General features: G+C 69.9%; 44 protein-coding genes, 1 tRNA gene and 2 pseudogenes (1 of these 47 cut by a window edge). 14 read left to right on the forward strand and 33 right to left on the reverse strand.

All coding sequences use genetic code 11. The features are described 5' to 3' along the window. Nucleotides 1–102 precede the first annotated feature (102 nt). The 8 genes and pseudogenes from ARC20_RS06815 to pilG form a co-directional block, all read right to left on the reverse strand. Nucleotides 103–570: a chemotaxis protein CheW gene (locus ARC20_RS06815; RefSeq protein WP_057646028.1), complete on the reverse strand. Its 468-nt coding sequence runs from the start codon at nucleotides 568–570 to the stop codon at nucleotides 103–105. Between the two features lie 34 nt (nucleotides 571–604). Then, a pseudogene (locus ARC20_RS18880) lies at nucleotides 605–1,324 on the reverse strand (chemotaxis protein CheB); the annotation flags it as partial. Nucleotides 1,325–1,429: 105 nt separating this feature from the next. Continuing rightward, nucleotides 1,430–1,912 (reverse strand): annotated as a pseudogene (locus ARC20_RS18885) (chemotaxis protein CheB); the annotation flags it as partial. A 4-nt stretch (nucleotides 1,913–1,916) separates the two neighbouring features. Further along, on the reverse strand, nucleotides 1,917–8,165 hold the full coding sequence (locus ARC20_RS06825) for an Hpt domain-containing protein (RefSeq protein ID WP_057646029.1): 6,249 nt from the start codon (nucleotides 8,163–8,165) through the stop codon (nucleotides 1,917–1,919). 120 nt (nucleotides 8,166–8,285) lie between these two features. Next, nucleotides 8,286–10,322: a methyl-accepting chemotaxis protein gene (locus ARC20_RS06830; RefSeq protein ID WP_057646030.1), complete on the reverse strand. Its 2,037-nt coding sequence runs from the start codon at nucleotides 10,320–10,322 to the stop codon at nucleotides 8,286–8,288. Between the two features lie 35 nt (nucleotides 10,323–10,357). Then, on the reverse strand, nucleotides 10,358–10,888 hold the full coding sequence (locus ARC20_RS06835; protein ID WP_057646031.1) for a chemotaxis protein CheW: 531 nt from the start codon (nucleotides 10,886–10,888) through the stop codon (nucleotides 10,358–10,360). Continuing rightward, a complete protein-coding gene (locus ARC20_RS06840) occupies nucleotides 10,888–11,250 on the reverse strand; it encodes a response regulator (RefSeq protein ID WP_057646032.1) in 363 nt (120 codons plus the stop codon). Before ARC20_RS06840 ends, ARC20_RS06835 begins: the two co-directional genes overlap by 1 nt. Before the next feature lie 16 nt (nucleotides 11,251–11,266). Beyond that, complete coding sequence (gene pilG / locus ARC20_RS06845) at nucleotides 11,267–11,668, reverse strand: twitching motility response regulator PilG (protein WP_057646033.1); 402 nt, start codon at nucleotides 11,666–11,668, stop codon at nucleotides 11,267–11,269. Between the two features lie 289 nt (nucleotides 11,669–11,957). Between pilG and gshB the strand changes: the two genes are divergently transcribed. After that, a complete protein-coding gene (gshB, locus tag ARC20_RS06850) occupies nucleotides 11,958–12,908 on the forward strand; it encodes a glutathione synthase (RefSeq protein WP_057646034.1) in 951 nt (316 codons plus the stop codon). Beyond that, nucleotides 12,905–13,795, forward strand: coding sequence for an energy transducer TonB (locus ARC20_RS06855; protein WP_057646035.1), 891 nt, complete (start codon nucleotides 12,905–12,907; stop codon nucleotides 13,793–13,795). The genes gshB and ARC20_RS06855 overlap by 4 nt, the downstream gene beginning before the upstream one ends. A gap of 15 nt (nucleotides 13,796–13,810) precedes the next feature. Here the strand turns inward: ARC20_RS06855 and ARC20_RS06860 are convergent, their stop codons facing one another. From ARC20_RS06860 to mrcB, 5 genes are all read right to left on the reverse strand, one after another. Next, nucleotides 13,811–14,932 carry a polysaccharide deacetylase family protein gene (locus ARC20_RS06860; protein WP_057646036.1) on the reverse strand — a complete coding sequence of 374 codons (1,122 nt, stop codon included), beginning with the start codon at nucleotides 14,930–14,932 and terminating at the stop codon, nucleotides 13,811–13,813. Between the two features lie 30 nt (nucleotides 14,933–14,962). After that, nucleotides 14,963–15,664 (reverse strand): tRNA (adenosine(37)-N6)-threonylcarbamoyltransferase complex dimerization subunit type 1 TsaB, encoded by a 702-nt coding sequence (tsaB, locus tag ARC20_RS06865; RefSeq protein ID WP_057646037.1) that lies wholly within the window; start codon nucleotides 15,662–15,664, stop codon nucleotides 14,963–14,965. Nucleotides 15,665–15,695: 31 nt separating this feature from the next. After that, nucleotides 15,696–17,708, reverse strand: a complete 2,013-nt coding sequence (gene yoaA / locus ARC20_RS06870) for a DNA repair helicase YoaA (RefSeq protein ID WP_057646038.1) — start codon at nucleotides 17,706–17,708, stop codon at nucleotides 15,696–15,698. 91 nt (nucleotides 17,709–17,799) lie between these two features. Beyond that, complete coding sequence (locus ARC20_RS06875; RefSeq protein ID WP_057646084.1) at nucleotides 17,800–18,324, reverse strand: tetratricopeptide repeat protein; 525 nt, start codon at nucleotides 18,322–18,324, stop codon at nucleotides 17,800–17,802. A gap of 10 nt (nucleotides 18,325–18,334) precedes the next feature. Further along, nucleotides 18,335–20,779 carry a penicillin-binding protein 1B gene (gene mrcB, locus ARC20_RS06880; RefSeq protein ID WP_057646039.1) on the reverse strand — a complete coding sequence of 815 codons (2,445 nt, stop codon included), beginning with the start codon at nucleotides 20,777–20,779 and terminating at the stop codon, nucleotides 18,335–18,337. A gap of 187 nt (nucleotides 20,780–20,966) precedes the next feature. Here mrcB and ARC20_RS06885 point away from each other — a divergent pair, with 187 nt between their 5' ends. Further along, nucleotides 20,967–23,063 carry a glycosyltransferase gene (locus tag ARC20_RS06885; RefSeq protein WP_057646040.1) on the forward strand — a complete coding sequence of 699 codons (2,097 nt, stop codon included), beginning with the start codon at nucleotides 20,967–20,969 and terminating at the stop codon, nucleotides 23,061–23,063. 5 nt (nucleotides 23,064–23,068) lie between these two features. On the opposite strand, the gene ARC20_RS06890 is transcribed toward ARC20_RS06885, so the two are convergent. Next, nucleotides 23,069–24,616, reverse strand: a complete 1,548-nt coding sequence (locus ARC20_RS06890) for a hypothetical protein (protein WP_425478498.1) — start codon at nucleotides 24,614–24,616, stop codon at nucleotides 23,069–23,071. A gap of 67 nt (nucleotides 24,617–24,683) precedes the next feature. Continuing rightward, nucleotides 24,684–26,834, reverse strand: coding sequence for a RelA/SpoT family protein (locus ARC20_RS06895; RefSeq protein ID WP_057646041.1), 2,151 nt, complete (start codon nucleotides 26,832–26,834; stop codon nucleotides 24,684–24,686). A gap of 62 nt (nucleotides 26,835–26,896) precedes the next feature. Between ARC20_RS06895 and ARC20_RS06900 the strand changes: the two genes are divergently transcribed. Together ARC20_RS06900 and ARC20_RS06905 are read left to right on the forward strand one after the other, a co-directional pair. After that, nucleotides 26,897–27,448: a hypothetical protein gene (locus ARC20_RS06900; RefSeq protein WP_057646042.1), complete on the forward strand. Its 552-nt coding sequence runs from the start codon at nucleotides 26,897–26,899 to the stop codon at nucleotides 27,446–27,448. 4 nt (nucleotides 27,449–27,452) lie between these two features. Continuing rightward, nucleotides 27,453–29,234 (forward strand): chloride channel protein, encoded by a 1,782-nt coding sequence (locus tag ARC20_RS06905; protein WP_057646043.1) that lies wholly within the window; start codon nucleotides 27,453–27,455, stop codon nucleotides 29,232–29,234. A gap of 3 nt (nucleotides 29,235–29,237) precedes the next feature. Here the strand turns inward: ARC20_RS06905 and hrpA are convergent, their stop codons facing one another. Beyond that, nucleotides 29,238–33,350, reverse strand: coding sequence for an ATP-dependent RNA helicase HrpA (gene hrpA / locus ARC20_RS06910; RefSeq protein WP_057646044.1), 4,113 nt, complete (start codon nucleotides 33,348–33,350; stop codon nucleotides 29,238–29,240). Nucleotides 33,351–33,438: 88 nt separating this feature from the next. Between hrpA and ARC20_RS06915 the strand changes: the two genes are divergently transcribed. Further along, nucleotides 33,439–33,984, forward strand: coding sequence for a Dps family protein (locus ARC20_RS06915; RefSeq protein WP_057646086.1), 546 nt, complete (start codon nucleotides 33,439–33,441; stop codon nucleotides 33,982–33,984). 61 nt (nucleotides 33,985–34,045) lie between these two features. On the opposite strand, the gene ARC20_RS06920 is transcribed toward ARC20_RS06915, so the two are convergent. Then, entirely contained in the window at nucleotides 34,046–34,894 is an 849-nt protein-coding gene (locus tag ARC20_RS06920; RefSeq protein ID WP_057646045.1) for a class I SAM-dependent methyltransferase, read from the reverse strand. 84 nt (nucleotides 34,895–34,978) lie between these two features. Here ARC20_RS06920 and recQ point away from each other — a divergent pair, with 84 nt between their 5' ends. Continuing rightward, nucleotides 34,979–36,781, forward strand: coding sequence for a DNA helicase RecQ (gene recQ, locus ARC20_RS06925; protein ID WP_057646046.1), 1,803 nt, complete (start codon nucleotides 34,979–34,981; stop codon nucleotides 36,779–36,781). Nucleotides 36,782–36,903: 122 nt separating this feature from the next. Then, nucleotides 36,904–37,386 carry a hypothetical protein gene (locus ARC20_RS06930; protein WP_057646047.1) on the forward strand — a complete coding sequence of 161 codons (483 nt, stop codon included), beginning with the start codon at nucleotides 36,904–36,906 and terminating at the stop codon, nucleotides 37,384–37,386. A gap of 44 nt (nucleotides 37,387–37,430) precedes the next feature. On the opposite strand, the gene ARC20_RS06935 is transcribed toward ARC20_RS06930, so the two are convergent. The 4 genes from ARC20_RS06935 to ARC20_RS06950 all read right to left on the reverse strand — a co-directional run bounded on the left by ARC20_RS06935 (nucleotide 37,431) and on the right by ARC20_RS06950 (nucleotide 41,319). Further along, nucleotides 37,431–37,793 carry a response regulator gene (locus ARC20_RS06935; protein ID WP_057646048.1) on the reverse strand — a complete coding sequence of 121 codons (363 nt, stop codon included), beginning with the start codon at nucleotides 37,791–37,793 and terminating at the stop codon, nucleotides 37,431–37,433. After that, nucleotides 37,790–38,809: a sensor histidine kinase gene (locus tag ARC20_RS06940; RefSeq protein WP_057646049.1), complete on the reverse strand. Its 1,020-nt coding sequence runs from the start codon at nucleotides 38,807–38,809 to the stop codon at nucleotides 37,790–37,792. Before ARC20_RS06940 ends, ARC20_RS06935 begins: the two co-directional genes overlap by 4 nt. Nucleotides 38,810–38,936: 127 nt before the next feature. Next, complete coding sequence (locus ARC20_RS06945; RefSeq protein ID WP_057646050.1) at nucleotides 38,937–39,335, reverse strand: DUF1801 domain-containing protein; 399 nt, start codon at nucleotides 39,333–39,335, stop codon at nucleotides 38,937–38,939. Between the two features lie 160 nt (nucleotides 39,336–39,495). Continuing rightward, nucleotides 39,496–41,319 (reverse strand): D-(-)-3-hydroxybutyrate oligomer hydrolase, encoded by a 1,824-nt coding sequence (locus ARC20_RS06950; RefSeq protein ID WP_237642524.1) that lies wholly within the window; start codon nucleotides 41,317–41,319, stop codon nucleotides 39,496–39,498. Between the two features lie 106 nt (nucleotides 41,320–41,425). Between ARC20_RS06950 and ARC20_RS06955 the strand changes: the two genes are divergently transcribed. Then, complete coding sequence (locus tag ARC20_RS06955) at nucleotides 41,426–42,226, forward strand: 3-hydroxybutyrate dehydrogenase (RefSeq protein ID WP_057646051.1); 801 nt, start codon at nucleotides 41,426–41,428, stop codon at nucleotides 42,224–42,226. Between the two features lie 16 nt (nucleotides 42,227–42,242). Continuing rightward, a complete protein-coding gene (locus ARC20_RS06960) occupies nucleotides 42,243–42,908 on the forward strand; it encodes a response regulator transcription factor (RefSeq protein ID WP_057646052.1) in 666 nt (221 codons plus the stop codon). A 3-nt stretch (nucleotides 42,909–42,911) separates the two neighbouring features. Here the strand turns inward: ARC20_RS06960 and ARC20_RS06965 are convergent, their stop codons facing one another. Continuing rightward, nucleotides 42,912–46,262, reverse strand: coding sequence for a hybrid sensor histidine kinase/response regulator (locus ARC20_RS06965; RefSeq protein ID WP_057646053.1), 3,351 nt, complete (start codon nucleotides 46,260–46,262; stop codon nucleotides 42,912–42,914). A 136-nt stretch (nucleotides 46,263–46,398) separates the two neighbouring features. Then, a complete protein-coding gene (locus ARC20_RS06970; RefSeq protein ID WP_057646054.1) occupies nucleotides 46,399–48,633 on the reverse strand; it encodes a TonB-dependent receptor in 2,235 nt (744 codons plus the stop codon). 172 nt (nucleotides 48,634–48,805) lie between these two features. Here ARC20_RS06970 and ARC20_RS06975 point away from each other — a divergent pair, with 172 nt between their 5' ends. The 3 genes from ARC20_RS06975 (at nucleotide 48,806) to ARC20_RS06985 (ending at nucleotide 51,207) form a co-directional block, all read left to right on the forward strand. Further along, on the forward strand, nucleotides 48,806–50,209 hold the full coding sequence (locus ARC20_RS06975) for a GntP family permease (RefSeq protein ID WP_057646055.1): 1,404 nt from the start codon (nucleotides 48,806–48,808) through the stop codon (nucleotides 50,207–50,209). A 42-nt stretch (nucleotides 50,210–50,251) separates the two neighbouring features. Then, complete coding sequence (locus ARC20_RS06980) at nucleotides 50,252–50,719, forward strand: energy transducer TonB (protein ID WP_081418076.1); 468 nt, start codon at nucleotides 50,252–50,254, stop codon at nucleotides 50,717–50,719. 167 nt (nucleotides 50,720–50,886) lie between these two features. Beyond that, the gene (locus ARC20_RS06985) at nucleotides 50,887–51,207 is read left to right on the forward strand and encodes a hypothetical protein (RefSeq protein WP_057646057.1); all 321 of its coding nucleotides are present in this window, start codon (nucleotides 50,887–50,889) and stop codon (nucleotides 51,205–51,207) included. A gap of 96 nt (nucleotides 51,208–51,303) precedes the next feature. Here the strand turns inward: ARC20_RS06985 and ARC20_RS06990 are convergent, their stop codons facing one another. From ARC20_RS06990 to ARC20_RS07020, 7 genes are all read right to left on the reverse strand, one after another. Then, entirely contained in the window at nucleotides 51,304–51,741 is a 438-nt protein-coding gene (locus ARC20_RS06990; RefSeq protein WP_057646058.1) for a hypothetical protein, read from the reverse strand. 61 nt (nucleotides 51,742–51,802) lie between these two features. Next, complete coding sequence (locus ARC20_RS06995; protein ID WP_146165845.1) at nucleotides 51,803–52,375, reverse strand: hypothetical protein; 573 nt, start codon at nucleotides 52,373–52,375, stop codon at nucleotides 51,803–51,805. 52 nt (nucleotides 52,376–52,427) lie between these two features. After that, a complete protein-coding gene (locus ARC20_RS07000; protein ID WP_057646060.1) occupies nucleotides 52,428–52,733 on the reverse strand; it encodes a hypothetical protein in 306 nt (101 codons plus the stop codon). A 46-nt stretch (nucleotides 52,734–52,779) separates the two neighbouring features. Continuing rightward, nucleotides 52,780–53,328, reverse strand: coding sequence for a hypothetical protein (locus ARC20_RS07005; protein ID WP_057646061.1), 549 nt, complete (start codon nucleotides 53,326–53,328; stop codon nucleotides 52,780–52,782). 71 nt (nucleotides 53,329–53,399) lie between these two features. Continuing rightward, nucleotides 53,400–53,765 (reverse strand): hypothetical protein, encoded by a 366-nt coding sequence (locus tag ARC20_RS07010; RefSeq protein ID WP_146165846.1) that lies wholly within the window; start codon nucleotides 53,763–53,765, stop codon nucleotides 53,400–53,402. A gap of 21 nt (nucleotides 53,766–53,786) precedes the next feature. Next, on the reverse strand, nucleotides 53,787–54,197 hold the full coding sequence (locus ARC20_RS07015) for a hypothetical protein (RefSeq protein ID WP_146165847.1): 411 nt from the start codon (nucleotides 54,195–54,197) through the stop codon (nucleotides 53,787–53,789). Nucleotides 54,198–54,586: 389 nt separating this feature from the next. Beyond that, nucleotides 54,587–54,835: a hypothetical protein gene (locus tag ARC20_RS07020; RefSeq protein ID WP_057646064.1), complete on the reverse strand. Its 249-nt coding sequence runs from the start codon at nucleotides 54,833–54,835 to the stop codon at nucleotides 54,587–54,589. A 327-nt stretch (nucleotides 54,836–55,162) separates the two neighbouring features. Here ARC20_RS07020 and ARC20_RS07025 point away from each other — a divergent pair, with 327 nt between their 5' ends. Continuing rightward, a complete protein-coding gene (locus ARC20_RS07025) occupies nucleotides 55,163–55,936 on the forward strand; it encodes a hypothetical protein (protein ID WP_057646065.1) in 774 nt (257 codons plus the stop codon). Between the two features lie 21 nt (nucleotides 55,937–55,957). Here the strand turns inward: ARC20_RS07025 and ARC20_RS07030 are convergent. The 3 genes from ARC20_RS07030 to queE form a co-directional block, all read right to left on the reverse strand. Next, a tRNA-Lys gene (locus ARC20_RS07030) sits at nucleotides 55,958–56,033 on the reverse strand. A 69-nt stretch (nucleotides 56,034–56,102) separates the two neighbouring features. After that, nucleotides 56,103–56,771: a 7-cyano-7-deazaguanine synthase QueC gene (gene queC, locus ARC20_RS07035; protein WP_057646066.1), complete on the reverse strand. Its 669-nt coding sequence runs from the start codon at nucleotides 56,769–56,771 to the stop codon at nucleotides 56,103–56,105. Nucleotides 56,772–56,831: 60 nt separating this feature from the next. Next, on the reverse strand, nucleotides 56,832–57,184 hold the 3' portion of the coding sequence (gene queE / locus ARC20_RS07040) for a 7-carboxy-7-deazaguanine synthase QueE (RefSeq protein ID WP_057646067.1). 328 nt of this gene lie beyond the right edge of the window; 353 of the gene's 681 nt are visible here — the last part of the coding sequence; its start codon lies beyond the right edge, outside the window — the gene reads right to left on this strand; it ends in the stop codon at nucleotides 56,832–56,834.

The following is a 57,184-nucleotide window of genomic DNA, read 5'->3' on the forward strand; positions in this document are numbered from 1 at the left end:
CGGCGTGTCCCGGAAAGGGCCTGCCCCCGGGCGCCGCGCGACGAACCCTGCGAGCCGCGCATCAGCGATGCGACACCCCACCCGCAAGGCCGACCCGGCCAATCAGGCCGCCATGTTCTCCAACACCATCGACTCGATGGCATCCAGATCCGGCAGCAGCGCACTCTGCTCGCCGAGCAGCACGCGCATATGCACACCCTGCGGCAACGCTTCCTCGGACGCGTCGGCCAGCAGGCCATCGCGCGGCACCGAGATCAGCTGCGGGAACGAAGCGGTCAGCAGCGCGAAATACGGCAGCGTCGCGTGTCCGCCCAGCGCCTTGAGCACCACGATCTTGTTGTTCACCGCCGCCGGCTCCTCGCCCAGCCCGCTCAGGCGCGCGAACGACAGCAGCGGCACCTTCCAGCCGTGCCAGGCGATCTGCCCGACCAGCCAGCGCGGCGCATCGCCCAGCGGCTCCACCGGCACGCGCGACATCACCTCGGCCACCGTCGCGTTCGGCAGCAGCACGCGCTCCTCGCCCGCCTGGATCAGGACGCCGCGGATTTCGTCGTTACTGGCGTAGCTCATCGAAAACTCCTGAAGATCGGTTCGCCGCCGGGCCTCAGCCCGGCCAACGCTCGGCCAGCGACTGCGCCAGCTGCACCGGATCGCCCGACGGACGACCCTGCTGCACCAGCCGCGCCGCCGCCGCCGGGTCGTAGCACCCTTCGGCCGACTGCCCGGCTACCCATGCTCCCTGCTCGGCCAGCGCCAGCACGTCCGGCACCAGGGCCTCGCTCGCGCCGCTCAGCAGCAGCACCGCGCTGTCATCGGCCGGCAGCGCCGGCACCAGCACCGCCGCGCTCTCGCCTTCGGCAAAGGACAGCGTGCCCTCGCCGGCCGCCAGGCCCACGCCATCGGGCAGGATGTAAGCCTTGCCGGCCGCCAGCGCCAGGCCGGCCTCGGCCAGCTCCACCGGCAGCGGCGACACCCGGCCCATCTGCCGCACCAGGTTGCCGTACTGGCCCCCGTCCAGCGGCATGCGGATCAGCACCGCACGCGGGAATTCGGCCGGCAGCGCACCGAGCAGGCGACGGATCGCATCCGGCCCGCCGATACCCGCCATCACCAGCACCGCGCCCTTCGGCTTGGCCGCGGCAGCGGATTCCAGGTCGACCAGCGACAGGCCGCCATCGGGCAGATGGTCGTACTGCACCTCGGTGCGCACGCGCTCCACGATGGCCACGTCCTCGACCAGGCCCCAGGTGCTCGAATCACCCAGCGCCGTATTGCCTTGCGGCGCGGCGGGCGCCGCGGGCGGCGCGCTGTCCACCGGCGCGCGCGGCGCATCGGCGAACGGATTGTCGATCGGCTCGAGCATCGGCTGCGCGCGCTCGACCACCGGCATCACGAATGCTTCTTCCGGCGCCAGTTCCAGCGTCGATGCGGCGAACAACGCATCGCCCGGCACCTCGTCCAGCGCCTGCGCGGCGGCCTGCAGGTGCGGGGCCACCGGCTGCGCGGAATGCAGCTCGGCCGGGGTGATCGGCAGGCCCGGTTCCGGCGTCCAGCTCGGTTCCTGCTCGGCGCCCGGCGGCAGCACGTCGTCGTGGCCGTGCAGCTTGGCCGACAGGTGCCGCGCCCAGCGCTGCGCATCCCAGCCTTCGCGGCGCGCGGCCAGCTCGGCCTCGTCGAAGATCACCGTCATGCCGGGCTGGTTGAGCACCGACTCCAGCGCTTCGAGTGCATCCTCGATCGCCGGCTCCAGCGCCACCAGCACCGCCGCGGGCTCCGCGTCGGCCAGGGTGCGCGCGTCGATGGCGCCCGGCTCGTCTTCCAGCACCACGCGCGCGCCGATCAGCGACAGCGCCTCGCGCATCCTTTCGCGCGCCGGGCCGCTGCGGCCCAGCAACGCCACCGGGGTTCCCAGTTCGTTACTCGCGGACACGGGCGATACCCAGCAGGTCGTACACGTTTCGCATCAGATCCAACTCTTGGTAAGGCTTGCCGAGATAGCGCTGCACGCCGATCTCGAAGGCACGCTGGCGATGCTTGTCGCCGGAGCGCGAAGTAATCATCACGATCGGCACGTCCTTGAAGCGCGCGTCGGCACGCATCGCGGTGGCCAGCTCGTAACCGTCCATGCGCGGCATTTCGATGTCGAGCAACATCAGGTCGGGCACGCGCTCTTCCAGCTGTTCCAGCGCTTCGACGCCGTCGCGGGCCACGGCCACTTCGAAGTTGTGGCGTTCCAGCACGCGGCCGGTGACCTTGCGCATGGTCAGCGAGTCGTCGACCACCATCACCAGCGGCACGCGGCGCTGCGATTCGGCCACCGGCTCTGCCGCCGGGCGTGCCGGCTGCGCGAGGTGGCGACGCACCAGCGGGGCGACGTCGAGGATGACGACCACGCGGCCATCGCCGGTGATCGTCGCGCCGTAGATACCCGGCACCGAGGCGATCTGCAGGCCGACCGGCTTGACCACGATTTCGCGGTTGCCGAGCACCTGGTCGATCGCCACGGCCGCGCGCAGGTCGCCGGCACGCACCAGCAGCAGCGGGATCTGCGCCGCGCCATCGGCATTGGCTGCGGCCTGGCCGACCAGCGAGCCGAGGTCGTGGAGCGCGTACTCCTCGCCACCGTAGTGGTAACCGCCCACGCCGGCGCCGTAACGCTCGCGGCCGATGCGGCCGATACCGCTGACCGAGGCGACCGGCACGGCGAACGTGGTTTCGCCGATGCGCACGAACACGGCCTGGGTGACGGCCAGGGTCTGCGGCAGGCGCAGGGTGAAGGTGGTGCCCTGGCCGCGGATGGAGTGGATGTCCACCGAGCCGCCGAGCTGGCGTACTTCGTTGCGCACCACGTCCATGCCCACGCCACGGCCGGCCAGCTGGCTGACCGATTCGGAGGTGCTGAAGCCGGCGGCGAAGATCAGCTGGTCCAGCTCGCTTTCGCTGAGCACCGCGCCCGGCTCGATGAGGCCGCGCTGTTCGCCGCGGCGACGGATCGCCTCGCGATCCAGGCCGGCGCCGTCGTCGGACACTTCCAGCACGATTTCCGAACCTTCGCGGCGCAGCTTGATCGCGATGGTGCCTTCTTCGGCCTTGCCCGCCTCGCGGCGTGCCTTCGGCTTCTCCAGGCCATGGGCCACGGAGTTGCGCAGCATGTGCTCCAGCGGGGCGACCATGCGATCAAGGACGTTGCGGTCCAGTTCGCCGTGGGTGCCTTCCAGCACCAGGTGCACCTGCTTGCCGGTATCGCTGGCGGCCTGGCGCACGACGCGGCGCAGGCGCGGCACGAGGCCGTCGAACGGCACCATGCGCGCGCGCATCAGGCCGTCCTGCAGTTCGGAGCTGACGCGCGACTGCTGTTGCAGCAGCGAGTCGTACTGGCGCGAGAGATCGTCCAGCACGCCCTGCAGGCCGCCCAGGTCGGCCGCCGATTCGTTCAGCGCGCGGCTGAGCTGCTGCAGCGTGGAGAAGCGGTCCAGTTCCAGCGGATCGAACGTGGTGTCGCCCTGGTCCTGCTCGCGCTGGTAGCGCGCGACGATCTGCGCTTCGGTTTCCAGGTCCAGGCGGCGCAGCTGGTCACGCAGACGCGCGTTGGTGCGGTCCAGCTCGGCCATGGCGCCGCGGAAGGCACCCAGCTGCTGTTCCAGGCGCGAACGGTAGATCGCCACTTCGCCGGCGTGGTTGACCAGGCTGTCGAGCAGGTCGGCGCGCACGCGCACCTGTTCCTGCGGGGCGCGAGCCGGGCCGAGTTCCTCGTCCACCACGCCTTCGACCGGCACCGGCGCCGACAGCGGCGCCTGCACCACCGGCTCGACGGCCGCGCTGATCATGCGCGCCACGTCGGCGTCGGCGGCCGGCACTTCGGTGCGGCCCTGGGCACGCGCGTCGAACGCGTTGATCAGGTCGGTCGGCATCAGCACCGCGCGGTGCTGGCCGGTACGGGTCAGCAGCTGGTGCAGGCGGTCGAAGCCGCGCTCGAGCAGGCGCACGTCGTCGCGGCCGATCTCGGTGCGGTGGGCCGCCACCACTTCCAGCAGCGACTCGATGCCGTGGCCCAGGTCGCCGATGGCGTTGATGCCGGCCATGCGCGCGCCACCCTTGAGGGTATGCAGGTCGCGCTGCAGGCCCGCGACCAGCTCGCGGTCTTCCGGGGTCTCGCGCAGGCCGGCGATGAGACCGTCGCAATGGTCGAGCAGGTCCTTGCCTTCCTCGACGAAGATGTCGACCAGTTCCTGGTCCAGTTCGCTGAAGTCCAGCGGACCGGCATCGACTTCGACGGCGGCGGCCTCGGCGGTCGTTTCGACCGGCGCGACCTCGGCCACGGGGGCCTCTACCACCGGCACTTCGACCGGCGCTTCGGCCACCGGCGCCTCGACGGTCTCCTCGACCACCGGCACCTCGGCGACGACTTCCTCGACCACGATGTCTTCGACGACCGGCGCGGCCTCGACGAACACCGGCGCTTCGATTTCCGGTTCGGCGACCGGCGCGGCCTCGATGACGTCCGCCGCGTCGAACGCGGGGGTCTGCTCGGACGGCGGCACCACTTCGGCGACGGCGGCGATGACCTGCTCGATCGCCCAGGCCGGCGCGGCCGGCTCGGCGGTGACCTCGACGACGGATTCCACTTCCGCCGGCGTGAACGCCGGGGCTTCGGGTTCCCGCGTGGAGAGCGAGATTTCCTCGACTTCCCAGCCCGATTCAACCGGCGCATCGACGCGCGGCGTCGGCGTACCGGCCGGCGACAGCGCCTCGAACGCGGCGAGCGCTTCGGCCAGGCCGTCGTTGTTCGGTTCCTCGCTGGCCTCGGCGACCGGCGCGGCCTCGATCTCCACCCCTTCCGGCTCGGCCGGCAGCGGCATCTCGATTTCCTCGACCGCCAGGTCGGCGTACGGATCGGCCGGGCGCTCGCCCAGGCCGGCGACCTGCGGATCGAGGTAGGCGCCCAGGTCCTGCGGACCGGTGAGCTCTTCCTCGGCCAGCGGCGCGAGCGCTTCCGGCTCGTCGCCGCCCAGCATGTGCTGCGGCGGCCACTGCGCTTCGGGCAGCGCGTCGACCAGCGCACGCAGGCGCGCGGCCACGTCGGCGAAGGACGGGATGCGCGGCGATTCGGCCTGCAGCGCGGCCACGGTGGTGGCGATGGCGGCGGCGGTATCGGCGATGCCGTCCACGCCCTCCACGCCCGGCGTACGGCCGGCGGCCAGCGAACGCTTGACGAAGCTTTCCGCCGGCGTGGTGACCGCGGTGATCTCCGGCACGTCGGTCATCGCGAACGCACCGCTCATCGTGTGCACCGCGCGCAGCAGCGGCTCGGTGACCGGCTGCGGCACCGGGCGCGACTGCGCCAGCCATGCGTGCACGGTTTCCAGGTGCGTGGCGACCTCGGCTTCGAGGATCTCGCGCAGCACGCTGTCCACCGAGGCGGGCGTGCCTTCGGCGACGAACGCGGCGACCGGCGCGGCTTCGGCCACCACCGGCGCGGCGACCGGCGCCACGGCGGCGGGGGTCGGCACGTACCACGCGTCTTCGCCGGCGCCGATGCGATCGGCCACGGCCTGCATCGCCATCAGGTCGGCTTCGATGCGGCCCGCGCCGCGCAGGGCGGCATTGAGCTGCGGCAGCACCTGGTAGGCCTGGTCGACCATCGCGACCACGGCCGGGCTGGCCGGACGCGTGCCATCGAGCACGCGGTTGAGCATGCCCTCGATCTTCCAGCTGAACTCGCCCAGGGTGCGCGCGCCGACGAGGCGACCGCTGCCCTTGAGGGTATGGAACACGCGACGGATCGGGCGCAGGTTCTCCACGCTGTCCGGCGCGGCGCGCCAGACCGGCAGCAGCTGGCCGAGGTTGACCAGTTCCTCGTCGAACTCTTCGAGGAACACGTCGCGGATGTCGCTGTCGATCTCGTTGCCGTCGTCCTCGAAGCCGCCTTCCAGCGGTGCGGGAGCGGCTTGCGCGGCGACCGGTGCCGGCGCTTCGACCGGCGCGGCCGGCGGCGGCGCGGTGGTGAAACCGGCGGCGGCGGCATCGAGCTCGGCGATGAACGCGGCATGCGCGTCATCCAGCTCGATCTTGTTGATCGTGCCTTCCTGCACCTGCGGCGCGGCGGCCTCGGCGGTGGCGGGCGTGGCTTCTTCTTCCAGGAACGCGGGCAGCGTCGCCTCGAAGGATTCGACGAACGGGCTGTCGGCATCCAGCGACGGGTCGTTCGGATCGAACGCCTGCGGCGCTTCCGGCGCGGCGGCGGCCGGCTCCGGCTCGATGGCCGGCAACGGCGGCAGCGGCGGCAGTTCGGCGACGACCGGCGGCTCGATGGAGACGGCCACTTCGGCGAACGTCGCCACCGGCGACGCCACGGCCTCGCCTTCCAGCTGGCTGGCATCGAAGCTGTAGGTGACCTGCGCGGCGTCGGCGTCGATGTCCTGCTCGGCCGAGACCGGGTCGAACGAACCGGCCTGCAGGTCGGCATTCCAGTCCAGGCCGCCCGGGGCCTGGCCGCCATCGGCGGACAGGTCGATCGGCGCGATCTGCGCATTTTCCAGCGAAGCGTCGAAGTCCTGCTCGGCGGCGACCGGGTCGAACGACACCGAGGCCACTTCGACCGACGGCGCTTCCACCGGCGGTGCTTCGTGCTGCACCGTCCACTCGAAGCCACCGGAGGTGACGTGCAGGCCCTGCGGCAGCGGGCTGATCTCGGCGACCGTCACTTCGTGGCGCGCCTGCGCCCCTTCGGCGACCGGCGCCAGCTCGACGGCTTCCACCTCGAGCGCCTCGATCTCGATGATCTCCGGCTCGACGACTTCCGGCGCGGCGAACGCGGCCACCGGGGCCGGCGCCGCGGCTTCGACCGTTTCGAGCACCGGCGCGACGAAGGCCGGCGCGGGCGTGGGCGGCAGCTCCGCCGCTTCTTCGGACGGCAGCGGCCAGTAACGCAGGGTTTCCAGGCTGCTGCGGGTGATGTCGAGGATTTCCTCGCGGCCCGGGCGACGTTCGCGCAGGGCTTCGAGGTAGTACTCCAGGCTGGCCATCGCGTCGGCCAGGGTGTCCAGCTGGCGGCCGCTGGGCACGCGCTGCTTGGCGATCAGCTCGCGCTCGATGTAGCGGCGCACGCCTTCCAGGTAATCGGCCGGCTCGGGCAGGTCGAGGATGCGCAGCGCGCCGCCCACTTCGCCGAGCAGCTGCGGCACGTCGGCCAGGCGGCCGTGGTCCCAGTTGGTCTCGATGAAGGCGACGAAATGTTCGCGGGCCGCGCCGAAGTTGGCGATGGCCTCGTGCGCCAGCACTTCCAGGGTGCGGCGCACCTCCGAAGCATTGGCATTGGCGTTGACGTCGTCGTCGTTGCTGGCATCAGCGCCGAGGCGGGCGACCTGGTCGTCCAGCGAGGCGTCGACGTAGAGCAGTGCGCCGGCGATATCGAGCAGCAGGCCTTCATCGACCTGCTGCTGGCCATCGACGATGCGGCGCAGCGCATCGCGCTGCTGCACCACGACGTTGCGCGCCACGCCCAGGCCCATCATGCCGAGCGTATCGGCAACGCTGCCCAGGTCGTTCACCTGGGCCTGCAGCTCGGCGACGTCGCCGCCGGTGCGCAGGTGCAGGTCGAGCGCGTCCTTCACGCGCAGCAGTTCTTCCTTCACCGCGTTGCCGACGGTGTCGAGCAGTTCGCGGTTGCGGCCGCTCAGGCTGCCGCGCGCGTGGTCCAGTTCGGCCTCGGTGGCGTTGCCGGCCTGCGGGTCGAAGGCGAACAGCACGCTTTCGTTGAGCACCGCCTCGCCGCGCATGGCGCGGATTTCATTGAGCAGCGGCAGCAGCACGATCGGGATGTCGCGGTGGCCGTTCTGCAGGCGCTCGAGGTAATCGGGCAGCAGCACGGTACCGCGCATCAGCATCGCGCAGGCTTCGTTGGTGTCGGCGACCTTGCTGTCCTGCACGGCCTTGGCCAGCAGCTCCAGCTCCTCGGCCACCATCGCCGGGGCGTACAGCTCGACCATGCGCAAGGTGCCCTGCACCTGGTGCAGGTAGCCCGCGCAGAAGCGCATGCGGCTGGTATCGGCCGGCTCTTCGACGAAGAACTCGATTTCGTGGCGGGCCTGGCGCAGCGTCTCGTCGAGTTCGGGCTTCACCCAACCCAGCGCCGCGTGGCTCATCGCATCGCGCAGTGCACTCATCGCAGCCCCCCCGAGCTTTCCGCCACGGCCACGCGCAAGAGCGCCTGCGGCGCGGCCTGTTCCTGCATTGGCGTATTGCTACGCGTCATTCTCGTAATTCCTTTCCGTTCCGCCCGTCGCTTACGCCGGCAGCTTGAAGTCGGCGACCGAACGACGCAGGTCGGCGGCGAGCTGCGCCAGGTGACCGATCGACTCGGCCGTCTGCCCCGCACCCTGCGAGGTCTGGCCGGTGATCTTGCGGATGACGTCCATCGTCTGGGTGATATCCGTCGCCGCCGCGGACTGCTGGTGGGCGGCGATGGAGATGTTTTTGATCAGGTTGTTCAGTGCGTTGGACACGCGCTCGATTTCGGTCAGCGCGGTACCGGCGTCTTCGGCCAGGCGCGCGCCGGACACCACTTCGGAGGTGGTCTGCTCCATCGAGCTGACCGCCTCGTTGGTATCGGCCTGAATGGTCTGCACCAGGCTTTCGATGCGTCGGGTCGCACCCGAGGTACGTTCCGCGAGGCGCTGCACTTCGTCGGCCACGACCGCGAAGCCGCGACCGGCCTCGCCCGCCGAGGCCGCCTGCACCGCCGCGTTGAGCGCGAGGATGTTGGTCTGCTCGGAAATGTCGTTGATCAGTTCCACGATCGAGCCGATCTCCTGCGAGGATTCGCCCAGGCGCTTGATGCGCTTGGAGGTTTCCTGGATCTGGTCGCGGATCTGGTCCATGCCCTGGATGGTTTCGCGCACCACGCCGGCACCCTCGGCCGCGATGACCACCGAGCGCTGCGCCACTTCCGCCGATTCGGTGGAGTTGCGCGACACCTGCTCGATGCTCGCCGCGATTTCGTTGATGCGCTCGGAGGCGGTGGTGATCTGGCTGGCCTGGTGGCCGGCCGCTTCGGCCAGCTGCATGGCGGTGGCCTGGGTTTCCTGCGAGGACACCGCGACCTTGGCCGAGGTGTCGTTGATCGTGGTCACCAGGTGGCGCAGTTCGTCCACGGCGTAGTTGATGGCGTCGGCGATGGCGCCGGTCATGTCCTCGGTCACCGAGGCCTTCACCGTCAGGTCGCCCTCGCCGAGCGAGGAGATTTCGTCCAGCAGCCGCATGATCGCCTGCTGGTTGCGCGAGTTGAATTCCACCTGGGTCTGCAGGCGCAGTTCCTGTTCGCGCGAACGGGCGCGCACCATCGACCAGACCAGGCCGATGATGGAGATCACCAGCAGCGCGCCGGACAGCACGCCCAGCCACAGGTTCGGGAACAGGCGGGTGTCGCGCACCGAGCCGAAGGCGGAGAACGCGTCGAACAGCTTCTTGCTGTCGTCGAGCATCTTGGCCGAACCGCCGGTGATGGCGGCGGCCGAGGACTGCGCGGCGAACAGGTTGCGCGAGCTGGCCAGGATGGCGTCGACGTCCTTCTTCATCGTCGCCCACAGGTTCTGCGACTGCTCCAGGGCGACCAGCGCCGCCGGGTTCTTCACCGCGGCGATGCCCAGTTCCTCGTTGCCGTTGCGCAGGCCTTCCAGCATCTGGCTGAACACCACCGAGTCGCGCGCCAGCGCGTCACCGGAGGCGGCCGCACCGGCACCGCCGGCGCGCATTTCCGTCACGCGGCGCGCCATGGTGCCGGCGACCACGACCTGCTGCAGGGTGTTGTAGATCTGCGACGCCGGGGCGCCGCTGACGGTCATCGCGCGCACCACTTCGTTCAACTGCGCCTGCAGCTGCGGCACCGCGCCGGTGAAGCGGTCGGCGTTGCCGGCCAGGGCCAGGACCGCCGGCTCGGAGGCGATCACCTGTTCGGCGCTCTTGCCCAGCGGGGTCCAGGTGGACTTGAGCTGGCGGATCGGGCCGGACACGCCGGTTTCCTGGCCGTAGCGGCCCTCCAGCTCGGAGACCGTCTTGTCGATCTGGGTCTTGGTGTCCTTGAACGCGGCGAACGCCTTGGCGTCACCGGACACCGCTTCGCGGCCCTGGTTGGCCAGCTGCTGCGAGAGCACCTGCAGGTCGGCCGCGCCGGTGGAGGCACCGGCCAGGCGGCTGCCCTGCCAGGTCGACACGGCGAAGTTGGCGGAGAACACGATCAGCGACAAGGCCAGCAGGAAAAGCCAGAAGCTCGTGCTGACTCCACCAATCTTCTTGTTCTGGGGCGCGTCCGGGGCGGTACTCATTTTCGACCTCGATGCTCGATGCGTGGCGGCCCGGCTTACGCCGCGGCCTGCCGGAATTCAGGGGTGCGCGACAGCAGCGACAGGGAGAACACACCCCAGTCCTGGTCTTCTGCGCGGAAGGCGCGATCGACGAAATGGCCATAGCGGCCCTGGGCGATCTCGCCCGGAACCGTGGCCTGGGCCAGCTCGAAACTGCGCTGGCCAAACAGCTCGTCGATGGTCAGGGCGACGTCGCCACCGGCCTGGCGCATGATCAGCACGCGCTGGCCTTCGTGCAGCACGGTGCGCCGGCCTTCCATGAACTGCTTCAGGTCGACCACCGGGAACAGGTTGCCGCGCAGGTTGCCCACGCCCAGCAGCCACGGCTCGGCACCGGGCACCGGGGTGACCGGCGGCATCGGCACGATTTCCACCACTTCGCGGAAGTCCGACACCAGCCGGCGCTGGCCGACGCGGTAGCCGACGCCACGCCACACGTCGGTGGCGAACTGGCGCTCGGGCAGCTGCACCGCATGGGCCAGGCTGCGGCGTTCGTAGACTTCGAGGATGTCGAACGGCGAGCGCATCAGCCCACCAGCTCGGCAATGCGCGCGATGAGGTCTTCCTCGCGCGGCGGCTTGACGATGTAGTCGGCCGCGCCCTGGCGCAGGCCCCACGCCTTGTCGGTTTCCATGCCCTTGGTGCTCACGATCAGCACCGGGATGTGCTTGGTCGCCTCGTCGCGCGACATCGCGCGCGTGGCCTGGAAGCCGCTCATGCCGGGCAGCACCACGTCCATCAGCACCAGGTCGGGCAACTGGCCTTTTGCCAGCGTGAGCCCTTCCTCGGCGTTGTCCGTGGCGACGACCTGGTGGCCGGCCTTCTCAAGCCACTGGCTGAAGACCGCCCGGTCAGTCGGCGAATCTTCGATCAGCAGGATTTTTGCCATTTGCCCTTCCCCCTGGTCAGGCGTTGACGTATGTGCGGATGGCGCTCAGTAGTTCTTCACGGGTGAAAGGCTTGGTCAGGTATTGCTCCGAGCCCACGATGCGGCCGCGCGCCTTGTCGAACAGGCCGTCCTTGGAGGACAGCATGATCACCGGCGTGGACTTGAACAGCTGGTTGCCCTTGATCAGCGCGCAGGTCTGGTAGCCATCCAGGCGCGGCATCATGATGTCCACGAAGATGATCTGCGGCTGCTGGTCTGCGATCTTGGCCAAGGCCTCGAAGCCGTCGGTCGCGGTGACGACCTCGCAGCCCTCGCGCTTGAGCAAGGTCTCGGCGGTGCGGCGGATGGTCTTCGAATCGTCGATGACCATGACCCTCAGACCTGCGAGCTCCCCGCCCGCAGCAATGTTTTCAGTCATTCCAATGTCCCCGGGACGCGCGGTGCCTGTTCCAGTCCGGCACCGCTGCGAAACGTCATGTATATCCCAGTACCCGCGGATACTGTCAAGCGCGGCGATTGCGCGCCAGCAACGCCGCCCGCCCGGTAGCCGGGGCCGGTGGAACTGTGTCGCAGTTTTGCGCAGATTTTCCCCATGGCGCGCCACCCCCTGGCGATCCGGTCCGTTCCGCGGCGGACGTCCCCGCGACGTCCCCTCGAACCGTTAACATCGGCTGCCAGCTCCCATGCTTTACCCCCAGGTTCGCGTCATGCCGCTAGATGTCATCGTGGTGATGGATCCCATCGCCCAGATCAAGATCGCCAAGGACACCACGTTCGCCATGCTGCTGGAGGCCCAGCGCCGCGGCCACCGGCTGCACTACGTGCGCCCGGGCGGGCTGTTCCTGCGCGACGGCGTGGCCACCGCCACCGTGGCGCCGCTGGGCGTGCGCGACGACAAGCCCGGCTGGTTCACCCTCGGCGAGTTCGCCCCGCTGGCATTCGGCCCCGGGCAAGTCGTGCTGATGCGCAAGGACCCGCCGGTGGATGCTGAATACATCTACGACACCCAGGTGCTCGGGATCGCGCAGCTGGCCGGCGCGCAGATCGTCAACGACCCGCAGGGCCTGCGCGACTACAACGAGAAGCTGGCCGCGCAGTTGTTCCCGCAATGTTGCCCACCGACCCTGGTGAGCCGCGACGCCGCGCAGCTGAAGGCCTTCGCCGCCGAGCACGGGCAAGTGGTGCTCAAGCCGCTGGACGGCATGGGCGGGCGCTCGATCTTCCGCAGCGGCCAGGGCGACCCGAACCTCAACGTGATCCTGGAAACGCTGACCGACGGCGGCCGCCACCTGGCCATGGCGCAGCGCTTCATCCCCGACATCAGCGCCGGCGACAAGCGCATCCTGCTGATCGACGGCGTGCCGGTGGACTACTGCCTGGCGCGCATCCCGCAGGGCGACGAATTCCGCGGCAACCTGGCCGCCGGCGGCCGCGGCGAAGGCCGCCCGCTGAGCGAACGCGACCGCTGGATCGCAGCCCAGGTCGGCCCGGAAATGAAGCGGCGCGGCATGCGCTTCGTCGGCCTGGACGTGATCGGCGACTACCTCACCGAGGTCAACGTCACCAGCCCGACCTGCGCGCGCGAGCTCGACGCGCAGTACGGCCTGAACATCTGCGGCCTGCTGTTCGACGCGATCGAGGCTGGCCAGGCCGCATGAGCGCCACGACCCACGCCGGCCGCGCGCCCGACCCGCGCGCGGTGGAAAACCAGCGCCTGAGCGCCACCCTGGTGCTGTCGCTGATCGTCTATGGCCTGCTGATCCTCGGCGTGGGTTTCGCGGTCAGCGACCAGGCGCCGCTGGTGCCGACGCTGGACGTGATCTTCAGCCAGACCAGCACCCCGCTGACGCCCAAGCAGGCCGACTTCCTTGCCCAGGCCAACCAGCAGGGCGGCGGCGACCACGACAAGGCCGCGCGCCCGCGCGACAGCCAGCCCGGCGTGGTGCCGCAGCCGCGCACCGGCCTGGCGCCGGTGCCGGTGCAGGCCCAGCAGGCGGCCGCCACGCCGCCGCCGGAAGCGCGCGTGGTGGCCAGCCGCCGCGGCGAAGAACCGATGCCGGCGCAGCAGCCCAACCCGGAAGTGCAGCGCCCGCAGAGCGCGAGGGAGGCGCTGCGCGAGCAGCGCGATGCGGAAATGGCACGGCTCGCCGCCGAGGTGCACCTGCGCTCGGAGCAGTACGCCAAGCGCCCGAACCGCAAGTTCGTCTCGGCCAGCACGCGCGAGTACGCCTACGCCAACTACCTGCGTGCGTGGGTGGACCGCGCCGAGCGCGTGGGCAACCTCAACTACCCGGACGAAGCGCGCCAGCGCCGCCTGAGCGGCCGCGTGGTGATCACCGTGGGCGTGCGTCGCGACGGCTCGGTGGAGAGCTCGCGCATCCTCATTTCCAGCGGCGTGCCGGTGCTCGACAACGCCGCGCTGCGCGTGGTGCAGCTGGCCCAGCCCTTCCCCGCCCTGCCCAAGACCGACGACGGCGTGGACATCCTGCAGGTCACCCGCACCTGGCTGTTCCTGCAGAACGGCGAACTGCGCGACGACCGCTGAGCCGCCGCGCCCACCTCAGGGCGCGATATCCACCGCACCGTGGTGCTGGCGCACCACCGACCACGGCAGCACGCTCCAGTCCGGATCGTCGCAGGCGCGCGCGGCGCGGTAGAAGCTGGCGCCCAGGTACAGGCCCTTGTCGGTGGCATGCCAGCTGGGGAACGACCAGATCTGTTCGTCGGCGTAGTCGCACTCGTCTTCGCCTCCGGAGGTCTTCATCTGCTCCGGGTACAGGCGTTCGAACTGCGCCACCAGCCATGGCGCCCAAACCTGCGAGCGGTAATCGAGCCATGCGCTGTCGTGTTCGTCGGACGGCGCCGGCTTGCCGGTGGAGATCACGTCTTCCAGGCGCAGTGCGCGGCCGGTGCGCGGGTCGAGGTTGATCGGGCTGTCGCCGAAATCCGGATGCGCGCCGCCGCAGTAGTAGCTGGTGAAGACGCTGGCGCTGAGGATCTTCGGGTCGAGGCGGTGCACGGTGACGGTCTGGTCGTACTCGCCTTCGCCGCCGCCGGAGAGGCATTCGTAGTAGGCCTGCACCTCGGACCACAGGCGTGCGTGCAACACGCGGTTGACCCGGTCGCGCGTGTCGGCCGGGTAACCGTCCACCACCTCGAACAGGCGGATGCCGCTGTTCGGTTCGCGGCGCCACTGCAGGCGGTAGGCGCCGCGCTGCTCGCTGCCGTCGTCCACCAGCTTCAGGCCGGACAGGCGCAGGTAATCGTAGGTTTCGCCCTTGCGCAGGGCTTCCAGCGCGGGGTCGGCCTCCACCGGCAGGCGCGCGGCGGCGACCGGCTTGAGTGCGATGGGCAGCGACTTGCCCTTGGCATCGCGCCACTGGCCGGCATAGCCGCCATCGCTGGCGCGGCGCAGCTCCCAGTGCGGACGCTCGGCCTCCTCGGTGCGCCAGTCCGCGCGCTCGCCCAGCACCTGCGCACCGTCGGCGGCGGGCTGTGCTTCCAGCGGGATATCGAGGCGATGGCGACGATAGAAGTAGCGGCCTTCCAGGCCGTCGGCCGATGCGTCCAGCTCGGCGACGATGGCCGACTTGCCGAGCGTGCCCTCGTACACCGTGCCGGCGCTGGCAGTTGGGCTGAACGTGAGCGCGGCCAACAGGGTGATGCGTGCGAATCCTTCCATGGGTTCCTGCGGTCCTTGCGTGGGGAGGGGCTAGCGCTGGGCCTTGGCGGCCTTCTGTTCTTCCAGCGTCAGCGCGACGTTGTTGCGCAGGTAGGCCGGTTCGAGCTTCTCGGCGGCCATGCCCTGCCCGGCCGCCAGGCGCGGCAGCGCCAGGGTGATGACATCGGCCGCGTGCGGCAGCGCCTGCGCATCCACGCCGCGCAGCTGCGCGGCCAGTCGCTGCGCCAGCACGCCTTCGGCCGCGGCGAAACCGGTGCCCACGCCGTGCCAGTGCGCGGCGTCATCGGGCAGCACGACCGCGGTGGGCGCCAGCACGCGCTCCTCGTCGAGCGCACGCCACTGCCCGCCCTCGCGTGCGAATGCGGCGGCGTAGACCTCGCCCATGCGCGCGTCGATGCTGGCCAGCACATGCGTGGCACTGGCCGGCGCGCGCAGCGCCAGCACTTCCAGCGTGGAGACCGGCAGCACCGGCACGTCCAGCGCCAGCGCGATGCCCTGCGCGATGCCGATCGCCAGCCGCACGCCGGTGAACGCCCCCGGCCCGCGGCCGACCGCGATGGCATCCAGCTGCGCGCGCGCCAGGCCGGCTTCGGCCAGCAGCGCCTGCGCCCAAGGCAGCGCCAGTTCGGCATGCCGGCGCGGGGCCAGTTCGAAGCGCTCGATCGTGCCGCCGGCCGTGTGCAGGGCGACGGAGCAGGCTTCGGTCGAGGTTTCGAAAGCAAGAACGTTCATGGACACAACCGGGCGGGAAACGCGCGCAAGGTTACCGCGACGGGGCCTCGACGGGCAGTTCGGCCGCCGGATCCGCGCCTGCCGGCGCCAAGGCGAAGAAGGCCTGCACGTCCTCCAGCGCATGGGTCAGCGCGAACGGCGGCAGCGAATCGAGGAACACCCGTCCGTAGCCGCGGGTCTGCAGGCGCGGGTCGCACAGCACCAGCACGCCACGGTCGGTCTCGCTGCGGATCAACCGGCCCACGCCCTGCTTGAGCGCGATCACCGCCTGGGGCAACTGCTCGTCGCGGAAGGGGTTGCCGCCCTCGCGGCGGATCGCGTCCAGCCGCGCTTCGTACACCGGGTCGTCGGGCGCGGCGAACGGGAGCTTGTCGATGACCACCACGCTGAGCGCATCGCCGACCACGTCCACGCCCTCGCGGAAGCTGGCCGAGCCCAGCAGCACGCCGTTGCCGGATTCGCGGAAGCGCTGCAGCAGCGTGGCGCGCGGCGCCTCGCCCTGCACGAACAGCGGCCACGGCCCGTCGCGCAGCGCCTCGGCCGCCTCGCGCAGCGCGCGGTGCGCGGCGAACAGCACGAAGGCGCGCCCGCCGGAGGCTTCCAGCACCGGGCGGATCGCGGCCACCAGCGCGGTGCCGTAGCCGCGCGAGGCCGGGTCGGGCAGCGGCCCCGGCAGGTAGCACAGCGCCTGGTGGTTCCAGTCGAACGGGCTGGGCTGCAGCAGGGTCATCGGGTCGCGCAGGCCCAGGCGGGTGGCGATGTGCTCGAAGTCGCCATCCACCGCCAGCGTGGCGGAGGTGAACACCCACGCCGCGCGGGAGTTCTCGCGGTGCTCGCGCAACGGGCCGGAGACATCCAGCGGCGTGCGCTGGCAACGGAAGCCGCGCGGGGTGATTTCGTACCAGCGCACGTCGTTGTCGGGCGTGTGCTCTTCGGGCAGCGCGTCGAAATCGGCGACGGGGGCTTCATCGCCCAGCCAGCGCGCGAGCCGTCCCGCCGCCTCGCGTGCGCGGGCGGCGCAGGCGTCCAGGCCGGGCGAGGCATCGCGCAGGGGATCGAGCGCGCCCTGCAGGTGCTGCAACGCCGAGACCACCGCGTCGAAGCCTTCGCGCACCTGCGGCCGCGCCAGCGCGCGCCATTGCGTGCCGCGCGGCGGCAGGCCTTCCATGTCCGCGCGCAGCTGGCGCAGCGTTTCGTCCAGCTGCTGCACCGGCGCCTGCAGCACCGCCTGCGCACCGCCGACCAGGCGCGATTCGGCCACGCAATCGCGCGCCAGCTCCTGCCACGGGCGCATGCCGAAGCCTTCGCCGAAGAAGTTGCTGGCCAGCTCCGGCAGCTGGTGCGCCTCGTCGATGATGAAGGCCTCCGCGCCGGGCAGGATCTCGCCGAAGCCTTCCTGCTTGAGCGCCAGGTCGGCCAGCAGCAGGTGGTGGTTCACCACCACCAGGTTCGCCGCCTGTGCCCGCTGCCGCGCCTGCACCACGAAGCATTCGCTCCAGAACGGGCATTCGGTGCCCAGGCAGTTGTCGACGGTGGAAGTGACCATCGGCAGCAGCGGCGAATCGTCCGGCAGCGCTTCCATCTCGGCCATGTCGCCGAAGCGGGTGCGCCCGCTCCACGCCACGATGCGCTGGAACTGCGCCACCTGCTCCGGGCTGGCGAAGCGCGGCTCGCCGCGCGCCTGCTGCAGGCGGTAGCGGCACAGGTAATTCGCGCGGCCCTTGAGCAGCGCCGTTTCCACGCCCACGCCGAGCGCGGCGCGCACGCGTGGCAAATCGCGATGGTAGAGCTGGTCCTGCAGCGCGCGCGTGCCGGTGGAGATGATGGTCTTCATGCCCGACAACAGCACCGGCACCAGGTAGGCGAAGGTCTTGCCGGTGCCGGTACCGGCCTCGGCCAGCAGCACGTCGCGCTGGTCGAAGGCGTCGGCAATCGCGCTCACCAGGTGCAGCTGCGCCGGCCGTGGCGTGAAGCCGGCGATGTGCTGGGCGAGCGCGCCCTGCGCGTCGAGCGCTTCGCGGCTGGCGTGGGCGAGCAGGGACATGGGGGCGGGGTCGGCGGGAAGTCGGAATCAGCGGGGGCGGGACCGCCGGGCGCCCGCCGCGATGCGATGCGTGCCCGGGTCCCGCGCGGGATCAGTAACGCTTGATCCCCGGCACGGTGCAACCCTCGATCTGCGCCTGGGCCGAAGCGGCGTTTTCCTTCTCGCCGCGCGCCAGGCGCGCCTGCTCGATGGTCGCCCAGTGGCGGCGGCACACCGGGCCGGTCTTGGAGCCGAGGTCCACGGCGCGCTTGGCGTAGCTTTCCGCGCCCTTCCAATCGCCTTGCAGCAGCGCGACATCGGCGCGTTCCTGCAGCACGCCCGGGTCATCGGCCACCATCCCCAGCGCCTGGTCGAGCGCGCGCGCGGCGCCGTCCAGGTCGCCGGCCTCGCGCTGGCGCCGGGCGCGCTCGCGCAGGTCGTCCACCTGCGGGTCGCGCAGCGGCTGCACGGACAGTTCGGTGTCGTCCACGCCGGCGGCCTTGTCCACCGCGGCCAGGCGCTGCGCCGGCGTGGTGGTGTCGGTCACCACCGGCGGCGGCGGCGCGCTGGAGCAGGCGGCCAGGGCCAGCACCAGGGCGGCGGGTATCGCGCGGAATGTCGTTGCAAACTTGGGCATCGTCATCAACTCACTGTTCGGGCGGCGAAGAAGCCGGCGCCGGCTCGGCCTGCTTGTCCTTCTTGTCCAGGCCGAACCAGCTGCGCCAGCCACCGCCGTGGCTCTCGCCCTCGCCCTCGCCCGCCGTTTCGCCTTCGACCGGCGCGGCGCCGGCACTGCAGGGCACGTAGGCCGGCGCATAGCCGACCACGAACGGGAACTGGCGCGCGCCGGGACAATCCACATCGGTAGTGCCCGAACCGCTGGCTTCCACCCACTGCCAGTCCAGGCCCTTGCCGTTGACCTTCAACGCGGCGCTCGGCAGCCGGGTGAAGATGCCCGACCATACCCGCATCGCACCGGTGGCGCCGTAAAGGCCGGCCTGCTGGTTCTGGTCGTTGCCGATCCAGATCACCGCCAGGTGGTCGCCGGTGTAGCCGGCAAACCAGCTGTCGCGGCCATCGTTGGTGGTGCCGGTCTTGCCGGCCGGGGTGAGCCGGCCCAGGCCGTCGGCCATCAGCTGGTGCGCGGTGCCGCTGGCGACCACCTGCTGCATGCCCACGCCGATCAGGTTGGCGGCGATCGAGTCGCCCTCCTGCGCCGGTGCCGGGGTCTTGTCGTAGCGCTTGAGCAGCTTGCCCTGCGGGTCGAGCACGCCGCGCACGGCGTGCAGCGGCTGGATTTCGCCGCCGGAGGCAAGGAACTGGTACAGCTGCGCCATCGCGTACGGGCTCTGGTCGGTCGAGCCGAGGATCAGCGCCGGGTTGGGATCGGCCTGCAGGCCGGCCAGCACGTGGATCAGCTGGGCGATGCGCTCCGGCCCGACCTGCATGCCCACGCGCACCGTGGCCTGGTTGTACGAATGCGCCAGCGCATCGACCAGCCGCACCGTGCCGTGGCTGCGGTGGTCGGCGTTGTCCGGCGACCACGTGCGCCCACGCGCCAGCTGCACCGTCACCGGCGAGTCATCCACCCAGCTGGACAGCGACCAGCGGTCCGGCGAGGCCAGCGCGAGCAGGTAGACGAACGGCTTGAGCAGCGAGCCCACCGGCCGCTGCGCTTCCACCGCGCGGTTGAAGCCCGGGTCGGAGACCTGCCCGCTGCCGATCACCGCGATGACGTCGCCGTTGTGCACGTCGGTCATCACCAGGCCGGCCTGCAGCGGCGGGCGCTTCTTGGTTTCCAGCGATTTCAGCGTGCGCGTCACCGCGCCCTCGGCATACGCCTGGGCCGAGGGCGACATGCCGGTGAGCACGCTCATGCCGGCGCCCTGCAGCACGCTTTCGGGGTAATCGTGGGCGAGCTGGCGACGCACCAGGTCCACGTAGGCCGGGAAGCGGTTGGCGGCCACCAGGCCGGGCTGCTCGGGCACGCCCAGCGGGGCGGCCAAGGCGCGCTTGTACTCGGCGTCGTTGATCAAGCCGCTCTCGCGCAGCTTGCCGAGCACGAAATTGCGGCGGTCCAGCGCGCGTTCCGGGCTGCGGCGCGGGTCGTAATACGAGGGGCCCTTCACCAGGCCGATCAGCAGCGCAACCTGCTCGGTGGTCAGCGAATTGAGGTCGCGGCCGAACCAGAACTCCGCGCCCGAGGCCACGCCATGCACCGCCTGGCTGCCGCGCTGGCCCAGGTAGACCTGGTTGAGGTAGGCCTCCAGGATGGTGCGCTTGTCGTAGCGCGCTTCCATGATCAGCGCGTAGAGGATTTCGTTGAACTTGCGGGTGACCGTCTGTTCCTTGCCGATGCCCAGCAGGCCGCTGCGCGCCAGCTGCTGGGTCAGCGTGCTGGCGCCCTGCCGGGTCTGCCCGCCAGAGCGCACCATCACCCACGCCGCGCGGATCATGCCGCTGACGTCGATGCCGTGGTGGGAATTGAAGTCGCGGTCTTCCACCGCCTGCAGGCCGGTGACCAGCAGTTCGGGCACTTCTTCCAGACGCACCAGTCGGCGCTCTTCCTGCTTCTGCCCGTAGAGCGTGGCGATGCGCGCCGGATCCAGGCGCGCGGCGCGCAGCGCCTTGCGGCTGGCGACATCGCGCAGCGAGGCCACGCGCCCGCCACTCACCACCACCTCGATGCGGCGCGCCGGCACGCGGCCGTCCACATCGATGTAGCCGCGGCTGGACACCACGAAACGCCCGCCATCGCGCTGGTAGGTGCCCGGCAGCTGGCCGCTGCCGTCGTCGCGGTAGGAGGCCGCGTCCAGCTCGGTCTTCAGCGTGGCCGCGTCCATCGCCTTGCCCGGCGCCAGGCCGAGCGGGCGCGCATAGACCCGGGTGGGAATCTGCCAGCGCAGTTCACCGAAACGCTGGGTGACCTGCTGGTTCAGGTAGAGGGTGTAGGGAATCAGGAAACCCAGCGCCAGCGCCAACGCGGCCAGGCCCCACACGATCAGCCGGCGCTGCCAGCGCGGGCCGTCCTGTTCCTCGTCGAAGTCGTCTTCGATGTCTTCGGGATCGTCGTAATCGTGGTGTCGCGGCACGGGGATGCGAGAATGTGGGCTCCGGCGAGTCTAGCGCAGCCGGCGCGGCGGTTGCGTCCGGCGCGATCCCCGGCTCATAAGGTGTTATGGAAGCAGAAATGATCGCAAAGCCCGCCGCGGCGCCCCGCGCCGTCGTCTCCACCGCCCCGCGCACCGCGCGCCGGCAGGCTTGAGCGGGCGCACGCGCATGTCGATTTCCGAATGGCGTTACTTCCTGCGGCGCATGACCGGGCTGGCCCGGCGCGGGCTGTCGAGCCTGCGCGCGCGCGGCTGGCGCGCCACGCTTTCGCGCGCCCGCGTGCACCTGCAGCCGCGCGTGGCCGATACCGGCGCGCCGCTATGGTTCCCGCCCGCGGAGCCGTTCACGCCATTCGCGGTGCCGCACGGCGATGCGCCGGTGGTGTCGATCGTCATCCCGGTCTACAACCATCTCGACCACACGCTGGCGTGCCTGCGTGCGCTGGCCGCGCATCCGCCGGCGCTGGCCTGCGAGGTCATCGTCATCGACGACGCCGGCACGGGCGATGACACGCCGCGCGTGCTGCCGCAGGTCGAAGGCCTGCGTTACCACCGCCGCGCGCAGAACGGCGGCTTCATCGCCGCCTGCACCGACGGCATCGCGATGGCGCGCGGCGAGTACGTCGTGCTGCTCAACAACGACACCGTGCCGCAGCCGGGCTGGCTGGACGTGCTGATCGGCACGTTCGCCACCCACCCGCGCGCCGGGCTGGTCGGCGCGCAGCTGCTGTATCCGGATGGCCGGCTGCAGGAATCGGGCGGCATCGTGTTCGCCGACGGCAGCGCGTGGAGCTATGGCCGCTTCGAATCGCCGTCCGACCCGCGCTACGCCTACGTGCGCGAAGTCGATTACGTCTCCGGCGCGGCGCTGGCGATCCCGCGCGCCCTGCTCGAACGCATCGGCGGCCTGGACGCACGCTACAAGCCGGCCTACTACGAAGACACCGACCTGGCCTTCGCGGTGCACGCCGCCGGCTATCAAGTGCTGGTGCAGCCCGCCGCGCGCGTGGTGCACGACGAAGGCACCAGCCACGGCACGGACACCGGCAGCGGCATCAAGGCCTACCAGGTGCGCAACCGCGCGGTATTCGCGCAGAAGTGGGCCGAGGTGCTCGCCACCCACCTGCCCGCCGGCAGCGTGCCGGCGCCGGCGCTGCTGCACCGCCGCCAGCGCCAGGTGCTGATCCTCGACGAAGCCGTGCCGCAGCCGGACCGCGATTCCGGCTCGCTGCGCCAGTACAACCTGATCCGCCTGTTGATCGAGGGCGGCGCGCACGTGGTGTTCGTGCCCACGGCGCGCGCGCACGGCGGCCGCCACACCCTCGCGTTGCAGGCGCTGGGCGTGGAGGTGTGGCACGCGCCGCAGCTCGACAGCCTCGCGGCGTGGCTGCGCCAGCACGGCGAACGCTTCCATGCGGTGCTGATGGTGCGCCACCACGTCGCCGACACCGCGCTGCCGCTGCTGCGCCGCCACGCGCCGCGCGCGCGCACGGTGTTCGACACGGTGGACCTGCATTACCTGCGCGAGCGCCGCGGCGCCGAGGTCGCCGGCGATACCGCCGGCCTGCGCGCGGCCGAACGCACGCGCACGCGCGAGCTGTCGGTGATGGCGCGCAGCGATGTCACGGTGCTGGTGTCCTCGGCCGAGCGCGAGCTGCTGCGCGCCGATGCACCGGACGTGCAGGTCGAACTGCTTTCCAACCTGCACGAAGTGGCCACCGCCTCGCCCGGCTGGGCCGCACGCCGCGACCTCGTGTTCGTCGGCGGCTTCGGCCATCCGCCGAATGCGGATGCCATGCAGTGGTTCATCGGCGAGGTGTTCCCGCGCATCCGCGCGCGCCTGCCGGACGTGCGCTTCCACTGCATCGGTGCCGACGTGCCCGACGCATTGCGCGCGCTCGCCGCCGCGCAGCCGGGCGTGGAGATCCACGGCCATGTGCCGGAATTGGCGCCGTACATGGACGGCTGCCGCGTGGCGGTGGCGCCGCTGCGTTTCGGCGCCGGCGTGAAGGGCAAGGTCAACCTGAGCATGGCGCACGGCCAGCCGGTGGTGGCGACCGCCTGCGCGGTCGAGGGCATGCACCTGCGCGACGGGCAGGACGTGCTCGTCGCCGATACGGCGGAGGATTTCGCCGCCGCCGTCGTGCGCCTGCACGAGGACGAGGCGCTGTGGTCGCAGCTGTCGGCGCATGGCCTGCGCAACGTCGCCGAGCACTTCTCGCTGGACGCCGCGCGCGACACCGTGCGCCGGATCTTCCTGGACTGACGCCGTTAGCGGTCGCGCCCTTCGGCGGCGCGCACGCGCGCCTGGAAATCGGCCAGTTCGGGCGCGGCGGAATCCAGCCGCCGCGCCTGCCGCACCGCTTCGCTGGCGAACGCGGCATCGCCCGCCCCCAGCCGCTCACTGCCCACCGCGATCCAGCGCTGCGCCAGCCGGCGGCGCGCATCCGCCAGGCCGGCATCGCGCACGGACAACGCCTGCCACGCATCCAGGCAGGATTGCGCGCCGCGCACGCGGTTGGCGCGCAGCGCATCCTCGAAACAGCTTTGCGTCTGCGGCACCAGCCGCGCGGCGGCCTCGCGCACGCGCGCATCGCGCGGCGCCAGTGACTGCGCTTCGCGCAGGGCGTCGTAGGCGCTTTCGCCCGGCGGGGTGAGCCACTGCTGCCTGGCCTCGGCGGTTTCGATGCGGGCCAGCAGCTGGCGCAGCTTTTTCGCCCGTGCCGCCGGCGAAAGCGCCTGACGCTGCGAAGCCTGCGCCTGGTGCGCGCTGGCGATGGCCTGGGCGGCGGCACGCACGCCGGGGGCCTCCGGCGACCAGGCGCGCGCGCGGGCCAATGCGTCATCGGCGGCGTCGAACTGGAAATCGCCGGCGCGGCGGGCGGCCTCCGCGGCGTAGGCCGCCGCCAGCTGCTCGCTTCCGCGCGCGACCTCCGGGTACGCCGGGCGCAGGTCGGCGAGCGTCTCCAGATCCGCATCCGCCTGCGCCAGGCGACCTTGCCGCAGGCGGGTGTCGAAGCGACGCAGGCGCTGCTGCACGGCTTCGTTGAGCGCAGCCTCGCTGGCCGGCAGGTCGACATGGCCGGGGTCGTAGCCGCGCGCGGCCTCCACCTTGGCCGCGGCGGCGGCGAGATCGCCGCGCGCCAGCTCGGCATGCGCGGCCTGCAGCAGGTCCGAAAGCGCATCCTCGCGCCCTTCCAGGGCATCGAGCCGGTTCGGGGCGAGCGCCAGCACGCGCTGGTAGAGCGGCAGCGCGCTGTCTGGCGCGCCTTCCAGGCGTCCTTCGTCGTGGGCGTGGCGGGCCTGGGTGACGAGGTCGTCCAGCCCGGCGCGCGCGGCTTCATGGCGACGCAGGTCCAGCGCCAGCGCATCGGATTGCGCGCGCGGCACCTGCAAAGCCTGCGCGAGGGTAAGCGCGTTGCGCGCGCCGGGCACGTCGCCCCGCGCCAGCGCCCGCTTGCCCTGTGCCAACGCGGCCAGCCCGGTGCGGGCGAGGCCGTCGCCGGCTTCGCCACGGTCGCTGTCCAGCGCCAGCGCGGCCTCGAAGGATTCGCGCGCGCCGCTGCCATCGGCGGCGCTGAGCCGGCCCTGCGCCAGCGCGCGTTCGCCCTGCGCCAGCAGCTGCTGGATGCGGGTATCGGGCCACAGCCACTGCGCCAGCGGTCGACGGAACGCCACCACGCCGATCACCAGCACCGCGGCCACCACGGCCACGCCGATCCACAGGCGGCGGTCGCGCAACGGACGCACCAGCGCGCCGCGCAGGGGCGTGCGGAAACGGCGGCGGCGTCCGTGGCGCGGAGGGGGTGTCGGGTTCACCGGGCGATCTTAGCGGGGCGCACGCGACGCGATGGTGACTGGCGAGCATGCATGACGCCCGCCGACCCTACCCCAGCCGGCGCACCTGGTGCACGCCCGGCAGCGCATCGAGCTTGCCCAGCAGCGTGGACAGCTGCCCGTAGTCGCTCACCTTCAGCCGCAGGCGCAGCTGCGCCTGGCCGCTGTCGCGCACGTTGTCGCTGTTGATCTCCAGCACGTGCGCGTCTTCCTGCGCGATCAGGTTGGTCACGTCCTTGAGCAGGTAGCGCCGGTCCACCGCGCGCACCTGCACGTCCACCTCGTAGCCGCTGCCCGCCTGGCCCCACTCCACCGGCAACAGCCGCTGCGGGTTGGCCGCGCCCAGCCGCGCCAGCGAGGCGCAATCGGCGCGATGCACGGTGACGCCGCGCGCCTGGGTGAGATAGCCGACGATGGGCTCGCCCGCCACCGGTTGGCAGCAGCGCGCCAGCTGCACCAGCAGGTTGCCCACGCCCAGCACGGTGAACTTCGACTTGCCCAGCCCGGTGCGCTTGGCGGTGGGGCGCGGCAGCGGCGGCGGCGCCTGCTGCGCGCGCTCGGCTTCCAGCAGCGCGCGGCTGACCTGGCTCGGGCCGGTGTCGCCCAGCGCGACCTGGATGTAGAGATCGTCCACGCTGTCGGCATGGAAACGCTTGGCGGCGATCATCAGATCGGCCTGCTGCAGGCCCAGCCGCTTGAGTTCGCGATCCAGCAACTCGCGCCCGGCCTGCACGTTGCGCGTGCGGTCGAGCTTGTGGAACCACGCGCGCACCTTGTCGCGCGAACGCCCGCTGGCGAGGAAGCCGTTGGCCGGCAGCAGCCAGTCGCGGCGCGGGTCGGCTTCCTTGGCGGTGAGCACTTCCACGCGGTCGCCGCTGCGCAGCTTGTAGGCCAGCGGCACGATGCGGCCATTGACCTTCGCGCCGCGGCAGCGGTGCCCGACCATGGTGTGCACGTGGTAGGCGAAATCCAGCGGCGTGGCGCCTTGCGGCAGGTCGATCACCTCGCCCTTGGGCGTGAGCGCGTAGACGCGGTCCTCGACCAGTTCGGCATCCAGCGCGCCGGCCAGCTCGCCGGCCTCGCCTTCCTGCGACTGCTCCAGCAGCTGGCGCATCCAGGTGATCTTGCGGTCGAACGCCTTCTCCGCGCCCTTGCCGCCTTCCTTGTACTTCCAGTGCGCGGCCACGCCCAGCTCGGCCTGCGCGTGCATCTCGTGGGTACGGATCTGCACTTCGACCGTGCGCCCTTCCGGGCCGACCACGGCGGTGTGCAGCGAGCGGTAGTCGTTGGCCTTGGGGCGGGCGATGTAGTCGTCGAACTCGCTGGGCACCGGCGCCCACAGCGCGTGCACCACGCCGAGCGCGGCGTAGCAGGCGGCGACGTCGTCCACCATCACCCGCAGCGCGCGCACGTCGTAGAGCTGGTCGAAGGCCAGCCGCTTCTTCTGCATCTTCCGCCAGATGCTGTAGATGTGCTTCGGCCGCCCGCTGACCTCGGCATGCAGGCCGTGCTCGGCCAGTGCGTGGGTCAGCGCGCGGCGCACCGATTCGATGTAGCGCTCGCGCTCCACGCGGGTCTCGTCGACCTCGCGGGCGATGCGGCGATAGGTGTCCGGCTCCAGGTAGCGGAACGCCAGGTCTTCCAGCTCCCACTTGAGTTGCCAGATGCCCAGCCGGTTGGCGAGCGGCGCGTGGATGTCGCGGGTGAGCTGTGCCAGCGCGCGGCGCCCGGCCTCGGGCAGGCGGCTGGCCGCGCGCATGCGCGCGAGCTGGCGCGAGAGCAGGATCGGCACCACGCGCAGGTCGTGGATGATCGCCAGCAGCAGGCGGCGCAGGCCTTCGCTGTTGCGCCCGGCCTCGCGCCCGGCGTGCAGCGCCCAGACCTGGTCGGCGGCATCCTGGCCTTCGAGCAGGCCGGCCAGCACCTGGCGGCGCGGGGCGTCCAGCGGCAACTCGACCACCGCGCCGCGCAACGCGGGCAGGTCGAACAGCAGCGCGGCCACCAGCGTGGCCTCGTCGGCCGAGAGCAGGTGCAGCAGGTCGAGCGTTTCGGCCAGCACCGGCCAGGCCGGCACGGCCTCGGCGGCGGCCGGCTGCGCGGACCAGGCCTGCAGCAACGCCTCGCGCAACGCGGGCGCGATGGCGGCCGCCGAGCGGCGGTCGAGCAGGTCCTGGAGATGGGCGGGGGGCGGGCGATGCACGGCGGATCGGTCGAACAGGTTGCGTCTACACTATCGCGCATCCCCTGTCTGGAACCAATGTCATGCGCCTGTCCCGCCCGCTCGTGTCCGGTCTCGCCCTGGCCCTCGCCCTCAGCCTGCCGGCCGGCGCGGCCTTCGCCCAGCGCGCCGTCAGCGGCGACCTGCAGCAGGAAATGACCCCGGCGCAGTTCAAGGCCGCCGGCCTGGACAAGCTCAGCGCCACCGAACTGGCCGCGCTCAACGACTGGCTGCAGGGCAAGGTCGCCGCAGAGACGCAGAAGGCCACCGCCGCGGTCGCCGGCGGCACCGGGGCGGCCGCCCTGGCGCAGGCGCGCGAGGAAGGCCGGCAGGAGGTCATCACCAAGAACCGCGGTTTCCTCGACTTCGGCAGCAAGGATCCGATCGAAAGCACCATCGCCGGCGAGTTCACCGGCTTCGGCAAGGGCCGCCACTACGTGCTGGCCAACGGCCAGGAGTGGGAGCAGACCGAATCGACCGAACTGCGCGTGCGCAAGGACAGCCCGAAGGTGAAGATCAAGCCGGGCCTGATGGGCGTGTGGTACCTGCAGGTCGATGGCTACAACACCATGCCGAAAGTGCGCCGGGTGAAGTAAGCCGATGTCGTCCCCCGACGCAGGCGCCGCGCCCGCCCGCGAATCCGGGCTGATGCCGGCGCTGCGCCGGTTCTTCCGCCGCAGCGAGGCCGGCTTCATCGTGCTGGCGATGGTCGTGGGGCTGATCGCCGGCCTGCTGACCCTGCTGCAGGCCGGCCTGGCGCACTCCCTGCAGGCCTGGCTGTACGGCTTCGACGAAAACGAACGGCTCAGCTCGATCGCGCAGGTCGGGCTGGAATCGCTGTGGGTGTTGCCGGTGGGCGGCCTGCTGGTCGGGCTGATCGGCCGCGCCGCGCGGGCGCGCCGCCGCCAGCTGCTCGATGCGGTGGAGGCCAACGCGCTGCACGGCGGGCGCATGTCGATGCGCGACAACCTGGTGGTCTCGCTGCAGACGCTGCTGTCCAACGGCTTCGGCGCGTCCGTCGGCCTGGAAGCGGCGTACACGCAGATGGGCGCCGGCAGCGGCTCGCAGCTGGGCCGGGTGCTGCGCCTGCGCCGCGCGGATATCCGCACGCTGGTCGGCGCCGGCGCGGCCGGGGCGATCGCCGCGGCGTTCGGCGCGCCGCTGGCCGGCGCGTTCTATGCCTTCGAGATCGTCATCGGCGCCTATACGCCCTCCGCGCTGGCGGCGGTGGCCGTGGCCGCGCTGGCCGGCAGCTTCATCGCGCAGGCCGCGGGGCTGCCGCCCTACCTGCTGCCGGCCGCCACCGTCTTCAGCCTGCATCCGCGCGATTACGCGCTGTTCGCAGCGCTCGGGCTGGTGTGCGCGTTGGTCGGCGTGGCGGTGATGCGCCTGGTCACCACCATCGAGCAGGGCGTGAACCGCACGCCGCTGCCGGCCTGGGCGCGGCCGGTGCTCGGCGGCGTGCTGCTGATTCCGCTGGCGCTGGTGACGCCGCAAACGCTGTCCTCCGGCCACGGCGCGCTGCATATCGACCTCACCGGCCACACTCCGCTGCTGTGGCTGGGCGTGCTGTTGCTGCTCAAGTGCCTGGCCTCGGGCATCTCGCTGGGTTTCGGTTTCCGCGGTGGCCTGTTCTTCGCCTCGCTGTTCATGGGCTCGCTGGTCGGCGCGCTGTATGCCGGCCTGCTCAATCTCGGCGTGGGCGATGCGCTGGTGGACCCTACCTCGGCGGCGCTGGCCGGCATGGCGGCGCTGGCGGCCGCGGTGGTCGGCGCGCCGATGACCATGGCGATGCTGGTGCTGGAAGGCACGCACGACTTCGTGCTGGCCAGCGTGGTGATGGCCGCGGTGCTGGTGGCCAGCACGGTGGTGCGGCAGGTGTTCGGCTATTCGTTCTCGACCTGGCGCCTGCACCTGCGCGGGGAAAGCATCAAGAGCGCGCGCGACGTGGGCTGGATCCACAACCTCAGCGCCGGCCGCATGATGCGCCGCGACCCGGCGACGATGGCCGCCGATGCCAGCGTGGCCGAGTTCCGCCATCGCTTCCCGCTCGGCTCGGGCACGCGCGTGGTGCTGCTGGATGGCGAAGGGCGCTATGCGGGCATCGTCACCGTGGCGGCCGTCTACGCCGATGGCGTGAAGCCGGAGGCGGTGCTGGCGGATTTCGCCGGCAACCGCGATACCGCCCTGCCCGCCGATGCCGACGTGGTGGCGGTGATGCAGCGCTTCGACCAGACGCAGACCGACGAGATGGCGGTCATCGACGCCGAGCGGCACGTGCTGGGCGTGCTGTCGGAAGGCTTCGTGCGCAAGCGCTACGCCGAGGAGCTGGACCGGCGGCAGCGCGAGCTGATGGGCGAGCGGGTGGAAGACGCGGAGTAGCGATCACCCCCGCAGCGCGGCCACCCGCTGCGCCAGCTTCTTGGCCGAAATGCCGCCGCGCGCGCCGAGCTCCTGCGCGAACAACGACACCCGCAGCTCTTCCAGATCCCAGCGCAAGGCCTGCCACTCCGCGCGCTCGCGCCGGCCCAGCGCCGCCGCTTCGTCCAGGGCATCCAGGAACGGTTTGAGTTCCAGCATGCGCGCCTGGTCGCGCGAGGGATCGCGCTTGGCGCGCTCGGCGCGCAGCAGCATCGCCTTGAGGTAGCGCGGGAACTGCGCCAGCGCCTCGGCCGGCGTCTGCCGCAGGAAACCCGGATGCACCAGCGCGGCGAGCTGCGCCTGCAGGTCGTCCAGGTTGCCGCGCGCCCAGCCCATCAGCGGCGCTTCCAGCGCCGGCTTGATCGCCGCCACGCCGGACAGGATCTCCTCGGCCAGCTTCAAACGCTGCATTGCTTCGCCGAACAGCTGCTTGCCGACTTCCTCGCGCCGCTGCGCGAACGCGCCGGCGTCGCGGATGTTTTCCAACCCATGGTCGAGCAATGCGTTCATCGCCGCATCCACCAGGTCGCCGCGCAGGCGTTCCTGCGATTCGATCGCCGCGTACAGCAGCCCGGTCTTGGGCGAGACCGGCAGCTGCTTGCGGGCCTGCTTCACCTTGTCGGCCAGGCCGATCTCCATCAGCCGGCGCACGCCGAGCGGATGCGCGGCGTCGGCTTCGGCACGGTCGGCGAAGATGCGCAGCGCGGCGCTGTCGCCCTGGTCCACCAGCGCCGGGTAAGCCGGCACGCCGGCTTCGCCCGGCACCTGCCGCGGGATCGGCGCGGCGGGGAATTCGCGCAGCCCTTCGGCGGCCAGTGCACGGCCGGCGCGTGCGGCGAAGGCATCGCCGGCACGGTCGCCGAAACGCACGCGCAGCGCGTCGAGGTCGCGCGATTCGGCCAGCACCTTGCCGCTTTCATCGCGCAGCCGCAGGTTCATGCGCAGGTGCGGCTCCAACGAAGGCTCGTCGAAATCCAGCGCCGAGACCGCCACGCCGGTGGCCTTGGCCAGGAAGCGCGCCAGTTCGCCGCGCAGGTCATCGGCCGAGGGCGTGGTGAATGCCTCGAAGAACGCGCGGGCGAAGTCCGGCGCGGGCACGAAGTTGCGCCGCTGCGCCTTGGGCAGGCTGCGGATCAGCGCGGCGGCCTTGTCGGCGACGAAGCCCGGCGCCAGCCACGACAGCCGCGAAGGATCGAGCGCGTTGAGCAGGTGCAGCGGCACTTCCAGCGTCACGCCGTCGTCGGCCGCGCCCGGCTCGAAGCGGTAATGCAGCGCCAGGCGCGCATCGCCGAGCGGGAAATACTTCGGATAGCGGTCTTCCTCGCTGCCCTCGCCGGGCAGCAGGTCGACCAGCGTCCAGTGCAGCTGGCGGCGCTTCTCCGGCGCCAGCGCCTTCCACCAGGCATCCAGGCCGGTGGCCGAGTGGATGTCCGACGGCACCCGGTCCAGGTACCAGCGCGCCTGCCAGCCTTCATCGGCCACCAGGCCGGCGCGACGCAGCTTGGCCTCTTCCTCGCGGGCCTGTTCGAGCACGCGCAGGTTGTCGGCCACGAAACTGGCACGGGTGTTGATCTCGCCGGTCACCAGGGCCTGGCGCACGAAGATGTCGTGCGATTCGACCGGATCGATGCGCCCGTAGTGCACCGGCTTCTTCGGCGCCAGCACCAGGCCGAACAGGCTGATCTGCTCGGAGGCCAGCACATGCCCTTGCGCGCGCGACCAATGCGGGTCGAAATGCTTGCGCAGCAGCAGGTGCGGCAGTTCGGCGATGGCCCAATCCGGCTCGATGGCGGCGTTGGTCAGGCCCCACACCTTCTGCGTATCCAGCAGCGTGGCGGCCAGCACCCACGGTGGCGGCCGCTTGGACAGCGCCGAGCCGGGGAACAGCAGGAAGCGGCGCTGGCGCGGCGCCTGGAAATCGCCCTTCTCGCTGCGATGGCCCAGCTGCGTGGGCAGGCCGACGATCAGCGCGCGGTGCAGGGTCTGGTAGGCGGCACTGCGCGCGCGTTCGCTGAAGCCACCGCTTTCCGGGCCGGCCGGCTTGCCGCGCGGCGCGGGCGCGGCAGGCGCTGGCGCGGCGGTGTTGGCCTTGCCTTCGCGGGCCAGCCGCGCGGCGCGATGCAGTTGCCCGCGCGTGGCCTTGGCGGCGGCGGCATCGTCGCGCGCGGCCGGGGCCGGCGCGCTGCTGCCGGCGAGCAACGGCGCCAGCGAGGCCTCCACGGTCTCTTCCTTCCAACCGAGTTCCTCGCACAGCAGGCGCAGCTGGCGGTGCAGCTCGCGCCATTCGCGCATGCGCAGGAAGCCGAGGAAGTGGCGGTCGCACCAGTCGCGCAGTTTCGATTGGGTGAGGTCTTCGTGGGCCTGCCGGTAGGCCTCCCACAGCCGCAGCACGCCGACGAACTCCGAGCGCCCGTCGGCGAACTGCGCGTGCGCGTTGTCGGCGGCGGCGCGCGCTTCGGGCGGGCGTTCGCGCGGGTCCTGGATGCCCAGGAACGAGGCGATGACCAGCATCGGCCGCAGGCAGCCGGCGGCCTGCGCGGCCACCAGCATGCGCGCCAGCTTCACGTCCACCGGCAGGCGCGCCATCTGCTTGCCGACCGCGGTGAGGCGGCGTTCGGCATCGATGGCGCCGAGTTCGACCAGCTGCTGCCAGCCATCGGCCACGGCGCGCTCGTCCGGCGCTTCGAGGAACGGGAAGTCCTCGATGCGGCCCAGCCCCAGCTGCAGCATCCGCAGGATCACGCCGGAGAGGCTGGAGCGGCGGATTTCCGGATCGGTGAATTCCGGGCGCGCGGCGAAGTCCGCCTCGCTGTAGAGGCGCACGCATATGCCTTCGGCCACGCGGCCGCAGCGGCCCATGCGCTGGTTGGCGCTGGCCTGCGAGACCGGTTCGATATGCAGGCGGTCCAGCTTCTGCCGCGGGCTGTAGCGCTTGACCCGCGCGAAGCCCGGGTCCACCACGTAGCGGATGCGCGGCACGGTGAGCGAGGTTTCGGCCACGTTGGTGGCCAGCACGAGGCGGCGCTTCGGGCCCGGGTTGAACACCCGGTCCTGGTCGTTGGCCGAGAGCCGCGCATACAGCGGCAGCACTTCGGTTTCGCGGTACTTGCGCCGTTCCAGCGAGTGGTGGGCGTCGCGGATCTCGCGCTCGCCGGGCAGGAACACCAGCACGTCGCCGCGCGGGTCGGTGCGGGTGATCTCGTCGATCGCCGCCACGATGGCGTCGTTGACCGAGCGCTCGCCGTCGCTGCCGGCGTCGTCGTCCCCTTCGCCGCCGCCCTCGCCTTCCAGCGGGCGATAGCGCACCTGCACCGGGTAGGTGCGGCCTTCCACGCTGATCACCGGGGCGTCGTCGAAATGCCTGGAGAAGCGCTCGGTGTCGATGGTCGCCGAGGTGACGATCAGCTTCAGGTCCGGGCGCTTGTGCAGCAGCTGCTTGAGGTAGCCGAGCAGGAAATCGATGTTGAGGCTGCGTTCGTGCGCCTCGTCGACGATGATCGTGTCGTAGGCGGACAACCAGCGGTCGCTGGCGATCTCCGCCAGCAGGATGCCGTCGGTCATGAACTTGATGCGGGTGTCCTCGCCGACGCGGTCGGTGAAGCGCACCTGGTAGCCCACCGCCCCGCCCAGCGGCGTGCGCAGTTCCTCGGCCACGCGGCTGGCCACCGCGCGCGCGGCGATGCGGCGCGGCTGGGTGCAGCCGATCATGCCGGCGGTGCCGCGGCCGGCGGCCAGGCACAGCTTGGGCAGCTGGGTGGTCTTGCCCGAGCCGGTCTCGCCGGCGATCACCACCACCTGGTGGTCACGGATCAGCGCGACGATGCGCTCGGCCTCGCGGGCGATCGGCAGCTGTTCGTCGAGGGTGATGGCCGGCTGGCTCTGCGCGCGGCGGGCACGCTCGCCCGTGGAGGCGCGCAGCGCCTGCTCGAACGCCTGCTCCATCTCGGGGTTGCCGGGCTTGGCCTGCCACCGCGACCATAGGCCGAACAGGCGGCCGCGGTCGCGGGACATCGCGTCGTCTACCGCGCGGCGTCGCGCGCGCAGATGGTCGCCCAAGGGCTTGTCGATAGCACTCATCGATCGGGTGATGTGAAAAATTTAATAACCACGGATGCTTTAGCCTGTCTATTGTGACGCCATATCCATGAGCAAGGAGGATTCCCAGATGGCAAAGAGCAAGAACACCCCCCAGAAGTCCGGCAAAACCAAGCTGGCGGCGCCCGCGCCCTCGGCCCCGCACGTGGATATCGGGATCAAGGACAGCGATCGCAAGAAGATCGCCGAGGGCCTGTCCGGCTACCTCGCCGACGCGTACACGCTGTACCTGAAGACCCACAACTTCCACTGGAACGTGACGGGCCCGATGTTCAATTCGCTGCACACCATGTTCGAGACCCAGTACACCGAGCAGTGGACGGCGCTGGACGACGTGGCCGAGCGCATCCGCGCCCTGGGCTACAACGCGCCGGGCTCGTACCGCGAATTCGTCAACCTGACCTCCATCCCCGAGGAGCCGGGCCTGACCGACAGCGCCGACTGGCGCGAGATGGTGCGCCAGCTGGTCACCGGCAACGAGGCGGTGTGCCGCACCGCGCGCAAGGTGCTGGCCTCGGCCGACGACGCCGGCGACGACCCGAGCGTGGACCTGCTGACCCAGCGCCTGCAGACCCACGAGAAGTACGCGTGGATGCTGCGTTCGCTGCTGCAGTAAGCGATGCAGTGATGAGATGACAGGCGCCCGGCTTCGGCCGGGCGTTTGTTTTTGGGGGCGCTCACTCCGCGGAAGGGGCTTCAGCCCCGGCCGCCCCCTCGAAGATCGCAACGCGGTGCGGTTGCACCGGGCCCACCGGCCGCAGCCAGCTCTGCGCCGCCAGCACCTCCACGCAGGGGCCGAAACCGGCGATCCGCAGCGGCCGCCGTTCCGCTTCCGCCCGCAGGCGCGCCAGCAGTGCTTCCAGCAATGCCCCGCGCAGCGGCGTATAGAGATAGAACACGCTGCCTTGCGACAGATCGGCCTGGCGCAGGTCCGCGCAGGCGAACCGCGCCCTCGCCAGCCCCAGCGCCTGCGCGGCCTCCCGCGCCACGGCGACATACGCCGGCTCGATCTCGATGCCGCGAGCTCGCGCCGGCGAGCACAGCGCCACCAGCAGCGGCACCTGGCCCAGCCCTGCGCCCAGGTCGACCAGCTCGTCGTCCGCCCCCAGCCCGGTACGCGCCAGCAGATCGAGGACATGCCGTACCGGCGTCGGTTGGTAGGCCACCATGCCCGCGGCCAAGGGCACCCGAGGCGCACCCGGCACGGGCAGGTCGAGCACCCCGGCCAGCAGTTCGTCGCGGGCATCGAAGCCCTCGGCGGCGTCCGGCGCGCCGTGGCCGGGATGGCTGGCCAGCAGCGCGCGCAGGCGCGCCGGGTCGCGCCGCAGGGCGACATACAGCCGCTGGTTGACCGCCTCGACCTCGTCCCGCCGCGCGCGCAATGGGCCGGCGATCGGCGAGGCCTCGTCTTCCGGCAGCCAGCGCTCCAGCCGGTCGAGCCAGTCCAGCCGTTGCCAGAGCGCGGCATCGGGCGCCGGCCCGGCAAAGCCTTCGGCCTCGGCCAGCAGGGTTTCCAACGGATGCATGGGCCCGATTCTAGCCAGCGGCGGCGGCAAAGCCCGATACGCCAACGCGTCGGCCCGGCTTGACCGCCACGGTATCCTAGGCCGATGCCTTCCCCCGCCCATGCCGTCCTGCGTCGCGTCTTCGGTTTCGATGATTTCCGCGGCCCCCAGCAGGCCATCGTCGAACACGTCGCCGCCGGCCACGACGCCCTGGTGCTCATGCCCACCGGCGGCGGCAAGTCGCTGTGCTACCAGGTGCCGGCGCTGCTGCGCGAGGGCACCGCAGTGGTGGTATCGCCGCTGATCGCGCTGATGCAGGACCAGGTCGAGGCCCTGCGCCAGGCCGGCGTGCGCGCCGAGTTCCTCAATTCCACGCTGGACGCGGAGAACGCGCAGCGCGTCGAGCGCGCCCTGCTGGCCGGGGAGCTGGACCTGCTCTACGTGGCGCCCGAGCGCCTGCTGACCGGGCGCTTCCTCTCGCTGCTCGACCGCAGCGCGATCGCGCTGTTCGCCATCGACGAGGCGCACTGCGTCTCGCAGTGGGGCCACGATTTCCGCCCCGAATACCGCCAGCTCACCGTGCTGCACGAGCGCTGGCCGGAAGTGCCGCGCATCGCGCTCACCGCCACCGCCGACCCGCCGACCCAGCGCGAGATCGCCGAGCGGCTGGACCTGGTCCAAGCGCGGCATTTCGTCAGCTCCTTCGACCGCCCGAACATCCGCTACACCGTGGTGCAGAAGGACAACGCCAAGCGCCAGCTGCTGGATTTCATCGGCCGCCACCGCGACGCGGCCGGCATCGTCTACGCGATGTCGCGGCGCAAGGTCGAGGAGACCGCCGAATACCTGTGCGCGCAGGGCTACAACGCCCTGCCCTACCACGCCGGCCTGCCGGCCGAGGTGCGCGCGGCCAACCAGCGCCGCTTCCTGCGCGAGGACGGCATCGTGATGTGCGCCACCATCGCCTTCGGCATGGGCATCGACAAGCCGGACGTGCGCTTCGTCGCGCACGTGGACCTGCCCAAGTCGATGGAGGGCTACTACCAGGAAACCGGCCGCGCCGGCCGCGACGGCGAGGCCTCCGAGGCCTGGCTGTGTTATGGCCTGGGCGACGTGGTGCTGCTCAAGCAGATGATCGAGCAGGGCGAGGCTGCCGAGGAGCGCAAGCGGCTGGAACGCGCCAAGCTCGACCACCTGCTCGGCTACTGCGAATCCATGCAATGCCGCCGGCAGGTGCTGCTGGCGGGCTTCGGCGAGACCTACCCGCAGCCGTGCGGCAACTGCGACAACTGCCTCACCCCGGCCGCGGCCTGGGATGCCACCGTCCCGGCGCAGAAGGCGCTGAGCTGCGTGTACCGCAGTGGCCAGCGCTTCGGCGTGGGCCACCTGATCGACATCCTGCGCGGCAGCGACGGCGAGAAGATCCACCAGTTCGGCCACGAGGCGCTGAGCACCTACGGCATCGGCCGCGACCTGGATTCGCGCACCTGGCGCAGCGTGTTCCGCCAGCTGGTGGCCGCGCACCTGCTGGAAGTGGACACCGAGGGCCACGGCGGCCTGCGCCTGACCGACGCGAGCCGGCAGGTGCTCAAGGGCGGGCGCACGGTGATGATGCGCCGTGAGCAGGCGCCCACGCGCGAACGCGAGCCGCGCAGCGCGCAGCGCACCGGGCTGTCGGTGCCGCCGCAGGACCTGGCGCTGTTCAACGCCCTGCGCGGCCTGCGCGCCGAGCTGGCGCGCGAGCAGAACGTGCCGGCGTTCGTGATCTTCCACGACAGCACGCTGCGCAACATCGCCGAACAGCGCCCCGAGGACATGGACGCGCTGGCAAGGGTGGGCGGTATCGGCGGCAGCAAGCTGGCGCGCTACGGCGAGCGGCTGCTACACATCGTGCGCGAGCAGGGGTGAGCCCGCGCAACGGCGTGTGCCAATCCTGGCAAGAAAGTTCCCGGGCGCGACAGCAGGCATTCAAGCGGCCACTGCCAGTATCCTAGGCAGGTCGCATACGGCCGTACCCGCGGGTGTCCACCATGAAGCGCAGCCTGATCCTGACCGCCCTGTTCCTCGCCTCCGGCGCCGCCCTGGCGCAGAGCGAAGGTGCGGGCGCCGCGAAGTCGCTGGACCTGAGCGTCCCGCAGGAGCCGATCCAGTACCGCGCCGATCCGAGCTACGCGAACGACCCGCCGGGCACGTTCTACGGCGACAAGTCCGGCCCGGTGCCGCGCGCGCCGGATGGCCGCATCGCCGACGTGGTGGACGACAAGCTGCAGGTGCACGGCGCGGTGGCGGCCGGCGTGGGTTATTCGAGCCGCGGCGGCAACAGCAACTGGCAGGCGGCCACGGTCAACCTCACCAAGAACTACACCACCGACGAAGGCAAGACGAATACGTTCGGCTTGAACATCAGCGTCGGCCAAGGCGAAGGCCCGATGTTCGGGCCGGGCTACTACGGTCGCGGTTATTACGGGCCGGGCCCGTACCGGGCGAGCGAGCCGATGCCGATGGGGTGGTGAATCGTGCCGCGCGAAACTTTCGCGCGTCGCGGCTGAAGCCGCGCCTACGACGCGTCAGGGCCTGCCTGCAGCCCTGACAGCGCCGCCTGCAAATCCCTGCGCCGGAACGGCTTCTTCAACACCGGCACCGCGTGGTACTGCTCGGGCACGCCGGCACGGCCGTAGCCGGTGACGAACATGAAGGGGATGCCGCTGCGTTGCAGGGCGTCCGCCACCGGGAAGGACATCGTGCCGGCCAGGTTCACGTCCAGCACGGCCATGCCGATCTGCCCGCTTGCCAGCACGTCGAGCGCCGCTGGCACCGTCGCCACCGGCGGGGCCACGTCGTAGCCCATGTCCGCGAGCAGGTCCTCGGTGAGCATGGCGATCATGGACTCGTCCTCGACGATCAGCACCCGCACGCTCATGCCGCCGCCCGTGCCGCCCTGTGGGCGGGCATCGAGACGCGGCAGGTGACGCCGGCCGGCTCGAACGCCAGCACCGAGTCGCCGCCGAGGTCGTACTTGAGCCCGCGTTCGATCAGCCGCGAGCCGAAGCCGCGCCGCGTCGGTTCGCTCACCGCCGGGCCGCCATGCTCGCGCCACGTCAGTTCCAGCACTTCGTCCGGCGCTTCACCCGACCATGCCCAATGAATGCCCACGCGCCCCTCCGGCACGGAGAGCGCGCCATATTTCACCGCGTTGGTGCATAGCTCGTGCAGCGCCATCGAGAGCGCCACCGCGCGCCGCGGGTCGAGCAGGAATGCCGGGCCGTGGATATCGAAGCGTTCGCCTTCGCTGCCCTGGTGCGGCGCGGCGGCGGCGCGGGCGACATCGCCCAGTTCGGCGCCCTGCCAGCTCTCGCGGGTGAGGATGTCGTGCGCGTCGGACAGCGCCACCAGGCGCGATTCCATCTTGTCCTGCGCGTCGGCCATGCCGGTGCTGCCACGCAGCGTCTGCAGCGCCATCGACTGCACCGTCGCCAGCGTGTTCTTCACCCGGTGGTTGAGTTCGTTGATGAGCAGCTGCATGTGCTGCTCGTGCTGCTTGCGCAGGGTGATGTCGCGGGTGCTGCCGGCGATGGCCTCGACCTCGCCGCCAGGACCGAACACCGGCGAGAAGATGTAGTCATAGATGCGCACGCCCTCGGTGACATGCGGGAACGGCACCTCGCCGCGCACCGGCTGGCGGGTGGCGATGACCCGATCGATCTCCTCGTCGTGCATGGCCGCATGCCAGGGCTCGTAGCCGATCTCCAGGCAGGTCTTGTTGGCGGCCTGCTCCCAGGTCATGCCCCACATGCTCAGCAGTGCATGGTTGGCATAGATGAAGCGATGCTGGCGATCGAAGACATAGGTCAGGTCCGGCGTCGCCTGCAATATGGCCTCGTACAGGCGCAGCTTCGCGGCCGGTGCGGCCTGATCCAAGGGCGGCGCGGCGTCCATCGAACGGTCCAGTGAGAAGTTCGCGGACTCTAGCATCGAAGCGTAAGAGCCCGGATGAGGAACCTTTCACCCGGCCTCGACATCCGCTGGCAGCACAGCCGCAGGGGAACGTCCCGCTGCGGGCCGCCTAGCCTGGTGCCACTCCCACATGGGCGATCCAATGCCGGACGATCTCCTGCAACGCGGGCGCCTTCGCCCGCAGATCGGCCAGACCCTCGAAGCCGACGACTGCCCGGTCTTCGCCGAGCCATTTCAGCAAGCCTGCAGGGTCGGGGATGGCCGACTTCGGAAGCACCTGCTTCCTGGCACCGAGATGCAGGATCAGCTGAACCAGCTTCGGGTTGCGCAGCTGCATCGTCGCGAAATGCTCACCGGTGAAAAAGCTGGGAGCGTTCCATTTCACTTCCTCGCCAATGGCCGGATCCACCGCCAGCAGCAGGGTGCGCAACTCGACCACCACGGCCTTGAGGGGATGATCGAGCGTGGCGAGATAGTCATCCACGGTTGGCAGCGGCTTGCGCGTCATGGTGCACCTCGTCCGTGAGCGGATAGCGGGCGCCGCATGGCGCGCGTTTCATCGCGCCCGTCGGCGGATGTCCGGGGACTCTAGCATCCGGTCGAAACACCGCGGATGAGCGATCTTTCACGCTCTGCATGCGCCCCCCGATCCTGGGGGCTCCCCTTCGTCAGTGCGGCACGGCGAGATGTTCGGCGCTCAGCGCGTTGCCCGCGCCGCGCGGCTTGGCATCCACCGTGGCATCGGGCGGCAGCGGCGCGCCGGATTCCACCTGCGCCCAGGCCTGGTCCAGCGCGGCATACACGTAGGGCAGCAGGGGCAGATAGCGGGCGGCATAGTCCGGCAGGCCGAGGAAGCCATCGAAGTGCTGCACGTGCGGCACGCGCCAGTAGCGCACGTCGCGCTTGGCGGCCTGCGCGGCGGCGACGTACGGCACGCTGCTGAAGGCCGGCGGGATCAGCCCGTCGTCCAGGCCATGCACGACGATCACCGGCAACTTCTTCCGCGGCGGGCCGGCCTTCGTCTGCGCCACGCCAGCCTGCACGCGCTGCGCATCGGCATCGTGGTCCGTCCACAGCGCGCGCAGGCACTGCAGGCCGGCGAATGTGGGATCGCTCCCCGCCTGCGCCTTCGCATCGACGATGCCCACGCCCGCGCCCGGCGGAATGCCACTGCCGTCGCTCCACCATGCGGCGCGTTCGGCGGCGGTGGGCGCGTGCGCCACGCCGTCCAGGCCCATGCCCGCATAACCGAAGCCGCACGGGTGCGCGCCGGCCGGATAGCGGCCGTAGGCCGAGGCGTAGGCCACGGCCACCGCGCGCCACAGGTCGAAACCCACCGACAACGCGCCGCTGCGCAGTGAGGCCTCGGTCCAGCCATTGGCGAGCAGGCGTCGTTTCGCATCGGCGGCTTGCGCGGGCAGGTCCGCACCGTCGAGCAAGCCGGCGGCGGCGAGCGAGGCACAGCGCGCCGCACCCAGCGCCTGTCGCTGCGCGGCCAACGGCGGCTGCGGCAGGTCATCCATCGCCAGCAGGGCGCACGGCATCAGCAGCGCGGCCTCGGTGGCGTAGTCGTACAGCGCACGCCCCTCCTTGCCGGGCGCAAGCACGCTCGGCTCGCCGGCCACCACGGCCTTGAGCCAAGGCTTGCCTTTCGATTCCTCGGCCGCGCGCAGCACCGCGCCGCCACCATTGGAGATGCCGACCGCGATCACGCGGGTGTTGTCGAACGTGAAAGGCGCTTGCGCGGGCAATGCGCGGTTGAGCACATCCAGCCCGTACTCGGCGGCCTGGCGTACATGGCGGCCCCAGTCGGCTTCCGGGTTGTCCAGCGAATGCGCGTGCTTGAACGCGACGCCCTGGGCATCGCCCTTGGGCGGCGCGAAAGCGGGTATGGAACCCGCTTCGGCCACGCCCGCCGGCCCGACCGCCGGCGCGCCGGAAAGATCCACGTAATCGCTGCCCGCGCCCTTGTCGGTATAGGCCACCGCGCACCCGCGCGGCAGGCCCCACGCGCCGGCCACGGCGATGGCGCCGTAGACGCCACGCGAGCCGGAGGCGGCGGTGACGACGAGGCAACGCTTGCCGGCGTCGAAGTCGTCCGGCAGCTGCACCATCACGCGATGCGGCGCGTGCCGCCCGGGCAGCTGCGCATAGGCGGAAAACTCGCGTCCCGGCACCGCGCCCAGCGTGCCGCCGTAGACGTCGCCGTAGCCACCGCCCGGTGCGAGATCAGCGATGCCACGCCAGTTGCTCCAGATCGCGCGCCGGCGCGCTTCGGCCGCGGTGGGATGCACCGCATCGGCGAACGCGGGCGGCGTCGGCAGCCGTAGGCCCGCAAGGCCGAGGCCCGCGGTGAGCAGGTCGTCCTGTTCGCGGTGCACGGTCTGGCGTTCGGCACGGAACGGCGCGGCGGATTCGGCGGCGGCGGCGCCACCGGCGAGCGTCATGCCGAACAGAAGGCTGCCGGCGAGCGTCATCAGGGAAGAGGTCATGGCGGCACGCTAGCAGAGTGCCGGGGCCTTTCCATCGTACCTTCGTACCAGTCGCGCGGCGGGAAGGGGCTGCTAATTTCAGCCGATCCCCCACCCTTGGATTCCCATGAGCGACGCCTTCCTGCATGGCCGCCACGCGCTGGTGACTGGCGCCACCTCCGGTATCGGCCTGGCCATCGCCCAGGCACTCGCGGCGGCGGGCGCGCGCGTGGCGATCAACGGCTTCGGCCTGCCCGCGCAGGTCGAACAGGCGCTCGCGCTGGCCAGCGGCCCGGGCGGGGCGGCACGCCACTTCGATGCCGACCTCGCCGACGCCGCGCAGATCGAACGCATGATGGCCGCGCTTGAAGACGACGGCCCGCTCGACATCGTGGTCAACAACGCCGGCATCCAGCATGCGGTGCCACTGGAACGCATGCCCGCCGAAAAGTGGGACGCGGTGCTGGCGATCAACCTCGGCGCGGCCTTCCACACCATGCGCCACGCGCTCCCCGGCATGGGCGCGCGCGGCTTCGGGCGGGTGATCAACATCGCCTCGGTGCATGGGCTGGTGGGCTCGCGCGACAAGGCGCCCTACGTGGCCAGCAAGCACGGGCTGGTCGGCCTGAGCAAGGCCGTGGCGCTGGAGTACGCCGCGGCCGGCGCGCGCGAAGGCGGCGGCATCACGGTGAACTGCATCTGCCCGGGCTGGGTGGAGACGCCGCTGATCGAGCCACAGATCGAGGCGCGTCGTGGCGGCGGCAGCCGCGAGGACGGCGTGCGCGCCCTGCTGGCGGAGAAGCAGCCGAGCCTGCGCATGTCGCTGCCCTCGGACATCGCCTCGCTGGCGCTGTGGCTGTGCCGCCCGGAGGCGCACAACGTCACCGGTGCCGCGTTCGCGATGGATGGTGGCTGGACGGCCCAATAACGGTAGGCTTGCCGCCATGCCCCATCTGCTGATCGCCGACGACCATCCGCTGTTCCGCAGCGCCCTGCGGCAGGCCGCCGCCGATGCGGTGGGCGACCTGCACGTGCGCGAAGCGGCCACGCTGGAACAGGCGCTGGCCGCGCTCGACGCCGCGCCGGACACCGACCTGATCCTGCTCGACCTGCACATGCCCGGCAGCCATGGCCTGGCGGGGTTGGCGGCGATCCGCGCGCAGCATCCGGCGGTGGCGGTGATCGTGGTGTCGGCCAACGACGACCCGCAGGTGGTACGCCGCGCGCTCGACCATGGCGCCGCCGGCTACCTGCCCAAGAGCGCCGGCCTGGACGAACTGCACCAGGCGATCAACAGCGTGATGGCCTGCGAGCAGTGGCTGCCGGCCTCGTTGCGCGCGGCGGTGCAGCACGCGCAATCCTCCGCGCACGACAGCGCACTGGCCTCGCGGCTGGCGAGCCTGTCGCCGCAGCAGTTCCGCGTGCTGATCCTGGTCGCGCAGGGCCTGCTCAACAAGCAGATCGCCGACCGGCTGGACGTGCAGGAGCGCACGGTGAAGGCGCACCTGTCGGCGATCTTCGAACGTCTGGGCGTGCGCAACCGCACGCAAGCCTCGGTGGTGCTGCGCGAACTGGAACTGCGCGACCCGTCCCAGCGCATCGAGATGTAAGCCTCATGGCGCCGCGGGGGCGGCGCGCGCGGCCAGCAGGCGGTCGATGATGGATTTCAGCGCCAGCGGGCGCACCGGTTTCTGCAGCAGCGTCAGGCCGTGTTCGAGCACGGCGCGGCGCGTGGCCAGGCCGTCGTCGGCACTGAGGATCAACGTGGGCGCGGCGCCGAAGCGCGCGGCCAGATCGGCGTGCAACGCCACGCCGGTGTCGTCGTCGGCGAGGTGGTAGTCGAGCAGCCAGATCGCGGCGTCGTAACCATTGGCGAGCAACGCGGCGGCCTGCGTGCGGTCATGCGCGGTGCGCACCTCGCAGCCCCAGCCGCGCAACACGCCGGCCAGCGCCTGCAGCGGCTGCGCTTCGTTGTCCACGGCGAGCACGCGCAGCCCCGCCAGCGCATTGGCCGGCCGCGGTGACGGTACGGCCACCGCGCGGTGCAACAGCGGCAGGGACAGCGAGAACACCGTGCCGCGACCCGGCGCGCTGCGCAGCGCGATGGTGGCGCCGAGCAGCCGCGCGATGCGGTCGGCGATCGCCAGGCCCAGCCCGAGCCCCTGCCCCGCCGCGCCTTCGCCGCGACGGAACTCCTCGAAGATGGCGCGCTGTTCGGCCGGCGCGATGCCCGGCCCGGTGTCGTGGACCTCGATGCATACCTGCCCCTGCGCATGGCGCACGCCCAGCAGGATGCCGCCGTGCGCGGTGTAGCGCACCGCGTTGGCGAGGAAGTTCTGGATCACCCGGCGCAGCAGCTGCGGATCGGCATGCACCCAGGCGCGGCTGGCGACGTGGTCGAAGCGCAGACCACGCGAGCGGGCAAGCACGCCGAATTCGGAGGCCAGCGGGTCCAGCACATCGGCCAGGGGCAACGCGCGCGGCTGCGGCACCAGGCCGCCGGCTTCCAGGCGCGCGATGTCGAGCAGGCCGGTGAGCAGGTCGGTGGTGGAGTCCAGCGCACCGCGCACCTGCGCGGCGACCTCGCGCTGTTCCGCGCGCGCCAACTGTTGGGAAAGCGTATCGGTGAACAGCTGCGCGGCGTGCAGCGGCTGCATGAGGTCGTGGCCGATGGCAGTGAGAAAGCGGCTCTTGGCATCGTTCGCCCGCTCGGCCTCGCGCTTGGCGGCCTCCAGCAGCGCGGTGCGCTCGCCCACGCGCTGCTCCAGCGTCTCGTTGCTGCGCAGCAGCTCGGCCTCGGTCATGCGAAAGGCGGTGACGTCGGTGAAGGTCGCCACGAAGCCGCCGCCGGGCATCGGGTTGCCGCGGATCTCCACGATGCTGCCATCCGGGAACACGCGCTCGGACAGGTGCGCGGTGCCGGCGCGCATCAGCGCCAGGCGGCGGTCCACCGCGCGTTCGGCGCCGCGCTCGGGCATGCGCTGCAGCGCCCAGCGGGTCAGCTCGACGATCGGCGCGCCGACCTGCAGCAGCTCGTCCGGGAAGCCGAACATCTGCGCGTAACGACGGTTCCAGGCCACCAGCCGCTGCTCGCGGTCGATCACGCTGATGCCCTGGCTCATGTTCTGCAACGCGGCCTGCAGCACCTGTTGGTTGAAGCGCAGGTCCTGCGAGGCTTCATCGACGATGGCCGCCACCGCCTCCAGCTCCCCGCTCTCGCGGCGCGCCGCATCCAGCAGCAGGCGCGTGGACGCCGAACCCAGCACGGCGGAGAGTTCGCGCTCCATCGACGCTTCCACGTTCGCCGGCACCGGGCCGTGGCGCGGCGCGTCGGCCAGCAATTCGGCCACGCGCTCGCGGCGCAGGAAGCGCTGGCCGGCGCTGCGCAGCGTGGCCACGTCCAGGCGGCCCGGCGCGCGACGCGGCGCGTCGCCGCGCAGGTGCATCGCCACCCAGGTGACCGCCGTGCCGACGAACAGGCTCACGCCGACCGCGCGCCCCAGTGCGCTCCAGCCGGTAAGCCCGAACAGGCGATTGGGCGCCAGCCAGCTCAGGCCGAACGGCCCATGCTCCAACCAAGTGGGATCGCTGCCGAGCGCGGCCACCAGGCTTGGCGCCAGCAGCACCCACGCCCACGCGGCGAAGCCAGCCACCACGCCGGCGATGGCCGCGCGTGCCGGCGTCTGCGGCCGCCACAAGGCGAAGCCGAGCACCGGCGCCAGCGTGGCCAGCGCGGAGAACGACACCGCGCCCACGTCGGCCAGTGCGTCGTTGCCGCTGATCATGCGGCTGTAGGCCCAGGCGAGCAGCATGATCGCCACGATGCCGGTGCGGCGCAGCAGCAGCAGGTCGCCTCGGCGGTCCGCATCGCCGGCCCGGCCGGTGCGCGACCACGCGCCACGCAACAGACCCGGCGCGAACCAGTGGTTGCCGATCATCAAACTCAACGTGAGCGTGCTCACCACCACCATGCCGGTGGCCGCGCTCAGGCCACCGAGGAAGGCGAACAGCGCGATGCCCTTGTGCCCATAGGCAAACGGCAGCGCCAGCGCGTACATGTCCGAGGGCACGCCGTCGCCCAGCAGCGCGGCGCCGGCCTTGGCCAGCGGCAGCGCCGGCAGCGCGATCAACAGCAGGTAAAGCGGGAACTGCCAGCGCGCGGTACGCACGTCGCGCTCGTCACGGCATTCCACCACGCCGACATGGAACTGGTGCGGCAGGATGAACATCGCCAGCGCGCCCAGCAGCAACAGCGGCACGAAGCCGCCGGCGGCGCCGGCAGGTGGCGTCACGGGCGCAGGCGTCTGCGGCAGGTCCAGCCCGAGCCAGACGAAGGTGCCCAGGGCGAGCATCGCCGCGAGCTTGAATAGCGACTCGAACGCCATCGCCAGCACCAGCCCGCGGTTGTGCTCGGTGGCACTGGCGCGGCGGGTGCCGAACAGCATCGCAAACAGCGCCATCGCCAGCGCGACATAGAGCGCGCCATCACGCCAGAACGGCAGGCCCTGCGCGTGGCCGGGAATATGCAGCGTGAGCGTGGCGAAGCTCATCGCCACCGCCTTGAGCTGCAGCGCGATGTACGGAATGAGCCCGAGCGCCGCCACCAGCGTGACCACGGCGGCGAGCCAGGCGTCCTTGCCGAGGCGGCTGGCGATGAGGTCGGCCAGCGAGGTGGCGTTGCTTTCGCGCGCCAGCCGCACCAGCTTCATCATGAAGCCGACGGCGAGCGCGTAGAACAGGATCGCGCCGACGAACGTCGGCGGCAGCGGCCAGCCGTAGCGCACCGCCTGGGTGACGGTGCCGTAGAAGGTCCACGAGGTGCAATGCACCGCCAGCGACAGCGCATACACATGCCGCCAGTGGCGGGCGAACACGGTAGGCCGGCGCTCGCCGAACAGCGCGGTGCCGAACATCAACGCCAGCCACGCGAAACCGGCGGCAGCCACCGTCCACAGGCTCAACATCCGCCGATGCCCCGTGAACCCTGCGGCTGGCTGGAACGACTGCTGGCCACGCTCCCCTCCCCGTTCGCGCCCGCCGAGAATAACGCAACGGGAACGGGCACAGGCCCGTCCCCGCCGCGTCCCCGGGAGCGCGTGCTCAGAAGCGGTAGCGCGCGGTCAGCGAGTACAGGCGCGGCGGCCCGTAGAAGCCGGTCAGCACGCCATAGGCGGCGATGTTGTAGCCGGTGGTGCGGTATTCCTCGTCGGTGAGGTTGCTGCCCTCCAGCGAGAACGTCCAGGCATCGTTCGCCCGCCAGATCACGCCCGCGTTGAGCAGGCCGTAACCGGGCTGCATGATCAGCGGGCTCAGGTCCGTGGTCGGCCACACCTCGCTCTGGTAGGAGTACGACACGCGCGCGGAGAGGTTGCCGCCGTTGGCCAGCGCGGTGCGGTATTCCACGTTGAGCGCGCCGGAGAAGTCCGGGGCGTTGGTGAAGCGCTGGGTGTCGGCGATGTTGACGCCGCGGTCGATGAACTCGTCGTACTTCGCATCCAGCCAGGCCAGGTTGCCGCTGATCATCCAGTGCTCGGTCGGCAGGAGCTGGAACTCGGCTTCCATGCCCTGCACGTGGCCCTTGCCGGCGTTGGTGAAGTCGCCGAAGAAGGTCTGCGTGCCATTGGGCAGCGTGTACTCGGTGAATACCGAGAGCTGGATGTCCTTGTAGTTGTTGTAGAAGTAGGCCAGGTTGAGGAAGGCGCGCTGGTCCCAGAAGCCCATCTTGGTACCGATCTCGTAGCTGTCGACGGTCTCGTCGTCGAACGGCTCGCCCGAGCGCGGCACGGCGGTGGTATTGGCGCGGATGTTGAAGCCGCCGGACTTGAAGCCGCGGCTGGCCGACACGTACGCCATGATGTCCGGGGTGATCTGGTAATCCAGCGAGGCCTTCGGCGAGACGTTCTTGAAGTTCACCGTCTTGTCGAAGTTGGCCGCCGTGCCCCATGAGGTGGTGTAGGTGGTATCGGTGAAGAAGCGGTTCAACGCGACCGCGTGCTTGTCCTCGTCCGTGTAGCGCGCGCCCAGGTCCAGCTTCAGGCGCTGGGTGAGGTCGAACGTCCAGTCGGCGTAGACGGCCAGGCTCTGCGTGTTGACGTAGCCCTGGGTGTCGCCGAGCAGCGGGTTGGTCAGCGAGGCCGGCAGCAGCGGGTTGGAGAAGTAGTTCAGCACGCGGCCGCCGGCATCGCCGTCGAACCAGTACAGGCCCATCACGCCACGCGCGCGGCCGCCGCCGTCGAAATTGACCTGCAGCTCGTTGCTGACCTGGTTGTCGTTGTACAGCGCATGCACGTCCACCAGCTTCAGCGGCGTGGTGTCGAAGTCGATGTTGGTGTCGGTGTCGGACTCGCGCTTGGCGATGACGTACTTGAACACCCAGTTGTCGGTGGCGCGCCAGTTCACCGTGGCCGAGGCGCCCTTCATCGTGGTGTCGTTGACGTTGCCCATGCCGCTGCGGATGTCGTAGCGCGAGGACAACGGCGGATAGGCCGGCGCCAGCGGGTTGGCCGCCAGCATCTGCGCGCCGCGCACGCCGGACTGGTCGTCCATCCAGTCCAGCGCGAACTGGATGTCCAGGTCGTCGCCCGCATAGGCGCCCAGCTGCAGGCGCGCGGCGTTGATCTGCTTGTCGCTCACCGGCTGGCCGTTGAGGGTGTTTTCGCCGTAGCCGTCATGGTTGAGGCTGGCCACCGCCACGCGGGCGCGCAGGCCGCTGTCGTGGCCGCCGATGGCGCCGCCCAGGCCGGCCTTGGCATCGAGCTGGCCATAGTTGCCCACGCGCACCTCGGCGAAGCCTTCCGGGTCCTGGGTGAGGCCGCGCGAGATGTACTTGATCGCGCCGCCAATGGTGTTCTTGCCGTACAGCGTGCCCTGCGGACCGCGCAGCACTTCGATGCGGCCGACGTCGAACACGTCCAGCAGCGCACCCTGCGGGCGGGCGATGTAGACATCGTCCAGGTAGATGCCCACGCCGGGGTCCACGCCCCACAGCGGGTCGGACTGGCCGATGCCGCGGATGTAGGCGGTGACCGTGCTGGTGGAACCGCGCGCGGCGTAGATGGTCAGGTTCGGCACCTGCTCGTCGAGGTCGCCGATGTCCTGGATATCGAGCTTGTCGATGGCTTCCGGGGTGAACGCGGTTACCGCGACCGGCACTTCCTGCAGCGTTTCCTCGCGCTTGCGGGCGCTGACGGTGATCGATTCCAGCGTGGTCGGGCCACGGTCCGACGTGCTGCCGGTGGCTGGCGTGCCAGTGCCGGCGTCCTGCGCCAGCGCCGGCATGGCGATGGCCGCCAGCAAGGCGCCCCCGATGGCCCGGCTCAAACGATTGCGATGCATGGTCTCCCTCCTCCCAGGTATGACTCGGCCAGGCGGCTGCTGCCGCCCATGACCGTGAAGGCTAGGGCCTGCCGCGCCGGCGAGGCATCGTACGTTTGTACAGGTGCCGCGGCCGCGGGCGGCTCCGGATACTCGCGGCCATCGCAACCTCGGCCGTGCCCGGGAGTCATGGATGTCCTTTCTGATCGTGCTGGCGGCCCTGTGCTTCCTGATGTTCGTCGCCTACCGCGGATACAGCGTGATCCTGTTCGCGCCGGTGGCCGCGCTGGGCGCGGTGCTGCTCACCGACCCGGCGCTGGTGGCGCCGATGTTCACCGGCTTGTTCATGGACAAGATGGTGGGCTTTTTGAAGCTCTACTTCCCGGTGTTCCTGCTGGGCGCGGTGTTCGGCAAGCTGATCGAGATTTCCGGGTTTTCCAAGGCCATCGTGGCGGCGACCATCCGGCTGGTGGGGCCGCAGCGGGCGATCCTGTCGATCGTGCTGGTGTGCGCGCTGCTGACCTACGGCGGCGTCTCGCTGTTCGTGGTGGTGTTCGCGGTGTACCCGTTCGCGGCCGAGCTGTTCCGCCAGAACGCGATTCCCAAGCGGCTGATTCCCGGCACCATCGCGCTGGGCGCCTTCACCTTCACGATGGATGCGCTGCCGGGCACGCCGCAGATCCAGAACATCATCCCGACCTCGTTCTTCGGCACCACTGCCTGGGCCGCGCCGGTGCTGGGCACGCTGGGCAGCGTGCTGATCCTGGGGCTGGGCATGGCCTACCTGGAATGGCGGCGGCGCGTGGCGCTGCGCGCGAACGAGGGCTATGCGGGCGATGCGGAGCTGCGCAACGAACCGGCGCGCTTCGAGGACGGCAGGCTGCCGCACCCGATGCTGGCGATCGCACCGCTGCTGGTGGTGGGCGTGGTGAACTTCGCGCTGACGCGGTGGATTCCCGGCTGGTATGGGGAGAGCGCGAGCTTCGCGCCCTCGGCCATCGGCACGCCGGCGCCAGTGGTGCAGGAGGTGGCGAAGGTGGCGGCGATCTGGGCCGTGTTGGGCGCTTTGTTGGCCGGCATCGCCTGCGTATTGGCCTGCGCGTGGCGCGTGGTATTCGCGCGCTTCGCCGAAGGCAGCAGGCAGGCGGTGGGCGGCGCGCTGCTCGCGGCGATGAATACCGCTTCCGAGTACGGGTTTGGTGCGGTGGTGGCCGCGTTGCCGGGGTTTCTGGTGGTCGCCAGGGCGCTGGAGCGGATTCCGGATCCGCTGGTGAACCAGGCGGTGTCGGTGACGGCGCTGGCGGGCATCACCGGTTCGGCTTCCGGCGGGCTGGGGATCGCGCTGGCCGCGATGGGGCAGAGCTTCATCGCCAATGCGCAGGCGGCGGGGATTCCGATGGAGGTGCTGCACCGGGTGGCGTCGATGGCCTCCGGCGGCATGGATACGTTGCCGCACAACGGCGCGGTGATCACGCTGCTGGCGGTGACGGGGTTGAGCCACCGGCAGTCTTACCGGGACATCTTTGCGATCACGTTGATCAAGACGCTGGCGGTGTTTGCGGTGATCGGGATTTATGGGGTGACGGGGTGGGTGTAGCTGTAGACTTCCCGGCACAAGCCCACGGGGAGGGTTTCCTGCATGAAGCACGTATTGCTAGTCGTCGCTAGCGTCTTGATGGCCGCGATGTCCGGCCCTGTCACCGCACAAGCCGTCGCCGTTACCGAGAAGCCCGCGCCGGGCGTCATTGATACGCAGAGTGGTACGGGCGTCGATAAGGATGCCTACAACGCGCTCATCGACAAGATGGATCAAGGCGATGCCTGCGGCGAAGATTGTGACCGGATCGCGCGCCTGGTGTCCGGCAACGCGCCGGTCATGCCATATGACGCGGATGGGCAAACGCCCGTGACGGGCGAAGTCGCGATCATCTTCATCATCGATGAGAGCGGCCTGACTTCGAACTTCCGCATCGAACGCTCGACCTCGCCCCAGCTATCGGCGGCGGCAATAGCCGCGGTGCAAAGCTGGCGGTTCACGCCCGCGCTGAAGGCGGGAAAGCCGGTGAGCATGCAGGCACGGCAGATTTTTCCGTTCGTGTTGCCGTAGGCTCGAGGAAGAGGATCGCCCCATGCCACGACAGGTATCCGAGGCCAGCTTACGCGAGTACCAGGAACTGGTCGCGTTTCTTGATCTCCATCTCACCCACGTCGTCCGCATGCCGCCGAGCATTTCCCTTTCATGCCGTGGCGGAACGGGTGGTAGCGGACATAGGCATGTCCAAGGCCCTTTCCGGACTCCGTCTCGGCGTGCAGGACAGCCTGCAACACTTCGACCACTGCACGCCGGAACAGTTGGCATCGCTGGATGCACTTCTCCGGGCTCGCGGCTTCGTGAGCGTCTCCGAGCTTCGGCGCAGGTATTCGCGGAAGTATCGGGGCGTGCTCAAGCGCGGGGTTATCCGGAGCGAAGAGGAGTACTACCTGGTCAAGTCCATTCTGGATGATCGGTGGGAAGCGCTTTCCGAAGAAGAGCAGGTACAGCTCGGATCATGGCTGTTGGCGTTCGAGAAGCGTGCAGCCGACGCGAAGCAGTGACGCGCTCCGATATCGGGATCGCATACGGGTTTTGCCAAGTACGCGGGGAGTTCCTCCGCGGAAGCGAAGGAGATACCCAGGTTTCCAGGCAGGTCATCAGGATGCGGACACCCTGGATTGATCTTCCACTGGCCCGGACCAGCGGTAGGTAGTGGCACCGAACAGGCGCCTGGACCACCAGCCGCGCGGCTTGCCCGCAGGCCCGTAGCCCCCTGCGGCGCCTGTCCCATAGAACTGGATCTCGTCTGCCAGCAAGGCCGTGATGAAATCGAAGACCTTCCGGGCGATGACTTCCGGACGCGCATCGACGGAGCACTCATGGTCGTCCGCGCCCCAATGGCTGTGGGCGAACGTACCGATATGCACCATGGCCTCGTCATCCTGATCCTCGATGACGAGCTCGCCCACCGCTTCGGATGGGGAGCGAATGACGAGTTCCGTGCCCCCGTCCGCGGCGCGGAGCTGGTAAGGCACGTCTGGCATTTCCGTGGAGAGCCTGCGCGCCAGACTCGCGAGGATGGCGGGGATTGTCATCAGCTTACCGTCCAGTCATATGCCTTCATGCCACCACGAGCAGAACACGACACCCCTCCATTCACCACGGCTTGTACCAAGCCTTCCTGACCGCCGCATGGGTCGCCCCAAGCGCAGGGGGAACAGTCTTGCTGCCTTCGATGAACCCGATCATCGCTACATTGAATCCAACCTCCGCCCCGATGCTACCCACGCACTCCTTCACGATGAACGCGGTAGCCAACGCCGTGCAGCGCACAAATTCCTCGGAGCTCAGACCATGTCGCTTGGAAATCCGCATCGCATCATCTTGAAGCAGGGAGAGCGACTGCAGTGTTGTGAGCGTGGGTTCCGCGCCCCTGGCCGCTGTCGACGAGGACTTCGCGAACGAAACTCCAGCGCTGGAGAGAAATTCGCACACAATCTCCGTGAGAAGCGGCCACTTTTCGTTGGCCTCATTCGACAGCATCACGGTTCCCGGCTCGACACCTTCAGTCATGAAGCCGAAAGAGCGAAATAGCATGCTGCCCGCGAGTCGTGCAGCACTCGCGATTGCAGTCTCCGGGTGAACTGCCCTGCCCTTCGACCCGACTTTGCTTGCGATCAAGTCAACGAGTTCGCCCGTCGCAGCAGCCTGCGCACTGGAAATATCCAACAGCTCTCTCCTTCTGTACCCCAGCACGTGATTCTTCTGTCAGGCTGTGCCGTCAGAACGACTTCCCGAAGAACGGGGAGATATCGAAATAGATATCGAGATTCTCGCCGCTCGGCAACGTGATGCTGATGACATCCATCGGGCCCGGCGACATGCGCAGCGCCTGTCCCCGCAACGTCGCGCCGGGATAGCGCTGTTCGATCCAGGCGCGCTCCGCGGGAATGCTCGGCACTTTGACGGCCGTTTTGGTGGTCAGGCCATCCTTGCCGCTCCCCTGATCCTGACCGGAAGCCACCGCGGCGGACTGGCACCCCGCGAGGACGAACGCAAGCGCAACGACGAAGACTCGGAAATTCATGATGCCCGCCTTGTGATCAAGAATCCTGGGTTATGCCGAGCCGCGATCATTTGCGCGCCCTGACAACAATTGGATTGCCGCATTCCGGACAGAACTTGTCCCCGGGCCAGTTTTTGTGGCCGAGGCTGCATACCGCCGGCCCCAGCAGTTCCGGCTTCTTGAACACGGAGTACGTGATCGCAAAGGCGAAGTAGTAGAAGACCATCCAATGACCTGAGAACCCGCGAATCACCGCCGGGTCCATCGACGCATCGTTCGCACCGTCTGCGACGCCCCTTGCGACGAGGAAGAAATTCAGCATGGCGTAGCCAAACAGTCCGAACGCCGTATAGCGCATCCAGGCTGGGCAGCCCGACAGCGCCTGCTTCCAGAACCCCCGTCCGCCCGGGCTCCACCCGGAGATTCGCCCGCCACGCCCCATCTTCGACGCCAGCAGCACGGTCGGCAGCCAGACCAGGAAGACGCCGCCATGAAGCACGAAAACCGAATCGCCCAAGTGCAGGTCGATCCCGAGCAATGCCGTGATATGAGCCAAGACGCTCAACAGCAGCCCGATGGCCGAGAGCACAAGCACGGGCTTTACCAGATACTTCATTTTGATCCCCCCCTGGGATTGGGCAGAGGGTAAAGCAACCAAGGCCCTCGGAACAGGGCTGGGCCGACAGGTCAGGTAATCGACATATCCACCCCGTTGGCCCGCACGGCCACGAGCATCCGGTCGATGAGTTCTGCGGGCGTTCTGTAGTCCTGGCATTCTGCCGTCCACGGATGTGCGCCGTGCACTTCCACTCCGTCTTCGTAAACGAACAGGAATGTGGCGATCCCGGGCAGGTCGCATCGCAGGTAGGTTTCCCTGTTCCCGCATCGCGAAAACGCAATGTCGGCTACAACCGCGGATAGCGCCGCCACGGCGGAGCGCTGGAATGGCGTCAGGCCATCATCACCCACTGCATCCTGGCCTGCCCACGCAGCTCGCCACTCACGCGCTGCGGATTGCCAATTTCGCAGCCGCGTCTTCCATTTCGAGAACACGGCGCTATCTCCGTTTCGACGTCACCGGGATTCGTCCCGACGTTGGTAGATGAACCACTCGCCCGCCTTGCCGCGCTCGAGGTCAGTGGTGCGCACGAACGCAGGTTTGTGACGGTAGAAGAACGCCTCGGCCTGCACGGGAATCGCCGGCGCCTGCCCTTCAGGCACGGGCTCGAAGTACAGCTGAGCCCCCTCGATTCGCCAGATGCCGTGAAAGGCCACGGAATCCTGGCCGAGGTGCCCGTATAGCGTGTTGATGTAGGAGCCATCCTCGTGCAACTCAAGCGACTCCTCGAAGCCCGCATGCCCCATGTCATAGGTGCCGATGATTTCGGACTTCGTGGGTGCGCGATCGGGACCGTGGACGAGAAACGCGCAGCCGCTCAATAGCGCTGCGCCGAGGAGAATCGGGAACCGAAGCACCATGCTCATCTCGATATGAAAGCCCTTCAACACGATTGCCGACGAAAAGAAGTGGACATTTCTCGACAAGCTGGCGCACCACTCACTTTCGGCTCATCGCCCCCTCTGCAAGTGCCGCATAAGCTCCCCAATGCTCTCCCTGTCGATTCCGTGGTTGATCGACGGCGTAGCCAGGAAGAAGAGGACTTCATTGAGCAGCTCCTCATTTTCCGGAGAAAACCCAACATCTTCTCGTCCCTCCAGGTTGCCAGCCCATTCGCCCAACCTCTGCGATCAACGACGCAGATGCAGATGCAGATGGTTCATCAAACGTCACGAGCTTTGCAAGGAGTTCCGCGCGACGGTTCATTCGTTGCGACCAACAGCTTTTCTAGACTCCCACTGAGATCCGGCGGCGCTTACGCCGCCGGATTTTCCTCAAAGATGAGCCATGCAATGCCGCGCTGCTCGAAGTTCAGCACCCTGACATTGCCGGCGGCATCGGTATAGCGGGCCGCCGCGACCTTCGTTGCGTCGCCCAGGAAACTAAGCACCACCCATGCAACCGTCGGATCGCGCTGCGCAAGGAACTGCCGCGCCGCGCGACCAGGCGTACTGGCTTCGAATACTGCGATTTCTTCCAGCGTCAAATCGGGAAACTCATGCATAGCTGGCTCCATCAGCGAGTTCGGGGCCGAGCGTATGAATGCGTTGCTGTATGCTCCCAATCCAAGCCGAATCGTCGTCAGGCCAGGTTCCGTTTGGTGTGCAGTTCGTGAGCAGCCGACATGGTGCAACGACGCTTCCTCAGGCGACTTCAAGGCATTGAACACTGCTGTCGCGCACAAGGATCTGTGACAAGGGGACAACATGAAGCGCAACATCTGCTGGCCACCTCGGCGTGCGCAGTGCTGATCGCATGCGCATATGGCTGCATGCATTGGAGATCGGACATCGATTCGATCGGGGCATCCCCGAGAGCGGAAGCGGCCTCGATGAGCCCCATCCCGTTCGACAAGAATATGGGCGCTGCGGACAGCCACGGAACCTCATCGCCGACAAAGGTCTCGAACGAGTCGCTACAGAAGTTTCTGACGACGAAAGCTCGTGCCGAAGCGGGGAGTGCTGTCGCCCAGCGGGAGCTGGCCGAAATGTACGGACGGTGCATCCCGGTCAATATCAATCCGAGGAGATTCTTGCAGAGCATCGATGCAATAACGGCGCTGTCCAAATCGCCCGCAAATGCGGAGGGGATGAAGCGCGTTGCCCGGGTGACCGCGGATGAGTGCGCATCAGTCGATAACGGGGCGATCATTCCGCTCGAAGCGCACGACCTGTGGCTTCAGCAGGCTGCAAAGCAGGGAGACCTCGCCGCCCAGGCCCAAGTCTTCATGCGACCTGGCAAACGCCCGCAAGGCGACGAACTGCGGAAATTCATGGACCAGGTCGTGGCCAGCAACGACCCCACCGCCATGTTCGAGATGGGGCAATTGGTTGAGGGGAATCCCTCCGGTGACGGCGCGGGCAGGTATTCCAGCGTCGCGGGTGACACCTTGACCGGCTACGCATGGAGCATCGTCGCCTGCCAGCGCGGACTGGACTGCGGAGCTGGCTCGCCGATCATGAATTCGGTGTGTCTCAACACCGGTGGCTGCTCCAGCCCGGATTTCGAGTCGTTCGTGCGGGACTATATTGTCACTACCGGCGATGCCGCCTTGCTCAATAGCAAGATCCAAGAAGTGGGCAGCCTTTTGCCCAACTCGAACTAGATGCAAGTGACTGCAAAAAAATGGTGGGCCGTGAAGGATTCGAACCTTCGACCAAAAGATTAAAAGTCTTCTGCTCTACCGACTGAGCTAACGGCCCTTGCGCGCCCGGCCTTGCACCGGGGCGTGCATTCTACCCCAGCGGGGGCCGGGGGCGAAGTCCTGCAGTTCAGGCATACCGGGTCGGGTCGGACACGCCGGCGTCGGCGAAGCCCGCCGCGCGCAGGCGGCAGGCATCGCAATGCCCGCATGCGCGGCCGTCCGCGTCGGCCTGGTAGCACGACACGGTCAGGCCGAAATCCACGCCCAGGCGCACGCCCTCGCGCACGATGTCCGCCTTGCTCAGGAACTGCAGCGGCGCATGCACGCGCAGGCCCGCGCCTTCCACGCCCGCCTTCGTGGCGAGGTTGGCCAGCGCCTGGAACGCGGCGATGAACTCCGGGCGGCAATCCGGGTAGCCGGAATAGTCCACCGCGTTGACGCCGCAGAAGATGTCGTTCGCGCCCAGCACTTCCGCCCAGCCCAGGGCCAGCGACAGCATGATGGTGTTGCGCGCCGGCACGTAAGTCGAGGGAATGCCCTCCCCGCCCGCTTCCGGCACGTCGATGGCGTCATCCGTCAGGGCTGAGCCGCCGATGCTGCGCAGGTCCACGTCCACCACCTTGTGCGCGACCACGCCCAGCGCTTCGGCCACGCGCGCGGCGGCGGCCAGTTCGGAAGTATGGCGCTGGCCGTAGCGCACGCTCAGCGCATGCACGGCGAAGCCCTGCTCCTGGGCGATGGCGATGACGGCGGCGGAGTCCATGCCACCGGAAAGGAGGACGACGGCTTTCTTCATGGGAAACGGCTTCGAAGGGGGTGGGACAAGCCTACGCCAGCGCGGCGCGGGCCGCGCGGGTCAACGGCCCGGCTCGTCGTTCCACAGCAGCTTGTGCAGCTGCATCTGGAAGCGCACTGGCAGGCGGTCGGCGACGATCCAGTCGGCCAGCTCGCGCGGCGTGACTTCGCTCTTGCTCGGTGAGAACCACACGGTGCACACGCGGTCCAGGCCGCGCTCGCGCACGATCTCGCGCGCCCATTCGTAATCGGCGCGGCTGCACAGCACGAACTTGATCTGGTCGCGCGCGGTGAGCAGCGGCAGGTTTTCCCAGCGGTTGCGGTGTTCCTCGGCCGAGCCGGGGGTCTTGATGTCCACCACGCGCGACACCCGCGGATCGACCTCGGCCACATCCAGCGCACCGGAGGTTTCCA

The sequence above is a fragment of the Stenotrophomonas panacihumi genome (genome assembly GCF_001431645.1).
Taxonomy (GTDB): domain Bacteria; phylum Pseudomonadota; class Gammaproteobacteria; order Xanthomonadales; family Xanthomonadaceae; genus Stenotrophomonas_A; species Stenotrophomonas_A panacihumi.

What these genes read in the sequence shown, in the direction of transcription:
- ARC20_RS06930 (WP_057646047.1), top strand. Translation starts at nt 36,904, where the DNA reads ATGAAGCGCAGCCTGATCCTGACCGCCCTGTTCCTCGCCTCCGGCGCC.
- ARC20_RS06830 (WP_057646030.1), bottom strand. Translation starts at nt 10,322, where the DNA reads ATGAGTACCGCCCCGGACGCGCCCCAGAACAAGAAGATTGGTGGAGTC.
- ARC20_RS06885 (WP_057646040.1), top strand. Translation starts at nt 20,967, where the DNA reads ATGTCGATTTCCGAATGGCGTTACTTCCTGCGGCGCATGACCGGGCTG.
- queC (WP_057646066.1), bottom strand. Translation starts at nt 56,771, where the DNA reads ATGAAGAAAGCCGTCGTCCTCCTTTCCGGTGGCATGGACTCCGCCGCC.
- ARC20_RS06960 (WP_057646052.1), top strand. Translation starts at nt 42,243, where the DNA reads ATGCCCCATCTGCTGATCGCCGACGACCATCCGCTGTTCCGCAGCGCC.
- ARC20_RS07005 (WP_057646061.1), bottom strand. Translation starts at nt 53,328, where the DNA reads ATGAAGTATCTGGTAAAGCCCGTGCTTGTGCTCTCGGCCATCGGGCTG.
- ARC20_RS06935 (WP_057646048.1), bottom strand. Translation starts at nt 37,793, where the DNA reads ATGAGCGTGCGGGTGCTGATCGTCGAGGACGAGTCCATGATCGCCATG.
- ARC20_RS06950 (WP_237642524.1), bottom strand. Translation starts at nt 41,319, where the DNA reads ATGACCTCTTCCCTGATGACGCTCGCCGGCAGCCTTCTGTTCGGCATG.
- ARC20_RS07015 (WP_146165847.1), bottom strand. Translation starts at nt 54,197, where the DNA reads ATGAGCATGGTGCTTCGGTTCCCGATTCTCCTCGGCGCAGCGCTATTG.
- ARC20_RS06975 (WP_057646055.1), top strand. Translation starts at nt 48,806, where the DNA reads ATGTCCTTTCTGATCGTGCTGGCGGCCCTGTGCTTCCTGATGTTCGTC.
- ARC20_RS06965 (WP_057646053.1), bottom strand. Translation starts at nt 46,262, where the DNA reads ATGTTGAGCCTGTGGACGGTGGCTGCCGCCGGTTTCGCGTGGCTGGCG.
- ARC20_RS06825 (WP_057646029.1), bottom strand. Translation starts at nt 8,165, where the DNA reads ATGAGTGCACTGCGCGATGCGATGAGCCACGCGGCGCTGGGTTGGGTG.
- ARC20_RS06900 (WP_057646042.1), top strand. Translation starts at nt 26,897, where the DNA reads ATGCGCCTGTCCCGCCCGCTCGTGTCCGGTCTCGCCCTGGCCCTCGCC.
- hrpA (WP_057646044.1), bottom strand. Translation starts at nt 33,350, where the DNA reads ATGAGTGCTATCGACAAGCCCTTGGGCGACCATCTGCGCGCGCGACGC.
- ARC20_RS06860 (WP_057646036.1), bottom strand. Translation starts at nt 14,932, where the DNA reads ATGGAAGGATTCGCACGCATCACCCTGTTGGCCGCGCTCACGTTCAGC.
- ARC20_RS06835 (WP_057646031.1), bottom strand. Translation starts at nt 10,888, where the DNA reads ATGCGCTCGCCGTTCGACATCCTCGAAGTCTACGAACGCCGCAGCCTG.
- pilG (WP_057646033.1), bottom strand. Translation starts at nt 11,668, where the DNA reads ATGACTGAAAACATTGCTGCGGGCGGGGAGCTCGCAGGTCTGAGGGTC.
- ARC20_RS06840 (WP_057646032.1), bottom strand. Translation starts at nt 11,250, where the DNA reads ATGGCAAAAATCCTGCTGATCGAAGATTCGCCGACTGACCGGGCGGTC.
- ARC20_RS06875 (WP_057646084.1), bottom strand. Translation starts at nt 18,324, where the DNA reads ATGCCCAAGTTTGCAACGACATTCCGCGCGATACCCGCCGCCCTGGTG.
- ARC20_RS06905 (WP_057646043.1), top strand. Translation starts at nt 27,453, where the DNA reads ATGTCGTCCCCCGACGCAGGCGCCGCGCCCGCCCGCGAATCCGGGCTG.
- yoaA (WP_057646038.1), bottom strand. Translation starts at nt 17,708, where the DNA reads ATGTCCCTGCTCGCCCACGCCAGCCGCGAAGCGCTCGACGCGCAGGGC.
- ARC20_RS06990 (WP_057646058.1), bottom strand. Translation starts at nt 51,741, where the DNA reads ATGACAATCCCCGCCATCCTCGCGAGTCTGGCGCGCAGGCTCTCCACG.
- ARC20_RS06855 (WP_057646035.1), top strand. Translation starts at nt 12,905, where the DNA reads ATGAGCGCCACGACCCACGCCGGCCGCGCGCCCGACCCGCGCGCGGTG.
- ARC20_RS06945 (WP_057646050.1), bottom strand. Translation starts at nt 39,335, where the DNA reads ATGACGCGCAAGCCGCTGCCAACCGTGGATGACTATCTCGCCACGCTC.
- ARC20_RS07020 (WP_057646064.1), bottom strand. Translation starts at nt 54,835, where the DNA reads ATGCATGAGTTTCCCGATTTGACGCTGGAAGAAATCGCAGTATTCGAA.
- ARC20_RS06980 (WP_081418076.1), top strand. Translation starts at nt 50,252, where the DNA reads ATGAAGCACGTATTGCTAGTCGTCGCTAGCGTCTTGATGGCCGCGATG.
- recQ (WP_057646046.1), top strand. Translation starts at nt 34,979, where the DNA reads ATGCCTTCCCCCGCCCATGCCGTCCTGCGTCGCGTCTTCGGTTTCGAT.
- gshB (WP_057646034.1), top strand. Translation starts at nt 11,958, where the DNA reads ATGCCGCTAGATGTCATCGTGGTGATGGATCCCATCGCCCAGATCAAG.
- ARC20_RS06940 (WP_057646049.1), bottom strand. Translation starts at nt 38,809, where the DNA reads ATGGACGCCGCGCCGCCCTTGGATCAGGCCGCACCGGCCGCGAAGCTG.
- ARC20_RS07025 (WP_057646065.1), top strand. Translation starts at nt 55,163, where the DNA reads ATGAGCCCCATCCCGTTCGACAAGAATATGGGCGCTGCGGACAGCCAC.
- tsaB (WP_057646037.1), bottom strand. Translation starts at nt 15,664, where the DNA reads ATGAACGTTCTTGCTTTCGAAACCTCGACCGAAGCCTGCTCCGTCGCC.
- ARC20_RS07000 (WP_057646060.1), bottom strand. Translation starts at nt 52,733, where the DNA reads ATGAATTTCCGAGTCTTCGTCGTTGCGCTTGCGTTCGTCCTCGCGGGG.
- ARC20_RS06915 (WP_057646086.1), top strand. Translation starts at nt 33,439, where the DNA reads ATGGCAAAGAGCAAGAACACCCCCCAGAAGTCCGGCAAAACCAAGCTG.
- ARC20_RS06920 (WP_057646045.1), bottom strand. Translation starts at nt 34,894, where the DNA reads ATGCATCCGTTGGAAACCCTGCTGGCCGAGGCCGAAGGCTTTGCCGGG.
- ARC20_RS06815 (WP_057646028.1), bottom strand. Translation starts at nt 570, where the DNA reads ATGAGCTACGCCAGTAACGACGAAATCCGCGGCGTCCTGATCCAGGCG.
- ARC20_RS06955 (WP_057646051.1), top strand. Translation starts at nt 41,426, where the DNA reads ATGAGCGACGCCTTCCTGCATGGCCGCCACGCGCTGGTGACTGGCGCC.
- ARC20_RS06985 (WP_057646057.1), top strand. Translation starts at nt 50,887, where the DNA reads ATGTCCAAGGCCCTTTCCGGACTCCGTCTCGGCGTGCAGGACAGCCTG.
- ARC20_RS06970 (WP_057646054.1), bottom strand. Translation starts at nt 48,633, where the DNA reads ATGCATCGCAATCGTTTGAGCCGGGCCATCGGGGGCGCCTTGCTGGCG.